This window comes from Anaerococcus vaginimassiliensis (genome assembly GCF_900626155.1).
Classification (GTDB): Bacteria; Bacillota; Clostridia; order Tissierellales; family Peptoniphilaceae; genus Anaerococcus; species Anaerococcus vaginimassiliensis.
In genome coordinates, this window is sequence record NZ_LR130844.1 from 1,682,965 (window position 1) to 1,738,757 (window position 55,793).

Consider the following 55,793-nt stretch of genomic DNA (forward strand, 5'->3'; position numbering starts at 1 on the left):
TGAAATCAGTGTAAAAACTTACTCTGAATATATGAATGATGCTAACTGTTCTTTACAAGATGTGATTGATTTTTTCGATAGTAATTTAGGCGCCTGTAGTTATAGACCCGATACAAATAAGTATATTATTTATTATAATGACGTGGATAAAACTGAAAACTGGATTAGATTTACCATAGCTCATGAACTAGGACATATTTTTATTGGCCATCACCAAATGTATGGTGTTGATGTTCTGTCCAGAAAAGGTGTTAGTAAGAATAAATACGAAGAACTTGAAAAAGAAGCAAATAATTTTGCTAGAAATCTATTATCACCAGCACCTCTTGCTGAACAAGTTGTTGTGTTTGAAAAAAAGAAAAATCCTAGCACACTATCGGATTTATTTAGCATAACAGTCCGAGCTGCTGAAGTTAGATTACAATATATTTCAAGAGACTTAAGAGATTTTTCTAATTCTATGCTTTCTTTTTTTAAAAACACATTTAATCCTCTCAGTATATATTGCCCTGAATGCGGAATGGAACATGAAAAAGAAGCAGACTATTGTGTTAATTGTGGTTCCAAGTCTTTGGCCTTTGGTTTTAAATATCAACCTTTAACTGATGGTATAGATTCTACTAAATATGATACGTGTATTATTTGTGGTTATAGAAACTCTAATCGCAATGCAAAATTCTGTCCAATTTGTGGAGTTCCCATATCTAACACTTGTTCAAATAATAAGGATCACAATGTTAAATTAACCGATTATTACTGCTCAACGTGTGGAAGCACTACTACAATGAAAGACCATATAAAAGAAAATAACCAGGAAAGAGGTGAGATAGATATGATTTATGATGATGGTGTAGAATTTGATGAATCAACAATGAAAGTAAAAATTTGTCCTAAATGCGGAAATGAAGAATTTAGTGATAATGCATTGTTTTGCAAAATATGTGGAACTAACTTATATAATGATTGTGAAGGAATTCATACTCAGAATTTTAATGGTTTTGATGATATTGTTGAAATACATCATAACCCAAGTAATGCCAGATACTGCGAAACTTGTGGGGCTAAAACAATATTTTTTATAGATGGAATCTTATGCGACCACAGTGAATACAATAAAAATTTTACTGATGATTCTAATTCAGGATTTGATTTTCCAAGTGATGACCAGCTTCCTTTCTAACTAAAAGAACTAGCCTATTTATTTTTGGCTAGCTCTTTTTTTATATTTTATATGTCTATTCTGTCCACTCTCCTATAAATATCTATTCTGTCTACACACCCCTAAGATTTTTACTATTAATATATTCCCACAAGGTGTTTTTCTAATAGAGAAATGGCTTTTAGGATTTCTTCTAAAACCCCAAAAGCCATTGATTTCAACAGTCTTATATCCTGTTATCTTATTTTCTTGACATCAATACTACAGTCTCCACGTGCATTGTTTGAGGGAACATATCTACTGCTTTTATTTTTTCTAATTTGTACCCTCTATCCATAAATCGTTTGATGTCTCTTGCTAAGGTTTGTGGGTTACATGAGATGTAGATTATATTTTCTATTTTAGTTTTTGTTAGGGTTTTTATAATTTCTTTATCTAGGCCTGCTCTAGGTGGGTCTACTGTTACTGCTTTTATTTTTTCTTTTTTTATAAATTTTTGATCTATGTATTTGGCGTTTTTTGCTATAAATTTATAATCCTTGAGATTATTGGCTATGGCGTTTTGTTTTGCATCTTCTATAGCTGATTTGTTTATTTCTATGCCAACTATATGATCATCATTTAGGGCAATAGATGATATACCCGATCCGCAAAATAGGTCTAAAAGTTTCTTATCCTTTTCTAAATATTTCCTAGCAGAATCATAGAGATTTTCTATTTGGTAGTCATTTACTTGGTAGAAGTCATACTTTGATACTTTAAATATTTTATCTTTAAGTTTAAAATTCAGGTAATTATTTCCTATAGTCATGATTTTTCTACCATTTATTAAGTTAATGTTATAAGTTTGGTTGGGATATTGTTCTTTTAAATAGTTATATAATTTCTCTTCATCATTGGTGTAAATATTTAGTAGAATTTCCTTGCCATTACTTCTAATGCTTATTTCTCTTATTATTCTCCCTAGATTTTTTGTTATATCTTCAGTTAATTTCCTTATGTTCGGAAGATTTTTTCTAATGTGATTGTTAGCAAGAAGGCAGTCATTTATTGCTACCAAATCATTTGAGGATTTTTTATTATAAGCAAGTCTTCCTTTTTCATCTACTTGGAGTCTTATTTTATTTCTGTATCCTAATTTTTCACTCGGAAGTATTTCGATATATTCAATATTTATTCCACAAGTTTTCTTTAGTGCGTTTTTTATTAAGTTTTCTTTTAATTTTATTTGTGTATTGTAATTTGTATCCATAATAGTACAACCCCCACATTCATAAAAATATGGACATGGAGGTTGTGTAAAATGACAGCTTTGTTGAGTTGTTTTAAGCTTTTTTGCTTCTATGAAGTTTTTCTTTTCATTTATTATTTCAATGTCACAAGTTTCACCAAAACTTGCTCCTTCTATGAAATATACTTTTGAATCAGCTTTCCCAACTCCTCTGCCATCTTGTAGGATATCAATTACCTTAATATCTTTTATGATCATTAGATAACTTTTGTTTCTCCCTTGTATATAACTCCGCCTATTGGATCTACTGTTATTGTTTCACCTTCTTCTACTAGGTTAATTACATTTACAGCACCAACTACAGCTGGAATTCCAAAGTGTACAGCAGCTACTGCTGTGTGACTTGTTAATCCACCTGTTTCTGTTACAACGGCAGATGCTTTTTCTAGATATTCTGTTATATCTGCATCTGTGAATTTAGCAACGATTATGTCGCCTTCTTCAAATTTTCCTTCCAATTCTTTCTTTGTTGAGCCTATTACTACTTTTCCAGATACGGATTTGCTACCAATTCCTGTACCACTTGTCAAAATATCACCTATAACATGTACTTTTATAAGGTTACTTGTTCCTGATACTCCAAGTGGAATACCTGCAGTTACAACTGTTAGGTCACCTTCTTTTACATATTCTTCAGAAAGTGCTCCAACTATTGCTCTTTCGATAAGCTCATCAGTTTCCTTAGCTTCTTGTATTACTATTGGATATACTCCCCATACAATTGATAGTTGTCTAGCTACTCTATCAGATATAGTTGCTGCTATTATATTTGTTTTTGGTTTAAATTTAGAAATTACTCTGGATGTGTTACCACTTGCTGTACAAGAAATAATTGCTTGTGCATTAAGCTCTTCTGCTATATTTTTTGTAGATTTTGCAATGGAGTTTGTTGTTGTATTTGCTGATTTAATTTTAACATCGTAAATATTTTGATAGAAGTCATCAGATAGCTCTGTTGTTACACAGATATTTCTCATTGTTTTTACTGCTTCTATTGGATATTTACCACCAGCTGTTTCTCCTGAAAGCATAACACAGTCAGTACCATCTATAATAGCGTTAGCTACGTCTGTTGTCTCAGCTCTAGTAGGTCTTGGGTTTCTAATCATTGAATCTAGCATTTGAGTAGCTGTGATTACAGGTTTTGCTGCATCATTACATTTTCTGATGATTTCTTTTTGAACTAGTGGAATTAACTCAGTTCTAATTTCTACACCAAGGTCTCCTCTAGCAACCATTATTCCATCACTTGCCTCGATTATTTCGTCAAGATTGTCTACTCCCTCTTGAGATTCGATTTTTGAAATAATCTTTATGTGCTCTCCGCCGTGGTCTTCTAAGACTTTTCTAATATCATATACGTCTTCTTTTTTACGAACGAAAGAGGCAGCAATTATATCAATATCATTTTCAATACCAAATTTTATATCGTCAACATCCTTTGGAGTAATAGCTGGAAGGTTTGTTTTTGATCCTGGTAGGTTAACTCCCTTGTGATCTGATAGAATTCCGTTGTTTAATGCTTTACAAACAACATCTGTACCATCTTTTATTTCTATTACTTCAAGTTGAACCAAACCATCATCTATATATATTTCACTACCAACAGATACATCATATGGGAGTCCATCATAAGAAACAGATACTATAGATTGATCTCCTTCAACATCTCTTGTTGTTAATGTGAAGATATCATCTGGCTTTAGGAATATCTCGTCAACTTTAAAATTACCTGTTCTTATTTCTGGTCCCTTTGTATCTAGCATTATAGCTACTGGTACGTTAAGTTTTCTTCTAATTCTTCTAATTGTTTTGATTTTTGCTAGATGTTCCTCATGAGTACCGTGAGAGAAGTTAAGTCTTGCAACGTTCATTCCGTTGTTAATTAACTGTTCAAGTATCTCAGGATTTTCACTAGCAGGTCCAATTGTGCAAACTATTTTTGTCTTTTTTAAAATATCAGGTTTCATTATTACTCCTATCTTGATAAAGAATTCGCAAGCTCATATAATTTTTCATCAAATTCTGATTTCTTGCTTGTTGCTTCGTCTATACTAACTTCAATTATTTGGCCGTCGACATATCCTATTGCAAGGTTTGTCTGTTCTTCTTGAAGAAGTCTAACGGCTCTAGATCCCATGGAAGAACCAAGAAGTCTATCAACAGCTGATGGTGAACCACCTCTTTGGACATGGCCCAAAATGGTAACTTTTGTTTCTATACCAGTTTTTTCTTCAACCTCTTTTGCTAATGAATATGGATCTCCAACTCCCTCTGCCAAAGTAATTAGATGGTGAAGCTTACCTCTCTTCCTACCATGTTCCATCTTATCAATTATCTCTTGGATTGAGAAATTATGTTCTGGAACTATGATAGATTCAGCCCCTCCTGCAAGGCCAGAATAAAGTGCAAGGTCTCCACAATGACGACCCATTACTTCTATAACTACAGCTCTACCATGTGAACTTGAGGTATCTCTTAGCTTACCAATTGCATCTGTCACAGTTTCAATAGCTGTGAAAAATCCAATCGTAAAATCAGTATAGCCCATATCGTTATCAATTGTTCCTGGAATTCCTATTGTCTTAATTCCTAAATCAGATAGGGCTTTCGCTCCTTTAAAGGAACCATCTCCACCTATTACTATAAGTCCCTCAATACCATAATCGCTGAGTATTTGGGCACCTCTTTTTTGTCCTTCTGGTGTTTCAAACTCTAAGCTTCTTGCAGTACCTAAGATAGTACCGCCCTTGTGGATAATATCAGCTACTGATGAAACATTCATTTCATAAATGTCTCCTTGCATCAGTCCATCATATCCATTCCTAATACCTTTGATACGCATACCACAGTTCAAAGCTGTTCTAACAGCAGCTCTAATTGCGGAGTTCATACCTGGAGCATCTCCTCCACTTGTTAGTATTCCTATAGTTTTCATAACAACTCCTTAATTGATCTTAACATTTTCTTTTCCTAAAAACTCTTCTAATACTTTAATGTTTTTTTCATTAATATCAAACCACAATCTCTTATCAAGCTTAACTGATTTGTTTTTATCTTCAAAATAAATTATAACTGGTGTATTACCCTTATGCTGTAGTAGAAGGTCTTTAATATCATTATACCTTAAGAACTGGGTTTTTAAGTATAAAGTTTTTAGATTTATCTTTTCAAAATCGACAAACTCTGATGTAATTAATTTTACATCCCTTTCATCTGTTTGTAAATTGCCGCGCACAAGCACTGTGCTATCCTCATCTAGTAGCGTCCTGTATTTCTTGTATGTTTCAGGAAATATTACAATCTCAATAGTTCCATACATATCTTCAAGACTTGCAAAGCTCATGAGTTGGCCCTTTTTAGTCATGATTTCCGACTTTTCAGTTATGACTCCTGCCATAGTCACAAACTTTCTATCCAATCTTTGGATTTGTATATCGTTCATGTTATCTTTATAGTCAGTAGAAAAATTAACTTCTTTATCTAAAACATCCTTATACTCAGACAAAGGATGATCTGAAATGTAAAAACCTAATACCTCTTTTTCAAGTTTTAGCTTGTTTTTTTTATTATATTCTTTGATATTATCGTACTTCGTCTTAGTTTTTTTCTCTTTATTCTCAGTAAAGCCGCCAAACATATCAATTTGACCTTTGACATTAACTTTCCTATTTTCATGGACTGCATCCATCGCCTTCTCATAATGAGCCATCAATGACGCTCTATTATGACCAAGGCTATCAAAAGCGCCTGCTTTTATAAGAGACTCAACTGCTTTTTTGTTTAAACTCCTTGAGTCAAACTCATATATTCTTTGCAAGAAATCATCAAAATCTATAAAATAACCGTCTTTTTTTCTAGAAGCTACGATTGATTTTATAGTATTTACTCCAACATTCTTAATCCCTGATAGTCCGAATATAATTTTCCCTTCTTCTACTGTAAATTCTGCAAGGGATTTGTTTACATCTGGAGGCAAAACTTCAATTCCAAGGCTCTTACTTTCATTTACATATAAATAAAGTTTAGAAGAAGAATCCATTACTGAAGATATCAAATTTGCCATATATTCTTCTGGATAATAGTGTTTTAGATATGCAGTTTGAACGGCCACAAGAGAATAAGCTGCTGAGTGAGATTTATTGAAAGCATATTTGGCAAAGGAAATCATCTCATCATATATTTGGTTAGCTGCCTTTTCGTTGACACCATTTCTTATACATCCAGGAATTTCAACATTTCCATTATCATCTACTTTCCCATGGATAAATATATCCCTATTTGCTTCCATTACGCTCATCTTTTTCTTAGACATGGCGCGCCTTAAGTTGTCTGCTTCTCCTAAAGAGTAGCCTGCAAGCTGTTGAACTATCTGCATCACCTGTTCTTGATAAACTATAATTCCATATGTTACATCTAAAATAGGTTTTAGTGCTGGATCTATAAATTTGACGTCTTTAGGGTTGTTTTTGTTGTGGATATAATTAGGAATTTCATCCATAGGTCCTGGTCTAAAAAGCGAGTTTGCCGCTATTAGATCATCAAAAACTGTAGGCTTCAAGTTTTTAAGGAAGTTTCTCATACCGGGCGATTCAAACTGAAATATACCGATAGTCTTTGCCTTATTAAACTGATCTATGACATTTTTATCATTTACGTCAATTTTTGAAAGATCTACTTCTACACCTCGATTTTTCCTAACATCCTTTATAGTGTTTTTTATTACAGTCAAGTTTCTTAGACCTAGAAAGTCCATCTTCAGTAGACCTAGTTCTTCAATTTCTGTCATGTCGTATTGGGTTACAACTAGGTCATTTGAGACAGCTAAGGGAATGATATCTGTGAGTGGATCTTTAGATATTACCACACCCGCTGCATGGATAGAAGTGTGCCTTGGAAGCCCCTCGACTTTTCTTGCTGTATCAATTAGTCTCTTAGATTCTACATCTGAATCATACATTTCCTTAAATTTAGGAGAAGCATCAAAGGCCTTATCTATTGTCATACCTATTGTTGTTGGTATCAATTTAGCTATTTTATCAACCTTTGCATAACTAATATCAAGAACCCTACCAACATCTCTAATGGCATTTCTCGCTTGCATTCTACCAAATGTTACAATTTGAGAAACGTGATCTCTGCCATACAAGTCATTTACATAATCTACAACCTTGTCACGTAGAACATAATCAAAGTCTATATCTATATCTGGCATAGAAACTCTCTCAGGATTTAGGAATCTCTCAAAGAGAAGATCATACTTGATAGGGTCAATCTGAGTAATATCTAAAGCATAAGAGACTATTGATCCCGCAGCTGATCCTCTACCTGGTCCTACTGCTATATCATGGTCTCTAGCATATCTTACGAAGTCCCACACAATTAGGAAATAATCTACATATCCCATATTGTGTATGATATTTATTTCCATCTCAGATCTTTTTCTTATATCTTCCGTGATTACTCCATATTTTTGAACTAATCCTTGGTCGACTAACTTTTTAAGGTATTGAAGATTAGTATGTCCTTCTTCTACTTTGCTAAAATATGGAAGGTGGGGTTCGTGGAAAGTAAAGCTAACATTACACATATCAGAAATTACTTGAGTATTTTCTATAGCATCCTCATAGCTACTAAAGAGCTCATTCATCTCATCATAACTTTTAAGATAAAACTCATTTGAAGGCATTTTCATCCTGTCTTCATCTTTTACAAGTTTGCCTGTTTGGATACACTGAAGGACGTCTTGATAATAGGCGTCTTCTTTATTTACATAATGAAGATCATTTGTAGCAACCAAAGGTATGTCAAGGTCTCTATGTATCTTATCAAGTCCCCTATTAACTGTGTTTTGCTCTTTTATTCCGTGATTTTGAAGCTCTAGGAAATAATTACCCTTGCCAAAGGTGCTTTCATATTTTATTGCAGTTTCTTTGGCAGCCTCATAATCTCCTTCTATAAGTCTTTGGCTAACTTCTCCATTGAGGCAAGCTGACAGAGCAACTAAATTATTTGCGTGTTTTTTAATATAATCAAAAGAAACTCTTGGTTTATAATAAAATCCGTTAACATAAGCTTCTGATACAATTTTAATAAGATTCTTATAGCCATCGTTATTTTTTGCTAGTAGTATCAAGTGATAGTACCTTCTGTTGTTAGGTTCTTTTATAGTATGATCATTTTCACTTACATAAACCTCACAACCTATAATTGGCTTTATTCCTCTAGCTACCGCTTGCTTATAAAATTCTATTGCACCATACATCTCGCCGTGATCTGTAATGGCTATAGAATTCATGCCGAGTTCCTTGCACTTATCTAATAATACATTGATTCTTGAAAATCCATCAAGGAGGGAGTATTCAGTATGAACGTGTAAGTGAGTAAATTTCTCTTTCATATAATCTCCTTATAAATCTTCTGCGATCTTAATAAATTTCTGAAGCCTGTAATTAACCTTGGCCTTGCTCATTACAGGATCCATCATTTCTCCGATTTCTTCTATAGAAATGTATGGATTTTCTAAACGAATACTTGCTATTTCTTTCATATCATTAGATAAAGAATCGTACTTGTCGCTATTAATGACTTCCTTTATAGCATCAACTTGTTTTAATGAAGCTTTTACAGTTCTATCGATATTTGCCTTATCAAAGTTAGTTTGTCTATTTATATTGTTTCTAATAGATTTCATAGCTCTAACATTTTCAAGCTCAAAAAGAGACCTATTGGCCCCGATTATAGCAAGAAAATCTGAAATTTTATCAGAATCCTTTATATATACTATATAATAATCTCCTCTATCATTAACTTTGGCATTGAGGTCAAAAGTATTCATAGAATCCTTGATTAGCTTAAGTTCATGTTTTTCCCTAGCTATTATTTCTAGGTTGTAGCCTCTCTGTGGGTCATTTATCGAGCCTTTGTATATAAAAGCTATTTTTAAAAATGATTTTATATCATCCAGAGAAACTTCTTCTATATCAGAAAAATTATCTATAAATCCATTATTTTTCGTATCTACCAATTCTTCCGAAATCTTGTTATCCTCTACAAGAACAATAAAAACCCTGTCTCTTTCTGATTTATCATATATTTCGAAAGTTGGAGAATAATCATATAAGTCTTTTATTAAGTTGTAAATATATCTGGCATAAGAATTGGATTCTGTTTCAAACTTGATGTTGTAACCACCCATATTTATCCTAATAGAACCAATAAAATGCATCAAAGAAATTATCTCTCCTGTTACAGATATTGGATCTTTCTTTAGAACTTCTTTCTTACACCTCTGGGAAAAAGACATATTTTACCTTTCTAGCCAGCTATTTTCTCTCTGACTTTTTTTATAGTTTCCTCACTGATTCCTGCTTTCAAGAGATAAGATTCAAAAGAACCGTATTTTTCAATTACATACTCATAGGCTTCTTTCATATAGTAGGGACTTGTTATCCTAAATATCGTAAATTCATCGTCCCTATCATAGTCAATATAGCCTAAATGAGCTGAGCTTACCTCATAATCAGCGATTATATCTTCCTTGTTTACTCCAGCAAGCCCCATCAAAATCATAGAAATAATTCCGGTCCTATCTTTTCCCTCCTGGCAATGGAAAAGACTTATGCCATCACTTTCAGCAAATATTTCCATAATCTCTCTAATAGCCTTGTAGTTATCAATTAGATTGCTATAAGTTTGCCCAACTGTAATTTCTTTACTTAATACTTTGTTGATATCTTCTCTACTAAATTCTCTATCTCCAGCCAAGGATACATTATAATATGTAAAATTATCCCTTATCTTTGAAACTTCTGTTTCTCTTGGCTCGATTTCTCCCTTTCTTCTTAGGTCGATAACAGTTGTTACTCCAAGATCCTTTAGATATTCTAAATCAGAATCATCTGCCTTATCTAAACTTGCTGTTCTAATAAATCTTTGCCAATTAGTAGAATTTCCATCCTCGGTCGGAACTCCTCCTATATCTCTTGCATTTTTAATTTCATTTAGAGGTAATCTTTTTAAGTATTTGTTTACCATTTATCCTTCTCTCTATGTTTCTTAACAATTATATAATCGTCATCTTTAAGTCTATCGTAAAGTTTTTCTACCATATATACTGACCTATGTTGACCACCTGTACATCCTATAGCAAGAGTAATTATATCCTTGCCTTGGTTTACAAACTCAGGAATTAATTTTTTAATTAAATTCTCTAAATCGTAAACAAACTGTTTGGATATATCAAATTGGTCTAAATATTTTTGTAGTTTTTCATCAGTTCCATTAAGCTTTTTTAAATCATTAATATAAAATGGGTTTGGTAGAAATCTCATGTCGAAAACAAATTCAAAGTTATCACTAAGTCCATACTTAAAACCAAAGGAAATAAGATTTATAATTATTTTTTCTTTCTTAGTAGTTGTTTCTTCTATGACTCTTTTAAGCTCAGCATTCTTATAGGTAGTTGTATCTATAAATCTATCTGAAATCTTTCTAATAGGTCTAAGAAGTTCCTTTTCTCTTGCTATTCCTTCGCCGACATCTCCATATTCTCCTAGTGGATGAGGTCTTCTAAGCTCGTTATACCTTTTATAAATAACCTCATCGGAAGAATAGATATATATTATTTCTGTATCAATATTTGCTTTTTTCAGCCTCAATAGAGAATTGTACAAATCTTCTGTCACAGATAATGACCTAACATCAATAACCACAGCCATTTTTTCGATTGGGCTTTCTTGGTTAGAATTTAGTTCAATAAATTTTTCTATAAGATATGCAGGGACATTGTCCATTGCGTAGTATCCCATATCCTCGTATGCTCTAAGGGCACTTGTCTTTCCCGAACCACTTAGTCCTGTGATAACCTTAAGTTTCATTAGATATCTCCAATAAGTTTTACTTCTCTCTCCAATACGAAACCTGTTTTCTCATTTACAATTTTAGAAACTTCTTCTATAAAGGCCAACATATCTGTGCAAGTAGCATTATCCACATTTATAATAAATCCACAATGTTTTTCGCTAACTTGACATTGACCCTTCCTATATCCTCTTAGACCACATTCGTCAATCAATTTTGATGCATAGGAACCGACAGGTCTTTTAAAAGTAGATCCTGCTGATTTTCTATCTAGTGGCTGTTTGCTTGTTCGTCTGCTTGTGTAATCCTGGTATTTTTCGACTATTTCATCATGAATACCCTTTTTTAATTTAAAACTTGCAGAAGATACTATCAGATCTTGTTCAAATATTTTGGAATGTCTATAGGAAAAGTTCATTTCTGTATTAGTAAATTCATACTCGTTTCCTTCGAAGTCAAAAGCTTTTACCAATAGGCAAATATCTTTGATTTCTCCACCGTAGGCACCTGCGTTCATAGCAACCGCTCCACCAATAGAACCTGGTATACCAGATATTTCTTCCATGCCAGTAAGATTTTCTTCAATTGCAAAAAGGGCAGTTTCATTTAAACTTGTTCCTGCAAGGGCAGTGATTATATCACCATCAACTTCTATCTTGTCATAGTTATCTGCCAAGACAATAACAGCTCCCCTAATACCCTTATCACTAATCAAAAGATTTGATCCTCTACCTATAACTGTTGTTTTTATTCCATTTTCATGGTTTATTTTTAATATATTTTTAAGTTCTTGTTCACAAGTTGGTTTTAATAATGCGTCAGCGTCTCCGCCTATGCCAAAAGTTGTATAGTCTTTAAGTGGATGGTTATAAAAAACTTCTCCAACATTTTTTCCTTCGTATATAGATTTGTAGTCCATATTACCTCCTAAGATTCATTTAAATCTCTTTTATTCTTATAGAACTATACTCTAATTGACCTCTAATAACTATCATTAATACATATTGGAAAATTACTTAGGATAAATAAATATTTAAGAAAAATTTGTATTTTATCATAAACTTTGGTAGAATAATAAAGATGAATAAAAGCTAGGAGGTGTAATAATGGCAAGAGCATGTGATATCTGCGGTAAGGGAACAAAATCAGGTAAAGCTGTAACTTTCTCTCACAGACAAATTAATAGAACATTTAAAGCAAATGTGCATAAAGTAAAAGCTTTAGTAGATGGAACACCTAAAACAATCAACGTATGTACTAAATGTCTAAAAAGCGGTAAAGTAGAAAAAGCATAATTGCAAAATGTTTTTTTTATTTCCAATAAAATATTAGAAACTTAAAAGGATGAGGTAAAACCCCATCCCTTTTTTATTTGCCTAAATTGAACCGTTTCTGTCCCAGAATCTTTGCTTAGCCACATTTTCAATAAATTTGTCTATATCAGACATATCTTTTGTTACCATTACTCCAGGATCATCTTGTTTGTCTTTATCTAAGAGGTCTTTCGCATCTCCTATTATCCATAGTGGTTTGTAATGTTTATATGTTTCTTCTGCAAATTCTTTGACATTTTTCATAAATTCATCAGAAGGTTTTTCTGGAACTACTATAATCAAGCTATCCTCAAGAACTGGATGAACTGTATCATATCTATGATCTACCCTTACTCCATCCTTAGTTTCTTTAAGTGTTTTTTGAATTATCTCAGCTTTTGCCTTGCTTTTTTCTATTTTTTCTGTCAATGATTTAAAATCAAAATCATCTTCATCGTCAGAATATATACCAACCTTTAATGTATCAGTTTTAAATATTGTATTTTCTTGAGAGAATTCTGGCATCCTTACTTTAAGAGCTTCTTTTGTAGGTTTTACTCCCGCTGGATCAAATCCTCTTTCCTTATCTGGAGAGTCTGCTCCTACATTGTCTGCTATCGCTTTTGCCATGTCTTCATCAACATTTGCAAACATATCTACGACATTTTGTCTAATCTCCTTTCTTTGAACCTTAGTAAGCTCAAAGGAGAAGGCGTTTATTATATGTTCTTTTTCTACATCAGATAAGGAATTGTAGAAAGCTGTGGCTTGGCTAAAGTGATCTCTGAAACTATCATCTCTAGCTTTTATAACTTTGCCATCAATTTTTTCTTGGTAATGTTCAAATCCACCATTTTCTACGCTTTCATAATATGGAGATTCATCTCCTATAGAAGATTTTTGATATGCTACAGGACCTTTGTTAATCATGTGTTGATGCCAGCCGTCTCTTTGATTGTTATGAACACCAACTATAGGTCTATTTATAGGAATCTGTGCAAAGTTTGGGCCACCTAATCTTAGTAGTTGTGTATCTGTATATGAGAATAACCTACCTTGAAGAAGTGGGTCATTTGTAAAGTCAATTCCAGGAACGATATTTCCTGGGTTAAAGGCAACTTGTTCCGTTTCTGCAAAATAATTATCTACATTTCTATTTAGAGTTATTTCACCAATTTTAATTTTCTCAACATCTTCTTCTGGCCAAACTTTTGTTGGATCTAGTATATCATAGGTAAAATCGAACTCTTTTTCTTCTGGAATCATTTGTACGCAAAAGTCCCAAACTGGGTAATTTCCTTCATCAATAGCATCGTAAAGATCACGTCTTTGACTATCAGGATCATTTCCAGATACTTTAAGTGTTTCATCCCATACTCTTGAGTGAACTCCTAGTTGTGGGTTCCATTGGAACCTCACAAAAGTTCCCTTGCCATCTTTATTGACAAATCTAAATGTATGAATAGCAAAACCATCAATCATTCTTAGACTAAGAGGAATAGCTCTATCACTCATTGCCCACATAGCCATATGTGCTGATTCTTGATTACGGGTAATGAAATCCCAGAAAGTATCGTGAGCTGATTGAGCTTGTGGAATTTCGTTATGTGGTTCTGGTTTAACAGCGTGAACAAAATCAGGGAATTTGATTGCATCTTGGATGAAAAATACTGGAATATTGTTACCGGCAATATCGTAGTTTCCTTCATCTGTGTAGAATTTCAAAGCAAATCCACGAGCATCACGAGGAGTATCAGTTGATCCTCTAGATCCTGCTACTGTAGAAATTCTAGTAAAAAGTGGGGTTTCCTTACCTACTTCTGTAAAAAGTGTTGCCTTTGTATATTCGCTCATATCTTTTGTACATTTAAATACACCATGGGCACCTACACCACGAGCATGAACAATTCTTTCAGGAATTCTTTCGTGGTCAAAGTGCATTATTTTTTCTCTTAAATGAAAATCTTCTAATAAAGAAGGTCCTCTCTTACCAGCTTTTAGAGAAAATTCTTCCTCTGCCATCTTTAGACCCTTATTTGTAGTGAAAGCCTTACCACTGTTATCAACTTTATTTCTTTCTAAGTCCTTTTGCTTGGCATTATCTTTAACCTTCTTAGATTTCTTAGATCCTTCTGGCTCTAATGGAGCTTTAATAAAGTCATGCTTATCATCGGATTTTTTCTTAGTCATATAAATCTCCTTTTATTTAAAGAACAAATTAACTACTTATCTGTATATATACCCAAAAAAATAAAATCCACTTATTAAAGTGGATTTTTCTCGAAAATTTCATAATATTTTTCTATTTGACCTTTTATATCTTCTTTGCCGAAGATATCTGAACCAGAGACTATTTCATCACAGCCAGCTTTTATAACTTTTTCTACATTGGTTGTTTTTATGCCGCCGTCAATTTCAATCTTGCAAGCTAGATTATTTTTATCCGTGTAATCTCTTAGATCTCTAACTCTATCAAGAGAAGACTCTATAAAACTTTGACCACCAAATCCAGGCTCAACACTCATTACAAGAACCGCATCTACTTCTTTTAATAATGGAAGTATTTTTGAAAGTTCGGTTTTAGGTCTTAAAGTTATACCAGCCTCTATTCCTAAGGATTTAATCTTTTTTATAACATCTAAAGGATTCTCACATGATTCATAGTGGATAGTTATCCTATCAGATCCAGCTTCTTTGAATCTTTCTACATATCTTATAGGATCTACTATCATCAAATGGGTATCAAAAAAGTAATCATTCTTATCCCTTATGTCTTTTATAACCTTAAATCCAAATGATATATTTGGTACAAATACACCATCCATTACATCTATATGAATCATCTTTAGAGGTGTATTTTTTGTTTGATCTAGGTTTTCTTGTAATTTTGAAAAATCACAAGAAAGAATAGACGGTGAAAGTTCTACCATTTGTTCTCTCTCCTTTTTTTAATTTCTTCATACAACACCAAATAGTTTTTATATCTGGATTCTGATATTTCTCCATTTTTAAGATCTTCTTTAACTCCACATTTAGGCTCGTTTATATGATTGCAATCCTTAAACTTGCAAGTTTTATCTCTAAATTCTAAAAACGTATCTTTTAGTTCTACTTCGTTTTCTATAAAATCAATATCAAAAGAGTCGAAACCAGGTGTATCAAATAAAAAAGTGTTCTCATTTATCTTAAAGATTTCCGTATGTCTTGTTGTATTTCTACCTCTTTTGCTCTTATCAGATATGGAACCTATTTCTACATTTATATCTACAAGATTATTTAAAAAAGTTGATTTTCCAACTCCACTTGCACCCGACACTGCAGATGTTTTTCCACTTAATACATTCATTATTTCATCTTCAGGGAAATCATCGTAATTATCTAGGCAAATTATCTTATATCCTATAGGTTCATAGATTTTTATGAAATCATTAATCTCTTTTTGATCTGCTAGGTCAATTTTTGATAGAATCATGCAAACATCGATTCCAATATATTCACACATGGCTAAATATTTATCTAGATTATAAAGATTTAGTGGGGGATTTTTAATCGTTGCAAATAAGAGTATTTGATCTACATTTGATATGTTTGGTCTTTTTATTTCATTTGATCTTTCACATATTTGAGTGATATAGCCTTCGCCATCTGACAAATCTTCTATTAAGACATTATCACCAACCAAAGGCTTTATCCCTTTTTTCCTAAAATTTCCCCTAGCCTTGCACATTAGAGTTTCACTATCAGAATTTACATAATATAAGTCTTTTTGAGATTTAATTATTTTCCCTTGTTTCAATTTACTGTATACACTCCGTATGATTCTTCGTCGACTAAAACTTCGAACTGGGTATTTTCAATAGATTGAAAATTGAGGTTTAGGACAGCTTGTTCGTCTAAATCTTCCCTGCTATGATTCTGGTTATATAGGATGTCACTTCTTTTACCATTTTCATCAAGCTTAAATATTTTAACATTAAAATTATCATTTCCAGTGTATATATTTAGTTTCAAGTCCACATTCTTAGGTTTTTCTTCGCCTTGATTTTCCTTAGGTGGATTTTCTTTTTTTCCAGTACTTATTACAATGTCAATATTTGAACCCTCTGCTACTTGAGTGCCGCTTGTTATAGATTGACTCATTACAAGCCCTTTTTCTACATCTTCGCTTTCTTTGTAGTCTATATTTCTTAAAGTTAGTCCATACTGGCTAATTAAATTAATAGCTTGATTTTCATCAATTCCTAGTAGGTTTGGAACTTCTACATTGACTATTTTTTCTTCAGCTCCTGCACTTACAACAACATCTACTTTGCTCCCAGCTTGGATATTTGTATCTGGTTTTGGATCTTGTTTAAGGATTAAATCTTTAGCTACTATATCATCATACTCTGTACTGGTTCGACCTATTGATAATCCAACATCCTTTAGGGCTTCTTCTGCTTCAGCAACTGTTAATCCTGACAAGTCAGGAACCGCTACTTCTCTACCTGCGCTTATTACAAGATTTACTATAGTTCCTTTGTCAACCTTAGTATTTGCTTCAGGATCTTGTTTCATAACCTTGCCCTTGTCGTACTCGTCGCTTTCCTCAGTTCTTAGTATATTTGCTTTCAGTCCTCTTTTTTCTAATTCTTTTACTGCTTTTTCTTGGGTTAAGTTTATTACTGTTGGCATTTCAATTTGACTATCAGTTGGTCTTGATAGGAAATAGTAAACCGCACCTACTAATATTAAAGCAAGCAAGGCAATAGGCCAGAGTTTAATAGGCTTATCTTTTTTGGTACTTGGCGTTTCCTCATCAGTAGGAGAAACATAAACAGCTTCTTCTTCCTTCTTTTTAGTTTTTTTCTCAGCTTTCTTTTTCTTTTGTTCTTTGTTTGGAACTACTATTGGGATTTTGGCTGTTTCTTCCATTGATTTATCATAATTATTTACCTGAGGATTTTCCAAGCTATCAATTAATTCGCTCGCATTTAAAAATCTATTGGCTGGCTCTTTTTCGAGTAGCTTCATTATTATATAGTTTAAGTGATCTGACAGATTTGGATTTAATTCCTTAGCAGGCTTCGCTTTATCTTGGATGTGCATTACTGCAATTCCCACTGAGTTATCAGCATCAAAAGGAACTTTTCCTGTTGCCATCTCATACATAACAGCACCTAGAGAGTATAGATCACTTTTCTCATCTACAATTTTTCCCTTAGCTTGTTCTGGAGAAATATAATGAACTGTGCCCAAGATAGATGAAGTATAGGTAATAGTTGCATTAGATGAAACTCTCGCTATACCAAAATCAGTTACCTTGGCAAGTCCGTATTTATCTATCAATATATTTTGTGGTTTTATATCCCTATGAATTATTCCAGAATTATGAGCTGACTTTAAAGCCTGAGCGATTTGAACTGAGTAATCAATTATATCATGATTTGATAATTGTCCCTCGCTATCAATTAAATCTTTTAAAGTCTCTCCTTCAACATATTCCATAACTATGTAATAGATCTTTTTTCCTTCGAAAAGGTCTTGACCTATATCATAGACATTAACAATATTTATGTGGTTGAGTTTCGCAGCTGATTGAGCCTCGTTATTAAATTTCTTTAGAAACTCATCGTCCTCGGCGTATTGCTCTTTCAAGACTTTGATAGCTACAAATCTATCTAACAATCTGTCCTTGGCCTTATAAACCTTGGCCATTCCTCCAACTCCGATTTGCTGTATAATCTCGTACCTATTGTCCAAAATTATCTTATCCATATTACCTCTTATATCAAAACGGTAGTCAAGGTTATATTGTCATGACCACCTTCATTTAGTGCAAGTTCAACTAATTTTGACGAAATCTCGTAGGCATCGTCAAAATCATTTACAACAGTTCTAATTTCTTCATCTGCTACTTCATTAGATAAACCATCAGTAAATAACAGCAATACATCGCCTTTTACCATATCTATAACTTCTGTATCTACTTCAAGCTCATCTTCAGTTCCGACAGCCCTAGTTATGGCAGATTTGTTGATGAAATTTTTCGCTTCATCTTCAGTTAATGATCCGGAATCTACCAAATCATTTACTAGTGAATGGTCTCTAGTTTTAAATATAAAATCTCCATCTCTAAATAGGTATACTCTAGAATCGCCTACGTGAGATATTATATATTTTTTATTTTTATTATCTATCGAAAGGCAAACAACAGTTGTGCCCATACTGCGACCTTCACTATCGTCTGCCAATTCATAAATTTTGTCATTGGCTTTAGATATGGCTTCTTCTTGTAAATCTTCTATAGATTTGTAGGTAGACAAATCTGCATTTTTTATAAAATCTATGTAGGTTAAGCTAGCAAGCTTGCTTGCAACTTCTCCCTTGCTATGACCACCCATTCCATCGGCAACTATAAAAAAGTCAATATCTCCAACGCTTATATTCCCATAGGCATCTTCATTTTCTTCTCGTCGTTTACCGATATTTGATATCGTACTAAATTTCATGCTCACCTCGCATAGTTATTTCTAAGTTGACCACAAGATGCATCTATATCTGATCCCATAGACCTTCTTATTGTGGCATTTAATTTCTTAGAAACTAGTTTATCTCTAAATTCTTTTAGAGCAGTATTTTTAGGTTTACTATAAGAAAACTCCTCTATTGGATTTAATGGAATTAAGTTTATATGAACATTTTTACCCTTCAATAGTCTTACAAGGTTATCTACATCTTCATCGAGATTATTTACACCATCTATAACTACATACTCAAAACTAACTCTTCTTTTAGTATTATCTAAATAGTAGTCAGTAGCCTCCATCAATTCTTTTATAGAATATTTATTAGATACTGGCATAAATTGTCTTCTTTTCTTATCATCAGCATAATGCAAGCTCAAGGCTAAATTTATATCTAGCCCACTATCCGCAAGCTTTACTATCATAGTAGCAAGACCAGATGTAGATAAGGTTATAGACCTATGAGATAAGTTTCTACCTTTTTCATCAGTGATAATTTCAATAAAGTTTTTGATATTATGGTAATTATCTAAAGGTTCTCCTATACCCATTATAACTATGTTATTTATATCGCCATTGATTCTTTCAAGCTCATATACTTCCTCGATAAGTTCTGATGCTGTCATATTTCTAACTAAACCGTTTTTAGTTGAAGCGCAGAATTTACATCCCATTCTACAACCAACTTGAGATGAAATACAAATTGTCTTTCTATTTTCATATTCCATATATACAGATTCTATAATATTTCCATCTTCTAGCTCAAATAGATATTTTTTAGTTGAATCAATTTTTGATACAAACTCTCTTCTTAGTTCCAGGCTTGAAAACTTATATTTTTCATCTAAAGCTTCTCTCATATCTTTAGATAAATCTGTCATTTTGGAAAAATCATTTATCTTATTTACATGAATTTGCCTATAAACCTGTTTTGCTCTAAATTTCTTGTATCCATTCTCTTCAAATATTTCTTCTAATTCTTTTATTGACTTATCGTTAATAGTTTCTTTCATATCATATCTTCTTAAACTTACTTATAAAAAATCCATCAGTATTTTCTTTAAAGCTTACAAATTCGATGTAATCCTTACCATCTATTGGAACAACTTCCATGTTTTCCATTTTTTTAATATAGTCAAAGTTTTCTTTATTTTCTATATTTCCTATAGTACATGTTGAATAAACCAAAACTCCGCCTACTTTCAAATATTTTACAGAATTCGTGACGATTTCTCTTTGAAGTTCGGCAAGTTTTCTTATATCTTCTAAGCTTCGATTGTATCTTATCTCTGGCTTTCTCGCCATAACACCTAGTCCAGAACATGGTGCATCGACTAAAATATAGTCAAACTTCTCCTTGTATTCATCCTTATAAACTCTAGCATCGAAATTGGTTAATTCAATATTTCTTAAATCAAGTCTATTGATATTTTCTGAAATCAAATCCAACTTATTAAAAGAAATATCATTCGCTAATATTTTACCTGTATTTTCTGTATATTCAGCAATATAGGTTGTCTTGGTGCCTGGTGCTGCACAAATATCGAGCATATTAGAATTATGTTGCGGATTTAAAACTTCAACTGTTTTCATACTTGCTTCTTGCTGAATAGTAAATAGACCATTTTCAAATAGATTTGTGCTGACTAAACCATTAGGATTATCTACTATCAGAGCATTCTTGCTTATTTTTGAATCTTTTACAGTATAACCAATAGATTCAAGATCCTTTTTTAAGCTATCTGCATCTATTTTTGTGGTGTTTACCCTTATTGATAGTTTACTTTCCTCATTAGCATATCTTAGAAATTCTTTTGTATAGTCCATCCCATAATTATCAAAAATATATTTAGTTATGTCATAAGGCATGGAATATCTAACAGATAAGGACTTCAAATCATCACTAATTTTTATCTTAGATATTTCTTTTTCATTTCTAATAAAGTTTCTAAGAATAGCATTTACAAAGCCTGCCGATCTTTTGTTTTTCTTCTTTGTAAGATCAACTAGCTTGTCTACCGTCGCATAGTCCTTTGTTTCTAGAAAGTGAATATTATAAATTCCAATCTCTAAAATAAGTAGGACATTCTTGTGAATTTTTTTAAGTTTTATTTTAGAAAGCTTATCAATCATATAATCTAAATATATTTTGTTTTCTAAAACCCCATATATTACCTTTGTTATGTAAGAGAGATTACTTGCCTTATCCGACAAGTAATTTATCTCATCGTTACTTTTCTTACCTATATAAATTATATTTGTTAAGCTATTAAATATTAATTCCAAATCTGTCATTAGTCTAGATTTATCGCTTCTTTAAAATCATTTCCCATTAGGAAAGATTTAACGTCCATGGCTTTTTTTCCTGGAAATTGAATTTTAACAAGTTTTATAGCTCCATCTCCAGTTCCTATAACGATTCCTTCCTTAGGATTTGCCTTGTAGACAAAACCAGGATTTTTCTTATATGAATCAAGAACTTCTGCCTTATATACTTTTACATTTTTTCCTTCATAAGAAAAATAAGCTACTGGATATTCTACGAAAGCACGGATTTTATTTATTATATCAAAAGAAGACTCTGACCAGTTGATCTTTCCCATCTCTTTTGTTATTTTTGTACAAAATGTAGCTTTTTCATCATCTTGTTTTATTCTATTTTCATATAAACTATCAAAGTTTAGTAGAGTATCTCTAATAACAACGGCTCCAATTTCTCCAAGTTTTTCTTCCATGCTGGTATAATCATCAGAATCTTTAATCTCTACATCCTTTTGCATAAGAATATCACCAGAATCCATTCCCTTTTCTATAAGCATAGTTGTTGCAGAAGTTATTTTATCTCCATTTAATATAGAAAATTGCATAGGGCTAGCTCCCCTATATTCTGGTAGTTTGGATGGGTGAAGATTTATAATCCTATCAGGATATGCTTCTAGTAGAACTTTTCCTATCATTTGTCCAAATGCAACTACTACAATATAGTCAATATCTAGTTCTTTAAGTTTATTTACAAACTCCTCGGTATTGACTGTCTTAGGTGTTACAACGTCGATGTTATTATCTTGGGCATATTTTTTAATCTCTGTTGGGCTAACCTTGCCCCTAGATCTTTTCTTATCTTCAGAACTTACTACAAGTTTAACATCTATATCTTTATCCTTATAAAGAATATCCAAAGTTCGCACTGCAAACTTTGGATTTCCCATAAAACATATATTAATCATTAATTATCGTATTTAACCTCTTCAATAGACTTATCTCTAAACAGAATTCCATCTAAATGGTCAATCTCATGAGATAAGATTACAGCTGGGAATCCATGGGCATCCCAGATTTTTTCATTGCCGTCTTCATCAATATATTTTACTTTTACATGCTCAGGTCTTTTTACTGTAGCATTAAAATTAGGTATAGAAAGACAACCTTCTACTCCTACCTGCTCACCATCAGCTTCTATTATTTCAGGATTAACTAGCTTTACCAATCCTGTTGTTTCATCATGTGGGTCAACCACTATTACTCTTTTTAATATTCCAACTTGAGGAGCAGCAAGACCAACGCCGTCGGCTTCGTACATTGTTTCAGCCATATCGTCTAGTAAAACTTTTATTCTATCTGTTACTTCTGGAACCACTTTAGATTTTTTTCTTAATAAAGGGTCCCCTTCTTTTCTTATATTTCTAATTGCCATACTTCCTCCTTATCTAGGTTATTGTACTTTTCTAAAGGTCATTTTCAATTTTGCCCAAAGTCTATCGAGTATATCTTGCTTATTCCTTCATCACTGATAGTTACACCGTGGATTCTCTCGGCAAGTTGCATGGTTGTTTGCCTGTGAGTTATCATAATAAATTGAGTCTTATCAGACAAACTTTTTAGATATTCTATATATCTTTTAATATTAGTTTCATCTAAGGCAGCATCAATCTCATCTAGTATTGCAAAAGGTGCTGGATTTGTTTCAAATATTGCAAATAATAGCGAAACTGCTGTAAGCGCCTTCTCTCCACCAGACAAAAGAGAAATAGTCTTTTGAGATTTTCCTGGAGGTCTAGCTTGTATTTCTATTCCCGCATTCAAACTATCGTCACTATCGAGAACTAGCTTGGCATCTCCTCCAATAAATAGAGTTTTGAATATTCTTGTAAACTTATCATTTATGAGTTTGAAGTTTTTCAAAAACTCTACTTTCATATCTTTTTCAAGCTTAGCAATCATCTTTTCTATATCATCTTTGGAATTAACCAAATCTTGAAGCTGTCTATCAATAAAGTCGAATTCTTTTTTGCTCTCTTCATATTTATTGATAGAATCACTTTCAAAATATCCTACAGAATTTAATTTTCTCTGGATTTCAATCAGTTTAGATTTGCTAACCTTTACAATGTTTCTATCCTTATACTTCTTAGAAAGCTCTTCTATTGGCATGCTAATATATGCTTTAACTTCATCTATCAAAGAATCATATTTTTCCTTAAGAGATTTTAGCTTATAGTCAGCCTCTACTTTTTTCATTTCAAGGTTCTTTAACTCTTCTTTAAGCTTAGTGTTATCCTTAACCATAGTAGTATTATCGTCAAGCATTTTATTTCTGGAAATCTCTTTTTTGCTTAGCTTTTCTTTTTCTTTAGACATGTTTTTCTTAGAAAAATCTATAGTTTTTCTAAGCTTTTCATCGTCATTTTTTAAGTCTTTAAGAGAGTTTTCAGTTTCAATTTTAAGCTTACTTTCAAGCCTAGAAGAAGATTCCAAATCATTTATAGCATTTTCCAGGTCGGATAGTTTATTTATAGTTAGGACATTATCTCTTTTACTTATCTCAAATTGACTTTCTAGTCTCAGATTCTCTGTAGACTTTTCTTTGATAAGTTGATCAATCTCATCTAGCTCTTTACCTATTTCACTTATCTTATCGTTTGCAATATCTCTTTTTCTCTTTAGATCAGAAATATCTACAATTTTTTCATCTTTATCATCTGTATCATTTTTTTCATTTAATTCTTCTTTTCTCTGATATAGATTTTCAAGCTTGATTTTAATTGTCGCAAGCTTACTAAGACTTGCCCTATAATCTTCTACGTGATTTGTGAAGTTTTTTTTATCTAAAGTTAATTTCTCTTCTAAATCGTCTATACTTTGGATTAATTCATTATAGGCGAGGTTTAATTTATCCTTATTATTTCTAAGTTTTAGGATTTTTTCTTTTAAATCATCGAGTCTTTTATTTCTATTTAAGAGATTAGTATTTTTCTTTCTATTCTTGTCATTCCCAGCAACCATTGACCCCCAATTGTTAATTATATCAAGGTTCATGGTAATTATCCTGTAGCCTTTGATTTTATTAGATAAGCTTATAGCATCATCAATATCTTTTACAACTACAGTAGATCCTAGAAAATGATCTATTATATGATTCAAATTTGCCTTATATCCAACCAAATCATAAGCCATAGCTAGAACTTCAGGATAGTTAGGTTTATCCTTCCTAAAAGATTTAATAGAATCAATAGGCAAGAAAGTAATCCTTCCTAGTCTATTTTGATTTACAAAATTGATTAGCTCTCTCGTGTCACTTTTTGATTTAGTGACGATATTTTGAAGGGCATTTCCCATCAAGTTATCTATTACTTCCTCATAACCTTCTTTAACACTTATAAGATTTGCCAAAGAATCAAGATACAAATTATCTAAACCAGAATCTTTCGTTTTGTTCAAAAAATCTTGTATGGAATAAAAATAACCTCTGTTCTTGTCTAAGTTTTCTTTTTGTAATTTAAATTCTGATATACTGGTCTTTAGTTTTAAGTTATTTTCGTTATTTTCTTTTATTAGTTCATCTAATTTTATCTTCTTATCTTTCAGAATTTCTGACTTTTTAATTAATTCTTCCTTAAAATTAGCGTTTTTTTCTTCTAAAGTTTTAATTTCCTTAATTAAAGAATCTCTATCAAACTCTAGTTTTTCAATTTCTTTGGAAAGATTATTTAATTTTTCTATCCTAATCTCATCTTCTTTAGCCTTCCTCTTGTCAAGAATAGCTTTAGATTTTTGGTTGATTTCATATTGATAGATTTCTTCAGATATTTTAACTAAGTCTAATTCTACTCTTTTCTTATTATCTGAGATGGCTATTTTATCTTGTTCTAATTTATTTGAAAGCTCTTTATTATCTGTTATTTGAGCTTTGATCTCATCTAACTTTTCTTCTAAACTTTTTTGTCTCTTTTTGCTATCTTCAAGGTCTTTTAGAAGTTTTTCTTTCTTTAGATTATTATTTTTTATATTTTCTAGGAGTCTATCAAGATCTTTTTGTTTATAGGAAAATTCTCTTTCGTTTAATAAAAGTGAATTTTCAGATTTTTCGATTGACTTTTCGTATCTTCTAATAGATTCTGTCGCTTTATATATCTCATCATTTACAGAATTAAGGTTTATCTCATAAGGTTTTAATTTACTTTTTATTTCATCAAGCTTGTTAGATTTTCCTTCTATTTCAGATTTTAACCTATTAATTTCATCTTCTACAGAACTCTTTTCCGCAATCAAACTCTCTGATTTGTTTTTTATATAAAAATAAGATTTTTCATCTAAAGATTCGGTTAATTCTTTATGTTTTCTGCTATTATCTGCATAAGTTTTTATAAGGTTTAAGTCTTTTTTCTTAAATTCCCAATCTCTATTTATTATCTCAAGATCTTCGCTAACCTTTTCAAGTTTTTTGTTAGCTTCATCTCGTCTGAATTTGTGTTTGGATATACCGCTGGCTTCCTCAAATATACTTCTTCTATCTTTTGGAGAAGAAGATATGATTTGTTCAATTCTTCCTTGAGATATAATAGAGTATCCTTCTTTACCTACGCCTGTATCTAGAAAAAGCTCTCTTACATCTTTAAGCCTTACCTTTTTGCCATTAATTCTATATTCATTTTCTCCATCTCTATAGATTCTTCTAGAGATTTTAACCTTATCATAAGCTAGATCCAAGGCCTTATCTTCATTAGAAAAATTAAGATTTACTTCCGCTAAGTTTAAAGATTTGGAGTTTTCTCCTCCTTGAAATATTACATCATCCATTTTGTTTCCACGGAGTGATTTTGCAGATTGTTCTCCCAAAACCCATCTAATAGCATCAGATATATTGCTCTTGCCTGAGCCATTTGGTCCAACTACTGCAGTAATTCTATCGTCAAAATCTATCTTTGTTCTATTCGCAAATGATTTAAATCCCTTTAGTTCTATATTTTCTAGTCTAATAGCAAATCACCACCGTAGTTTTTCTCAACGTATCTTTTTATAAAACCATCTAGGTCTATATCAATCTTCATATCACTTGCTTGTATATATCCTAAATCATCTTCTGTGAAAGACAAATTTATGCCAAAATTATCATAAAAATATTTTTTGTTAGCTTTCTTGTTGCCAGCAATAATAGATATACTCCTTGGATCTGTATGGATATTTATGTCACCGGAAATATTATTTTCTCTAATTATTTCTTCTAAATAAATCCTATAGACGTATGATTCTACAAGTTGTCTAATAGCAGGATGAAAAGGACCTGCAACAACATCTTCCTTGTCATTAATATTTTCTGTTGGTTGAAGACCTATTCTGATTACATTTATATCTTTAGCCCTATAAATCATATAAAGATCTGCAGATAAAGACACCGCTTGATCTAAGGTTAATGGTTGATACAATCCATTTTTATATAAAATCTCAAGTTTTGTATCTTTTATTACTAAAGTAGGATATATCCTTACTATATCAGGACCAATATTTGCCGATTTTATGGCAGTTTCTATAGATTTTTCTCTTGTATCTTTATATAATCCAGGCATAATTTGATGGCCTAAGGTAAAACCCCTTTGTTTTATGAGTTTACTAGCATAAAAGGATTCATCTATGCTATGACCTCTTTCATTTGCATCTAAAATATTTTGATCAAGTGATTGGATTCCAAGCTCTATAATATCAACTTTATAATCTTGTAAAATATCAAGAATAGAATTATTTATATAATCAGGTCTAGTAGAAAGTCTGATTCTATCAATAATTCCCTTCTCTTTGTAGGCTAAGGCAATCTTTAGATAACCTATCATTGTATCTTGGTCAAGTCCTGTGAAAGATCCGCCAAAAAATGCTATCTCTGTAGCCTTCTTATCAGGGTAATACGAGAGATTTTTATTTATTTCGCTTATTATTTTTTCCTTATCTAATTTGTCCTTATAATTTGTAATTTTAACTTGATTGCAAAACGCACAATCATGTGGACAACCCAAAAAAGGTATAAATATTGGTATTATATATTCTTTCTTCGCCATAATTATTTTTTAATCTTATTGTAAGCAGCCTTTGCTGCATCTTGTTCTGCTTGCTTCTTATTTTTACCTACACCTGTTGCCAATATTCTATTTCCTAGTTTGACAGCCATAGTAAAGGTCTTAGCATGTTCTGGACCTTCTTCTTTTACAAGCTCATACTTTAATATCTTCTTATCTTTAGCATTGTGATATTCTTGTAGTTTTGTCTTATAATCATTGAAAATACTATCATCATTTATAATTACAAGTGCTTCGTCTTTGTAATTTTTAACTAGTATATCAAATAATTTTTCATAAGAACTATCAAGGTATATTGCAGCACACACTGCTTCGAAGGTATCAGCCTTGACGTGTTTTTTTAGATGACCTCCATGCTCCTTCTCGCCCTTACCAAAGTTTAAATAAGATGACATATCGAATTTTTCACAAGCTTTTGCAAAAGATGAAGTGCAGACTAGTCTTGATCTAGTTTTAGTCAACCAACCTTCAGGTTTGTTGTTGTAGTGTTTAAACAAAATCTCACTTACTATCATATCTAAGATGGAATCACCAAGAAACTCCAATCTTTCGTTACTCTTGCTCTCGCCTCTCGCTTCATTTGTATAAGATGAATGAGTAAAGGCTACATCTATCAATTCCTTATCATTGAAGCTGTAGCCTATTTTATTCTCAAATTCTTCTATTTTTTTTAATCTATTTTTAGATATAGACATTAATTTTTGCTCTCAATCAAACTAACTATATCAGCAAAACTTTCAATCTCATCAAGTTCTTCATCAGAAAACTCAATTGAAAACTCATCTTCTATTATCATTATAAAGTCAACTAGGTCAATAGAGTCGATATCTAAATCAGAAATTTTGCTATCTAGATCAATTTGGTCTGGATCAATATCTAAATTTTCTACTGCCAATTCTTTTAATCTTTCTCTAATCAAATCAATTCTCCTTCAATTTTATCTATTACTTTCTTGTCTATATAATCCATTAGTCCTAATAAAGCATTGCATATTGCAACTTCATTGGCATTACCGTGCGCCTTAAAGACATATGATTTTACTCCAAGTAAAGGCGCACCTCCTACTTCATCAGCAGAATATTTGCCAAACATATATTTGATGTCCTTTTTTAAAATTCCAGCAGCAAGTTTGTTTGATAATGACTTGTAAAACACTTCTTTCAGTTGACCTGCAACTAACTTCAAAATTCCTTCTGCTGTTTTGATAGCAATATTTCCATCAAATCCATCTGCAAGAATTACATTAGCCTTTCCTGTTAAAAGGTCTCTTGCTTCTATATTTCCAACAAAGTTTAGGTTGGATTCTTTTAATAACGCGTAGGATTCTTTGCTTAGTTTATTACCTTTATGCTCTTCAACTCCAACATTTAGGAGGGCTATCTTTGGATTATCTATGCCAAGAATATTTTCTAGATATACTTTACCCATTAATCCGAATTCTTCCAGATATTGAGCCTTGCAGTCCATGTTAGCTCCTGTATCCATTAGAAGTGTTGTTCCTTCTATTGTAGGAAGGCTTGTTGCAAGACATGCCCTATCTATACCATTGATTCTTTTTGCTATAAATAAGCCTCCCGCAAGTAAAGCTCCAGTTGAACCAGCTGATAAAATCCCATCGTAGCCTTCTTCCTTAGCTTTTTCATAAGCTAAAACAATAGAGGCGTCTTTTTTTCTTCTTATAGACCTTGCAGGGTCATCGTCATTTGAGATAAAATTTGTTGTATGGATTATTTCATACTTATCTATCCTACCAGATATTAATTCTTCTATTTTTTCCTTATCTCCGATAAAAACAGGTGTAAAATCCTTCTTTTTTTGGCAAGCTATAGCCCCATCTACTAGGACTTTCTCTCCCTGATCTGCTCCATATGTATCTATTAATATTTTCATATATTCCTCTTTATTTTTATAAAAAAAAGATAGTGTTAAACACTATCTTTACTCTACATCAAGAATTGTTTCGCCTTTATATTCACCACAGTTTGGGCAAACTCTGTGTGGAAGTTTTGGCTCATGACAATTTGGACACTCAACATAGTTTGATCTATTCAAAGTATAAGCTGAGGCTCTTCTTTTATTTTTTCTTGTTTTTGATGTTCTTCTCTTTGGTACTGCCATCTTTGACACCTCCTCTTATCAGTTTAGCAATCTTTTATATTATATAATTCTAAAAACTTTTTGTCAAGCTTCTACAATTGATTTTGTATCTCTTGCTATCATCAATTCTTCGTTAGTAGCTACTACCATAACTTTAACTTTAGAATCGTCTGTAGATACTTCGTGAGCTCCTCCACGAACGTTGTTTTTTTCTTCATCAATTTCTATTCCAAATTGTTGGAAACCATCCATGATATCTTTTCTCATATCAATTGAGTTTTCACCAATTCCACCTGTAAATACGATAGCATCAACGCTTCCTATTTCAGCCATGTATCCTGCTATATATCTTTTAGCTCTTGTGATGAACATATCTAGTGCGTATTGAGCTCTTTCGTTTCCGTCTTTAGCAGCTGCTTCTAGATCTCTAAAATCAGAGCTTACTCCAGATACTCCAAGAACTCCAGATTCTTTGTTTAGGATATTTTCCATTTCTTTTGGTGAAATATTGTTTTCTTGCATGATATATGTTACTGCTGTTGGATCAATATCTCCTGACCTTGTTCCCATGATTAAACCTTCAAGTGGAGTTAGACCCATTGATGTGTCATATGATTTACCATCTTTGACAGCTGTAATAGAAGAACCATTACCAAGGTGGCAAGAAATAATATTAAGTTCACTTATATCTTTACCTAAAAGTTCCGCAGTTTTGTTTGTAATGAATTTGTGGCTTGTTCCGTGGAAACCATATTTTCTAATTCCATCTTCTTCGTAATATTTATAGTCTATACCATATAGGAAAGTTCTTTCTGGCATAGTTTGGTGGAAAGCTGTATCAAATACTGCTACATTTGGAACGCCTTCAAGTAATTTTTCACAAGCTTGAAGTCCCATTAGGTTTGCTGGGTTGTGAAGTGGTGCAAATTTAGTGTATTCTTCAATTGCTTCTCTAACGTTAGCATCTATTAGAGTAGATTTTGTAATTTTTTCTCCACCGTGAACAAATCTATGTCCAACTGCATCTATTTCAGAAAGATCTTTGATAACACCGTTTTCACTATCTACTAAAGCATCAAACACGTGACCTACTGCTTCAGTGTGATCTTTCATATCTTCTTCGATTGTATATTTGTCATCACCTTTTTCTTGGATAAGTCTTGATCCGTCAATTCCAATTCTTTCTACAAGACCTTTTACCATAACTTCTTCATTGTCCATGTCAAATAATTGATATTTTAGTGATGAACTACCACAATTTATTACTAGAATTTTCATGTTTCCTCCATTGATTTTCGTTTTCTCTTCAATTATTATACCATAATTTGCCATTTGGCAAGGTTTAGTAAGCTTGTTTACTAATTATTTGTAAACTATATTTACTATCGAGATTTCCTATGTTGTCTTTAAACATTTCACAATCATTTGTATAATATAATTTGTCTTGACTATAACCATTACAAGCCAAAAGTCCATCTACAGTTAGGCTTTTACCATTGTGATCTATCTTTCCTTTTACAATCAGTATTCCTTTTATATTAGTATCTTTCGTAAGTTTCATATCACCTTCTACTATGACACAAGGACCGTATTCTTTTTTCTTGTTAAAAGCTTTATTATCCAAAATTTCATAATCGCTTATTCCAAGCTTATCTATATATTCTTTATTTTCATAATAGGAAATTGGCTTTTTTTGTAATAATATAGGGTTTATACTCGCACTTATATAGGCTCTCGCCTCTCCTAGAGAGCTTTTATAAACAGATTCATTGTATACTCTATATATTTTCGTATTAGCATCTATTAAGTCATCCCTGTAGAAATCTTTTACTCTTGTTAAATAAATTTTCCTATTATTGTTTTTATAATAAACACTATCTTTTTTTAAATTTGCTATTTTTTCTTCGCTTAAAGTCGATATATCTCTACCAAAATCATTATTTATGTATGTTAAAAGACTTTCTTTTTCTTCCTTCAAATAAATATTAATGTTTGACTCAGCATCGTAAGTAGCTTGTTTTTTATCAAGCAAACTTGATTTTATTTCATGATTATTTTTACTTTGATCATTAATAAAGGCTATACTAACTGATAAGATAAGTAAGAGAAGTAAAACATATATACTTATAAATCCCTTTTTCATAGCCTCTCCTCAAGCTTTATAAAGGTCTTTATCCTAGACTTCTGAGAAGAATTATTGATTACTATTTCAATCGTTTGATTTTCTTTGTCATAATACATGAAGATATCTCGTAAAATAGCAATTCTTACCTTTCCCTCTTTAAAGCTTTGATTGTCTTCATTGTCAATATAAGCATATAAAACCTTATAGCCCTCTTCTTCGCCATTCCTATTTTCTAGGGAAAATCTTATTTGAGAATACGCACTATTTTCCTTCCTCCCATCTACAAATAATATAAAATTACAAGAGTCTAGGGATTCTATTTCAGTTATTTTTTGTGCTTTTCTTATCTTTTCTTCTATATACATTGCAGCAAAACTTGCTTGTTTATATTCTTTTTCTTCCTTGTAGGAGGAATTTAAAATATTAAAATTAAAAGAAAATACTAAACTCAAAGCTCCAACAAGTAAGCTAATTATAGCAAGACTTGCAAGTAATTCTATTAGGGTAAATCCTTTTTTCTTCATCTTATTTTACCAAATCCAAATAGTAGCCATCACATGTTACGACAATTTTCTTTAAATCACCCTCGTAATCGCTAACGCTTACTTCTATATCAAAATTATTTACCCTAATAATATCTTCTCCAACTTCCATGTCTTTAGATCTTTCAAGAGCTTCTTCCATAGCATAAATAAGTCTTGTATCTTCTTTATTTTTAACATCTAACCTATAAATGTTTGACAGAGAAGGCATTAGGCTGACTATTATTATTGCAAGTAAGGCTAAAGCTATAAGACATTCTATCAATGTAAAACCTAAAAGTTTTTTATTATTCGATCTTTTCTTTAGACACATGACTATATCCTCCTGCTACACCTACTGTAAGTATATAATTGTAACCATTATCACAAGAAAATCTTATACTATCGGCTCCATTTACAGAACCAGTTGGCAAGAACTCAAACTCTTCTGTTTCGTGACCATATTTTCTAAGATAATTTAGATTTACTCTCCTTGCTTCCATTTCCTCTACCTTAAGCCCGCTTTTTTGAGAAATCGTATAGTAATCTTTATTTATCTTGACTATAACACTATTTCCACTTGCCATTGCCTTTTCTTTTGCAAAATAAACATTATTAACAAGAGTATTAACTTCATTTTTAATCTTGATTTCTCGGATAATGTTGAGTCTTAAAACTGCTACAGTTGAAATAATTGAAATTATAGCAATAGTTACAAGTAGTTCAATCAGAGTGAATCCTCGCTTTTTAATATTCATAAGAAAAACCTTCCGTCTAATGAAAGCATAGAAACGTAAGAAATAAAGATAAATATAGCAAAAGGCATATGTCTACCAAAACTTTTATCCTTAATTAAAATAATTATCCCAACCAATGCGCCAAGCCAAATTGATAGAAAAATGTAAGGTACAAATACTCGGTCCTTTAAAAATAAAGATAAGCCTACATAAAAGTAGTAATCACCATCTCCAATATTTTCCTTTGATATTTTAAATATCAGCCAGTAAATAACGCTAAATACAATAACCTCTAGGATATAGTCCCAAGAAAAGCCTATGTAGATTAACCTATAAATTATTCCTAGCCCTGACATTATTAGTAGATGATTTTGATAAATCTCCATTGTTTTTAAATCTATAATAGATATTAACAATCCTATTATTAAGGATGCGAATATTAAAATTGACTGAAATGTAAAGCTATACCTAAAAGCTAGCAAAGACAAAACTCCACAAGCCATTTCTATAATTAAGCTCTCGTTTCCAATCTTCTCACCACAATTTTTGCATCTACCTTTTAGTAATATATAAGAAAATATAGGAAAAAGCTCATAAAAGCTAAGATTTTTCCCACAAGCTTCGCAGTGACTTCTAGGATATATTATAGATTCACCTCTGAGTTTTCTATGTTGAACTAAGTTTATGAAAGATCCAAATATTGCACCCAGATAAATAGTAAATATAAAATACATCTATTAATCTTGAGCTTTCTGTGTAATTATTGGTTCTATTTTTATGACTCCATTTTCATAATTTACCCTATAGCTATCTTCATCATGGCCAAGTCCTTTTGGAATTTCAGGCCATTTTTCAATGTATTCGTTATCAGTAGTACTTCCATCATCCCAAGGAAAACTATCAACATTTCCATCTGCAATCGCCATTTCTGCTGCAGTTGTTAAAACTTGCCTGTTTGCCTCATCAGCAGTGTATGCTGCCTTTAATTTAGACTTATTATATCTAGGAATAGCTATAGCGGCGAGAATTGAAATTATAGCTATTACTATTATTAACTCTATTAGGGTAAATCCCTTTTTCTTCTTATTCATATATGCTCCTTAATAAAGACTGTTCACAGAATCAAACATAGGAATAGTCACAGAAAATACTACAAATCCAACTATAAGTGCCATTATTAGTATCAAAATTGGTTCAGCAAGTTTCGAAAATTTCTTTAATTTATAAATATATTCGTTCGAATAATATTCTGATGCTTTCTTAAGAGATTCTTCTAGTTTACCGCTAGTTTCTCCTATTTCTAACATTGATACTAACATGTTTGAAAAGATTTCCGACCTATCAAAGCACTCAGAGAGATTCCTTCCTTCTAGTAGGTCTTTTTTTATGTAATAAAACTTTTCTTGTATATAGGTATTTCTGTAAGATGCACTTATAATGTCTATACTTTTTATAATATCAATTCCCCCGCTTTTCAAAATATAAAGTAGAGATGTCAACTTATACTCTACATTTAACATTCTAAAACGTTTTAGAGGTAAATATTTAAATATAGCATAATCTATAGCAAGTCTATAATCATCTTTCCTATAAAATAATGCAAGCATTAGAAAAGTGGTTACTATCATTGCTAAAATTAAAATCCAGTATTCACTAAAAAAGTCACTTATAGAAATAAGTATTCTCGTTGATAAGGGTAAAACCATGTTCGCATCTTTGAAGCTTGCAATAAATGTAGGCATTACCAAATTTATAATTAAACCTATCACTATAATTGTAACTAATAACAGTACTATGGGATAGATAAAGGCTTCTCTTATTTTAGATTTATTGTTACTTGTTACAAATAAAAAGTCTGAAAATTCATCTAATACATCTCCTAGCCTACCACTCTCCTCTCCTGATTTTATAAAAGATATTAGCATAGGATCAAAGCTTTCCTTTTCTTTGTAAAAGGATTCATAAGCATTTAGACCATTATTTAAATTATCTAAAACTTTTTTTAGGCTCTTCGTTAGTTTTTTGTCTATATTCTGACCTATTATTATTCTTAGGGCATTGTCTAAACTTATGCCCGAATTTAAAAGTAAGGATAATTGCTTTAAGAACAAGGATAAAATCCTACTAGAAATTCTAGTAGGAAAAATATCCCTATTCAATAAATCACTTATCCTTTTAAAACTAGCCTTATTCAATTTATACTGACATCAATTCTTTGTTTTTCTTGTTAGCAAGAGCTTCCACTTCTTCTATCTTTTTGTCAGTTATTTTTTGGATTTCATCTTCCAGTGTGTATCTGTCGTCTTCTGTTACATCTCCAGATTTTTCACTCTTTTTAACTTCATCCATTGCTTCTCTTCTCTTATTTCTGATGACAATCTTAGCATCTTCTGCATAAGTATCAACTTGTTTAGTATATTCTTTTCTTCTTTCCTCTGTTAGTTGTGGGAAAGGAAGTCTAATAACTTCGCCGTCGTTTTGAGGGGTGATACCAATGTTAGATTTCAAAATAGCTTTTTCAATTGGTCCTATATTTGACTTATCCCATGGTTTAATCATTAGTAGCCTAGCTTCTGGTACAGAAACTGTTGCTGCTTGGTTAATTGGTGTCTCTGTTCCATAGTATGAAAATGTAATTCCATCAAGAACTGCTTCTGTTGCACGACCTGCTTTGATTGTAGCTATTCTATTTTCGAAAGAATCTACCGCCTTAGCCATCTCATCTTGCGCTTGCTTTTTTATTTGTTCATAAATCATTAAAAACTCTCCTTTACTATTGTCCCTACTGGACTTTCTTCTTTAAATATTCTTACTAAATTGCTAGCATCATCAATACCAAATACGAATAGTGGCATATCATTATCCATACATAATGATGTAGCAGTTGTATCCATAATCTTTAGTTCTTTGTGAAGAATTTCTTTATAAGTTAGCTTATCAAACTTAACTGCATCATGATAAACATTTGGATCTTTATCATAGATTCCGTCAGTTCCAGTTTTTCCTAGAAGTATGACATCAGCATCTATCTCAAGTGCTCTAAGGCTTGCTGTTGTATCAGTTGAGAAATATGGTAGACCAGTTCCTGCAGAAAATATTACAATCCTACCCTTCTCTAAATGTCTTATAGCTCTTCTTCTGATGTATGGCTCTGCAACTTCCTTCATATCAATTGCAGTCATAAGTCTAGTTTCTAGTCCCATTTGCTCCAAAGTTCCTTGAACCCTTAGACCATTCATAACTGTTCCTAACATCCCTATTGTATCTGAGCTCGCTCTATCAATTTCCTTGCCAGATCTACCTCTCCAGAAGTTACCGCCACCAACTACAATAGCGATTTCAACTCCAAGGTCTGAAACAGCCTTAATATTTTCACATATATTTATAATAATATCATCGTCAAAGCCGAAGCCTCTATCTCCAGCTAAAGCTTCACCACTTAGCTTGAGAACAACTCTTTTATAATCTTGCAAAATAATCCTCCTACTCATATTAATTATAACCTATTGCTATCAAAGTTGGCAAGAGGGTTTTCCTATCCAATATTTTAAAAAGAACCCTTCTTCCAATTTCCATTTTTATAAATGAAATGAGCTATAAAAGTAACAATAACATTAGAAATTGACATAGAAATCCATATTCCTGTCACACCAAGATTAGTAAAATGTTTAAATAAAAATAATAGCGGAATCCTGATTCCCCAAAGTCTTACGACATCAACAAACATCGAATACTTGCTATTACCAGAACCTTGGAATAAGCCTTGGTATATAAAAAACATATTTAGCATAACTAATGTCAAAAGCGTATATGACATATAAGAATCAGCTTGAACCATAAGTGTTGAATCAACAGGAGAATCTATGAAAAATCCTAATATTTCAATCCTATAAATATAACCTAATATAGCAATAATAAAAGACATAACACCTACGATTATCGATGCCTTAATAAAAGTCTCCTTAACTCTTTCTATATTTCTATTTCCAATATTTTGACCTATTATACTTGTAATAGCAGATCCTATTCCTCCTGGAGGAATATTTAAAAGTCCAGTAATTCTATTTACCATGCCGTAGGCTGCAACTGTATCAGTTCCATATGATTGGATAAAAGTATTTAGAATTATAAACCCAAGGGCAGTTCCCATTTGTCCAACAACAGCTGGAGTTGCAATAGAATAAATTCTCTTGATTACACTTTTTTCCCACTTAATGTATATAAATGATTTTAAATTAAGTTTTATAGCATCTTTATTTATTTTTAGATGGATAAATCCTAATAAGCACATCAAAGCTTGGGTAATTACTGTAGCAACAGCTGCACCCTTCACTCCCATATTTAATCCTCTTAAACCAAAGATTGGTATATTATCAAATATAAAAAAAGGATTTAGAACCATATTTAATAATACACAAGTAGTGCTGATTATAGTTGGTATAGTATTTTTCCCTTGAGCATTAAAAACAGCCGAATAAATAAAATACAAAAATATAAAAGGAGTGCCTAGATACGAATATTTCAAATATATTACGGAAAAATCATAAAGTTTACCACTAGCTCCCATCATTTTCACTATAAAATCAGCAGTGAAAAATCCGATAATCGTGAAAATTATTGAAAATATAAATGAAATATTGATTAATGTATCCGTATATTTTTGGGCATTTTCACGATCTCCCCTACCTAAAAGTTGGGAAATAAGAGAAACCGCCGCAATAGATAAACCCATCCCTATTGAGTTAAATAAAAAAATTACCGGCCAAGTAAATGACGTCGAAGCAAACTCCGCTGTGCCGAGCTTACCCAACCAAAAAGCATCGGCTAGTGAGTAAAGCTGTTGAATAAAGTTATTTAAAATAATAGGAATCGAAATTATAGCAATAGCCTTATAGATATTACCATATAAAATCAATTCCCTGCGATCTTTCTTCATATAGTCTCCTAAGCAAATATTTCTCCTATTATTTTATCACATAAATATATTAAATAAAGAAAACTATTAAAAAGAATAGCATTAAAAGATATTTTGAATAATCTCTGATTATTTAAAAATGTAAATGGCATGACCAATGACTTATCAACTAATCAAATTACTACTAATTATCCTTTGATCTTAACAAGTTTATAAAAAAGCAGAATCCTACAATCATTGTTGGTATACCAATAAAATTATTTTTATCCTTAAAATATAAGTGTAAAAATAATCCTAGTGCAAATAATAACAAACTATATATTTTCTTGTTCATATATCCCCCATGAAACATAAAAAACTAATATTAATACAAAATAAATCCGTAAAATAATATAATAAGAATATAAAATATCTTAAATTGCCAAATCATTTTACTTATATACTATTATACCTAAAATCAATTCTCGTAAAATATCTAGCTTGCTCGAGTACAATTCTTACAAAAGCCATTCCACTAATATATTCTTCTTGGATCATGTAAATAAAATCACTAAGGTATTCTTCAGATATATCCTTGTATTTAATAGCTGCTTTAAAGGAAACATCAGTATAAGCTGTCTCTCTTTTTAATACTCCATAATAATAAAGTATAATCTTAAACACTAAAACATCATAATCATCCTTAGACATATTTGATCCTTTTTGTACTAAAAAAGCACCTCTAAAATCCTACACCTGTAAATTTAGCTGTGCTTTATTCAAAAACTATATTCAATTTGTCATCTCTAATGTCTGGGATGACCAGACACAATATTCATCCCATTTAGAAAGATTAATTTTTTTCATAAATTTTAAGTTAAACTCTTCTACTTTTTGATTAGGTATCAACCAGCCAAATAAAGAATCAACTTCCATTCCACTAAATAGCTTATCATCACACTGTCCAAAATCTAAAAAGAAAACTTTGTTTAATTTCTTTGCTTCATCTTGGACTAATTTAAAAAACTTGATAAACTCATTATTTTTCTGCGTTCTTAATCCTAGCATTGTCAATAAATTCCTTCAGAACTGTTACAAATTAGGTACTAAAAAAGCACCTCTAAAATCTTACACCTGTAAGTTTAGTTGTGCTTTATTTTTCTTTATTCATTTTCTTTCTATATTCTTCAATTTTTTTTAATCTTTCTTCAACAACTTTTTTATCTTCTTCCGATAATTTTCTAGGACTTTCTGATGCATATCTTGCTTCAATTATTTCGGCAACTTCCTTATCAGTAAGTTCCTCTTTTTTTAGATTCATTTTTTATCCTCCACTATATACACCATAGCATTGTTATCGTTCTTTATTTCTTTATCTGATAATGATTTATTCATCTTCTTTTACCACTTTACTAATTAAATCAAGCTTTAATAATTTTTATGTCCTCTATATCTTCAATTTTTAAAGCTATTGATTTTACACTATTATTGACATAAAAAGTATCATACTGGTACTCAGAATCATCAAAATCTTCAGCAATTAAAATTCCTGCACCTGAACCTTGGATTTTCTCTCCATTTTTTAATATTACAATTATATTGTCAGCCCATTGTGCTTTCTCAAAATTAATCAAAATATTCTCCTTTTATTGGTATAATATGACTACCTTTTTTGGAATAAATTATTCTACCCTTTGTTGTAGGATACTTTTTTCCATCATATACGTAATATCCAATTACTTTGTGAAAATCAAATTCTTCTTCACTTCTAGCTTTTCCTGCCTTTGTAACAGTAACTATGCCTTTTCCATAATTATCATAAATTAACCTTTGAGCTTCATCATAATCAATCATTAAGATACTTTGAAGTCCATATCCCTTTTTAATCCTAGATCTATAATAATCTTCAAATCTTCTATTTCCTTCATGGTGTTTCTCGAAGTGATCTTTATTTAATTTTAAATTAAATTCACCATTTCTGACTCTTTTTGTAATTTCTATAGAAGATGACCTAGCAGCAATAGCTTTTCTTTCTTCTATTTTATCACGTTTTTCAGGATCATTCCACTGTTTTGACCAAACATCCTGTCTTCTATTTTTATCCGGCACATAATCAACAGTGCATCTACAATATCTATGCCTCCTATATACATTGTTACCTGTATTTTTAACTTCTTGATAGTCATATACTCCAGCAATAGATTTTCACCAATCACAACAGTTTCCTTTTTCTCTCCTAATAATTTTAGGTCTTAATCCTGCCTTATAGTGAAGGTCTGCATTTTTCTTTATAGTATCGTCGACTATAGACTGAGTGAAATTTCTAATGGGTTCATCTAGTAACCACTTGCCTTTTTCAAAGGAATCATATTCACTAATCTTATTTACTAACATATCAATCCTATCTTGGTTTAAGTCTGCCTTTTGTGCTTGTATTAATATATTGGCTTGTTTATTCAATATGCTTTGAACTTCCTTTGAATATTCAGATACTAAATCATAATTTCTTACCATATCAGGCTCTATGGATTAGCCCCGCTTGCGCGGGTACAACGCTTTACTGCATTTGAGGTAGATTTAGAAGAAAGGATCACCCCCGCTTGCGCAGGTACAACATCCACAGTATAAGTTTAGTGCTGGAGATACTAGGATCACCCCCGCTTACGCGGGTACAACAATAACAACAACAGGGACTTTTCTTTTTGGGAAGGATCACCCCCGCTTACGCGGGTACAACAAATCCTGATGAAAATATAGAAAGTGCTGTAGGGGATCACCCCCGCTTACGCGGGTACAACTGAAAAGTTTACATTATTCTCTATTCCAGCTTCGGGATCACCCCCGCTTACGCGGGTACAACACTACTTTCGTACCCTCTCATGTCAAGCTTATGATAAATTTGCTTTATTACAAATTATAAAAACGGAGCCTTCACTAGCTCCGTTAAAAATATAATTAATATATCAATCTATTAATTATTTTTATTAAGTTTCAACTCTAAAATATTATTCTTAACATTATCATCAACACTTAAATACCCCTTCGGTAAATTTAATAATTCTTCTATTTCATCACTAAATAGATTTACTGATGATTCCTCAAAAATATGAATAATATCTTGTTTAGAGTAATCATTTTCTAACAATAATTTTATTCCCATTTTAAATATATTTTCATTTAATACATGTGGGAAATCCCCTGGTTCATTCTGTCTCCAACCTTTACTATTTATTTGTCGCATTAGATATTGAAATTGATTATTAGTTATGATTCCTAAATCACAAGCTCGATAAAGCATTGCTTGTATTGAAACTCCCCACTTTTTTTTCATTCTTATATAATATTCCAACTCAGTTGGATATCTTTCACAATCATTTAAATACGTTTCTTTTGGCAAAAGAAACGAGCTTGCAAATTTATTTGCTTGCCTTTCTCTCTCTTTAAATTCATCATTAGATAAAGTTTCAATGTCTTCAGTCCAAGGATGGAGCAAAATATGTCCTAGTTCGTGAGCCAAATCAAAGTTTATTCTTGCTTTTCCTTTTTTCCCAATAGATAAAACAATTATATAAGTTTCATTACCATTTATATCTATAATTTGACTGTACGCATCAATTTTTCTATCAGATAAGCTAACTCCTGTTACAATTAATCCATTTTCTTCTAAGATATATTGTAAATCATTTATAGGTCCATTACCTAATGACCACCATTCTCTAATAGTCAAAGCAATATTTTCAATATCTTCATCAGATAAATTTTTATTATCAATATCTATTTTAGGTAAATTTAAAAGTGGAAAATCAATATACTTATATAGAGCTTCATATAATGCACCAATAAATTCTACTTTAGTAATTTCTGCAGATCTACTTTTTTTACTAGTCGTGCTTAAAGATCTAAAATAAGTAGAACCAGACTTAATATTGATACTGTCATCTTGAAAAAAATAATTAATAGGAAAATGTAAAGTTCTTGATAATTTAATAATTGTTGAAAAGTCCGGATTTCCCTTATTATTTTCGTACAACGAAAGTGTTTGTTTACTCAAATCTAAGGAATCTCCTAATTCAGCTAGAGTCATCCCTCTGAAAGTTCTAGCCGTTTTCAATCTATCTCCATTAAATTTGGAACTCATATTCTACACTCCTCTTAACCATGTTTTTTTAGATTTTTCTCTTTTAATCCTAGTCTTATACCTTTATTAGGTTTATTATCTTCTTTATTTATTAATTTATCATCAGATTCATTTTCTGAACTTGTTAAATCTAAGAAATCAGGGCTTATCAAGCTCATTATTGATTCTTTCTCCGCTATGTTAAATTGGTTTCCTAATAAATACCAATTCATTTCGCTTACTTTATTAAATTTATAATCATACGCTACTACATAATAGGTATACTCTTCAAAATCTATATTAATACCATAAAATATATTTTTAAAATCTTTCTCATAAACATCATTATCAAAAGTTTTACCTAATTCAAAAGACATTTGTTTATTGGCTTCAATTTCATTATTTAAACAATTTAAGATTGTCTGCATATAATGTGGAACTTTACGATTTTTCTCTATTGGTATTCTATTTAAATTTGAAATGCTTGTAATGCTTATTAAAGATTTAGTATCTAAATCTAAAATAAATCTTCCTTCCCAAGCATATCTTTTAAATTTATGAACAATATAATTATCAGAAGTTAATACTTCCTTTAGCTTTGTATTGATAACATCTGACTTCATACTTCCTAAGCAATTATGAGAATCTAGGTTTAATTTGTATTTACAATCTAAAAAATCTTGTTCTAATGCCTCCGCAATCACGTTAGCTATAGTTTCTTTTAACTTTTCCAATCACACACCTCCGTCGATATTTGTCTATATTATAGACTATATTTTTAGAAAAGTCAACTATTTTTCATTTTTGTAGAAATTTGTCTAACGCATTATTTGCTTTCTTTATCTTATTTAAAAGAGAGTGATTGCTCACCCCCTTCGCTACTTCCATATTATGTTCAACACTTCGTTTCCTTCACAGAATACTGAATCTATATATTTCTCCATCAATTCTCTGGTAAGTTTAGTGTTGTCTATTACTTCTTTTTCTTCTTTTGCTTTTTGTATTTTTTCTTTTATTGCTCGTATTTCTTCATCTATCAATTTTTTAGAGTCGATGAATTTTTGTCTATTCATCTTGCCTAATTTATACTTCTCAAAATTTTGCATTTTCTTAGCTTCAAGATCTTCGATAGATTTTTCCATAGGTTTAACTTTTATTTTTTCATCTTTGTTTGAATCTTCTAGACCATATTTTTCTTTTATTGCTTCAAATACTTGCTCTTCAAGGCTTCCTGCTCTTGAGTTCTTGTGTTTTACATTATTACACTTACATATCCTACAAGTAAAATATGTGTGGACTCTTATAGTTCCATCTTGTCGTTTTCTTTTAGATTGAGTACATCCTAGAATGTGGTTACAAGTTGGACATTTTGCAAAACCTTGTAGTGGAGATTTTTTCCTCCATTCATAATCGGTATTCTTACCTTTCATAAACAGATTCTTCTCTTTAATCTTTTGAACTTTTTCAAAGTCTTCTTTAGATATAATAGCTTCATGGTTATTCTCAACTCTTCCCCATTCTTCTTTTGGTTTAAACTTAAAAGAAGACGGATTTAACACTGACTTATCTTGCATATTGAAGGTGTAAGTTCCAGTATAATTTTCATTTGCTAATACATCTATTACATTGCCATTAGTCCAAGTTGGTCTAGGTTTTTTCGCAGTCCTAATAATTGAATATTCAAAATCAAGATTGGTTAGTTCGCTCTTTCTTTTTGATGGTGTTGGAATTTTTTCTTCATTTAATATCTTAGCTATATTTCTTGAAGATATTCCATCTAATGCAAGTTTAAAAATCTTCTTTACTATCCAAGCAGTTTCTTCGTCAACTATGATTTTATGTTTATCATTAGGATCTTTCATATATCCCAATGGTGGACTCCAAGCTAAAAACTTTCCTTGCTTTTTAAGTGTGGTCATAGATGACTTTACCTTCTCAGAAATATCTTTTGTGTAGAAATCATATAATAGTCCCTTAAATTGAATATCTAAATCTGTTCCATTTCCTTTTTCTTTGTCACTATCATAGCCATCGTTTATGGCGATAAACCTTACTCCTAGGAATGGAAATATATTTTCAAGATAATCTCCAAGTGTTATATAATCTCTCATAAATCTGGACAAGTCTTTTACAATTATTGTCTGGATGTTATTTTTCTTTACATCTTCAAGCATTCTTTGAAAGGCTGGTCTATTTTCATTTGTTCCAGAATATCCATCATCGACATATTCTTCTCTTGTGAAGTTCTTAAATTCTTCGTTTTTATCGAGATAATCGTTTAGATATGCTCTTTGGTTTATGATACTTTCACTCTCATCAGTCTTTATCATATCTTCAACGGATAATCTAATATAAAGAGCAATCTTACTCATCGTCTGTTCCTCCTACTAAATTATCTATATTGAATTTAAAGACTATTTCAAATTCGTGTTTATCATAAACTATTATTTTTTCAATCAAGCTATGGATTAAATCGCCAGGAAGCTTTTCCAAATTTTTTGAAGCATATAAATCATTTATCCATTTTGTTGATTTTGAACTTTCTTTTTTAAGTTTTGATATATTAACTTCAATTGCTGAAATCTCGTTATCAAATGTAGACATATGACTTTGAGCAATCTCTCTTCTTAATAGATACTCATCTCTGTCAATCTTCCCTAGACTATATTCTTCATAAGCTCTTTGAATGATATTTTCTTCATTTAGATTTTTTCTTTTAAGATTTTCAATGTCTTTCTTAAAAGTATCTATTGCTTTATTAAATCTAGCTTTAATTCGATTAACAAACTTTGTCTTGCTAGTTGTCTTCATAATAAACTCAGAAATCTTGTCACTAATAGACTGATCTAAATCTCTTTCCATAATGAATACTGATTTTTCAGGTTTTATACTTCCACTAAATCTCTCATTCTGAAATGAATAGTAAAGTCTATCTTTATTTTTACCATAGATACGAGTTCTTCTATTAAGTTCTTTGCCAGTATTATTGTTGATTACAAGACCCTTAAATCTGTTCTCATAGTCCCTATTTTCAAAATTGTGCATTGGCGAACTGAAAACATGATTTTTCTTTCTCTCTCGTCTTTCTCGTAAGATTCTTTCGTGAACTTCCTTAGAAATGATTGCTTCATGTGCATTCTCACAAATTATATACTGACTTTCGTCTACAAAATGTTGTTTAATTCCTTTTGCAAGATTTTGTTGCTTAACTCCTTGTACTAAAGTTCCCGTATAAGCTGGGTTTGTAAGCATTTTAGAAATTGTTCCTTTATTCCATTCAGGATCATTACCTTCTCTATAAACTCTCCCTGTTTTATAATAAATCATTCCAGGAGCATAGCCTTTTTCATTAAAATGCTTTGCGACTTCATATTGGCTTTTGCCTTGAAGAGTTAAATCAAACATCTCTTCAACTATAAATCTAACATTTTCATCAATTACAAGTTTTTGACCTTCTTTAGATTTTTTAATCTTGTATCCATAAGGTGGAACAGAACCTATAAAGTATCCGTTTCTTGCTCTATTGTGTTTTGAGGTTTTTATCTTAACTGAAATATCCTTAGCATACATATCATTGATAATATTTTTAAGAGTAACCTCAAAAGATTTCTTTGAGTCTGTTTCTTTAACTGTGTCTAATTTATCATTAACTGAAATAAATCTAACACCTAAAAATGGAAAAACTTTATCAATTAATCTTCCCATCTCAAGATATTCTCTTCCAAGTCTTGATAAATCTCTGATAATAATACAATTGATTCTTCTATCTCTAATATCTTGCATCATATTCTGAAATGATGGTCTTTCAAAGTTTGTCCCACTATATTCATAGTCAGTGTAAACTTCTAAAACATCTATATTTTCTTTTAATGCATATTCTTTACAAGACAGGATTTGAGTTTCTATTGAGTATGATTTTTCTCTCCACTCTTCTGTTCTTTCGTTAGATAGTCTTGTATAAATTCCGGCCTTAAAGACTTTTCTTTCTGTCTTTTCACTTTTCTTTTCAATATATCTTTTGGAAGTTCTTGCCATTATAAAACACCTCCAGCTAATTGCATTGGAGTCTTATTTTCAAGAGCATTTCCAAAGACCTTATTTATTGAAATCAAATTCTTCTTTACTTCGGACTTGCTTTCACTTTCTTCTTTTATAAGAGTCTTCAGTAAGTTAACTGTTTCCAAATTATTAAAGACAAAATTAATCTCATTGTTTTCTCCGATTTCAATTCTATCTATAAAAGATACAATTGTTAGTCTATTTAGACTGCTTAAATCAGTGGGAACAATTTCGGAAACCAAACTATCCTTGTTTTTCATCTTTTCTTGCAAATTGGCAAGTATATTTTTCTTTGTAGCAATTTGTTTCTCTATTTCCCTGATTTTAATAAGATAATTTTTTCTGAACCTTTCAAACTCTTCAGAAGTTATAAGTTCATCTTCTAAGTCCATATATAAAGATTGTCTAAGTCTTTCATACTTTCTTTTTTCTGAGTTTAAGCTTTCAAAATCAATGTTAAATGTTACTTTTGATACATCTAACTTATTAACTTGACTTAGTAGTTCATTATATTTTTTTAAATAATCTTTAAGTGCAAAAAGAGTCATATCCAGTAGATAGTCTTCTTTTATACTATGTCTTGTGCAATCTCCTTTGTTATTATAGTGAGAACAAATATAAAAAATATTATATCCATTCTTGGACTTAACCTTTCTTCTAACCATTGAAGATCCACAATCTTTGCAATAAAGCATTCCTGATAAAATGTGTGGTATATCTGCCGATTGTTTTACATCTCGAAGCATCATCTTATTAGCCAAAGCATAAATGCTTTTTGAAATAATAGGCTTATGAGAGTCGTTTATTACAATCCAATCTTCTTCATTTACTTCTACTTCTCTCTTAGACTTGTAATTTAGTTTTCTAGTTTTTCCTTGTTCAAGCACTCCAATATAGACCTTGTTTGTAATAATCCTATTGACCATTTTTGCATCCCATTTAGAGTCTTTAACAATAAAACCAGTAGTATGATTATCACCAGAATTTTCTTTATGCTTAGATGGTGTTACACAACCTATGCTATTTAAAAAATCTGCAATAGCCTTAGACGAATAACCGTCTATCTTCATATTGAAGATTCTTTCAATTATATGTGAAACTTCTGTATCAACGACTAACTTATGTTTGTTTTTGCTATCCTTCTTATAACCAAAAGGAGCAAATGCACCAATAAATTCACCATTCTTTCTTTTGATCTCTTTTGAAGATTTAACTTTCATAGAAATATCTCTACAATAAGAATCATTAATAAAGTTTCTTATTGGAAGAATTAAGTGTGTATCGCTTACATCTGCATTTTCACTGTCATAGTTATCGTTTACGGATATAAACCTTATACCTTTTTCTGGAAATATCTTTTGTAGATATTTACCTGATTCGATATAATCTCTCCCAAAACGGGATAAGTCCTTCACAATAATTGTTTTGAACTTCTTTTCTTCAAGATCTTGAATCATCTTCTTAAATTTTGGTCTGTCAAAATTAGATCCTGAAAAGCCATCGTCTACATATTCAGCAACAACTTTAAAATCATTGTCCCTTGCATATGATTTGATAATCTGTCTTTGATTTGAAATAGAATTACTTTCTGAGCTATCTCCATCCTCTCTCGATAAACGAAGATACATACAAGCAAATTTTTCCATCACAAAACCTCCTTAATTTGTATTTGGGCAAATAGTCATTAAGGAGTTCTTCTACCACTTATATTTTACCGCACCCAAGTTTTTAAGTCAGCACCCCAGCTTATAGTCTTATACAAGCTCTACATAAATAAAGCTCAACAATATCTAGTAAGTCGAGGGACTCTTTATCACTTTGAGTGTAAGTAATTTTTTTAGAATAATCTTCTTTTGATATTTGCTCTTTAGGTTTATATTTCTTCTTTTCTTTTGCATTCATAGGTTTTACCTCACAATATAAAATTAAAGTTTTTTGACATTGACAAGTGCCTTGGATTAGCAACATAGGAATCTCACCTCCGCCTCTGTTCAGGATGAGCCGGCTTCAACCTTAGAAGTATCATTATCCTCATTTTCTTCATAGCGAATAGGGTATCCCTCCCTATATTCAAACTCTTACTTATCGCTCCCTTTCTTCTTCCCTTGCTTTTAGCTTAGCAGTACTTGTTTTGCCGAATTATTCAGCAGAAAGATCTTGGCGGATAAGTTATCACGCTCCAAAAATGATTAATGTCTTGTCTTGGTCTATTCAATTGTTAAGGTTCAAAATTTATCGAGAGCTATTAATCTTTTTAATATTTGACCATCAGAAAATACTTATCTTGATGAAACAAAATTGTTAAAATCACCCTCTTATACTTAACAGTGAAAAGAAGTCTTTCTTGGTAACCAATTTTCAAAAATAAATTTGGTTATATAAAAAGGTCCAATTCCCACTGTATAAGTAACAGTGAAAATTAGACCCTCTTGGTAACTGTCATCTAAAAGTCTTCTAACATTTCCTTTAATTTTTCTAAGACTTTATTACGCCTTTTAATAACAGACGGATGAGAAATATTCAGTTTAGCAGCTACTTCTCTAATTGTTTCTTCTTTATAAAAAAGACTTTCTATTAGGTCTCTTTCAGCAGGATTGAGTTTAGAAATAGCTCTTCTTACTTCTTCAATCATTTCCTTTGTTTCGATAATTTTTTCAACATCAAATTCCAGATCTTCTAAATTTTCTTCAAAATTACCATCATGATCATAGGAACAAAAAAAGAAACAGTTATTTATCCTGTCTCTTCTCGTTTGATATTTCTCTTTATTCAATTCACTATGATAGGCAAGATACACTTCCTTGCTAACTATTACTTTCTTTCCTTCTACAAATAAATAATATTCTTTGTCCATTAATTTTTCCTCCTTGTTGACACGAATTTCTTTTGTTTGAAAATGAAATTCACACAAGGAGGACTTCTAATTCTTTGCATATATTCTCCTGGGCATAAAAAAAGACCGAAAGAAAATAAATTCTTTCAGTCAATGAATGCCAATATTAAATTTAGGTGCTAATCACCCATCATGGATATTATATATGCACTTAAGTACACATAAAATTCGTATATGGTACTTTTTTCATTCGGAAATAGTACGCAATAAGTTCGTCTTAATTTTAATTTTTTAGATGTTCATTATATCATCAATGCTACGACCGTCTTCAAGTTGACTAATAGCAGTTGGTAAAGTATAACCCCAAATTATTACACCAACCAATGCAATGGCTTCCTTCTTTCTTTGATAATAAGCAGTTCTCTCTAAAGATACACTTCTCATACAAGCTTCATCAGTAATCTTTTTTTCAGAAATGTAGTAGTTATAAATAATCTTATGATAGATTTCTCCATACTCTGGATAAACTTTTAGCCTAACACAGGCATCATAAATTATTAAAAGCATAAGCTTACTATCCATTACATTGGATACTCTATTATTAAACTTTTCTTCAACTCTTTCTGGAGCAAATGTGGAAAGATACAAGTAAGCAGATTCTGAAGTTGATCCATAGTTTTCTTTACTCTCAAACATCATAAAATTTGCCCTGCTATCTACTGCCCAGGTAACTTGTCTATATAAACTTAAAATAAGTTTTGCAGCTGAACTAATCTCTTCAAATTTCAAGTTACTATCTGCATACATGTCCATTATATTCTTTAAAGTTTTACTTATTCTCAATCTAATCACCCCAATACAACTTATTTACAAACTTGAATGTTTGTGCTATAATATGAATATAAGTTCAGTTTGTATTATATCTCAAATTGAAAAATAATTCAAGCACTATTGTTCGTATTAAAAGTTATAAATGCACATTAGTACAGGAGGTTAAAATTATGGCTTTTGCGGATAGATTAAAGGATTTTCGTGAAAAAGAAAAGTTAAGTCAAGCAGACTTTGCAAAAATGATAGGAATAAGTACAAGAACTCTTGTACATTATGAAGACGGAGAAAGATACCCAAGAGATGTCGAGGTTTACAAAAAAATAGCTGAAGTTATGGACTGTGATTACAACTATCTTTTAGAAGAAAGTGACGAGTTTTTAAATCGAGTTTATAACATGGGTGGTAAAAGAGAATTAGAAAAAGCTAGAGCATTAACAGAAGGTCTAAGCTCTTTATTTGCTGGTGGAGAAATTTCTGACGAAGATAAAGATGCTGCTTTTGAAGCTATTACTCGTGCTTATTGGGAGGCTAAAAGAGAAAACAAGAAATACGGTCGTAAGAAAAAAGATTAGGTGATTTTATGAGCATGAATCGCTATATATATGATAAGGTTAATCGACTTATAAAAAAATATAAGACACGAGATCCTATAGAATTAATAGAAGCTTTGAATATTAACCTGGTATATCTACCTAAAACAGAAATATTTTTAGGAATGTACCATTATATTCAAAGGAACAGATTTATTTTTATCAGTAGCAACACAAATTTTAATAGAAAAACGATATTAGCACATGAATTAGGTCACGATCAACTTCACAGAGATTATTGTATGAGTGGAGGAGCTTTTCATGACCAAACAGTGCTAAACCCTACAAATAAATTTGAAACTGAAGCTAATATTTTTGCAGCTCATTTATTAATAAGTGATGAAGATGTCTTCGATAATATCAATGATCAAGTTTGTGATTATGAAATCGCTGGAAAGTTAGGAGTAGATATAAATTTACTAAATTTAAAAATTTCTGAGTTAGCAAAAATGGGCAAGTTTAATAAACCAGTTAATGTTAATATACCTCAGGGAGATTTTCTTAAAAACTATCGCCCTGAACATGATGATTATTATTAGGAGACTCTATGGGAATTTTTATTGCAGGATATATTTTATTAATCCTTTCTGGAGTAGTTTTCTACTATCTCATCTCTACCTACTCTGTAAAAATCTCAGCATTTTTGATTGATTTTATAGTTGTAGGTTTAGGATTTTATATATCCATAAAAGATAAACTAGATAACAAATTAGCTATTCCCCTTTCAATTACAGTAGTAATAATTTATGGAATATTGCTAGTTTTAATAAATCAAAAGCTACCAAAAATCAGTAAACTTTTAAACTATATAATTGCTTTTATAGGATCATCAGTTGCCCTATGGTTGGCACTTGATTTTATAACAAGCACGCTAACCGCTTTTAAAATAATAGGTCAAACTTATCATCAATTACCAATAACAAAAAATATGATGATAAATTCCTTTATACATTATGTAATTGTATTCTTAATTAGTATTCCAGTGTTTAAAGGTAGAATGAAATTTATACTTGGAGGAAATTATGAGTAAAGAAATGGATAAAAATAAAGATGAAAATCATAATAAAAAAGAACTTCAAATCAGATCTTCCGCTGCTGAATACTTGACTTTTATTGCAGCTAATGGTGATGATGGGGAAGCTATCGAAATTAGATATGAAGATGAAAATATTTGGCTTACTCAAAAGATGATGGCAGCTCTTTATGATGTTAATGTAGCCACAATAAATGAACATCTTAAAAAAATCTATGCCGATAGTGAATTACAAGAAGAAGCAACTATTAGGAATTTCCTAATAGTTCAAAAAGAAGGTTCTAGAAATGTTTCAAGGGAAACAAAGCACTATAATCTGCAAGCAATTATTGCAGTAGGGTTTAAAGTAAATAACGAACGTGCAGTCCAATTTAGAAAGTGGGCAAACCAAATTGTAAAAGATTTCACAATTAAAGGTTGGGCAATGGATGATGAAAGACTCAAAAATTCTGGCACAAAACTTACCAAAGATTATTTCGAAAAATTACTTGTAAAAATTCGTGAGATTAGATTATCTGAGAGAAGATTCTATCAAAAAATCACAGATATTTATGCTACATCTTTAGATTATGATCCATCTGCAAAAGCAACAAAAAGATTTTTTGCAGCTATTCAAAACAAATTGCACTATGCAATTCATGGAAAAACTGCAGCCGAATTAATTGTAGATAGAGCCAATCACAAAACTAAAAATATGGGACTTACTACTTGGGAAGGCTCTCCAAATTCAAAAATTCATAAATATGATGTAGTAGTTGCAAAGAATTATCTAAACGAAGAAGAATTAAATCAAATGCAAAGAATTGTTTCATCATATTTGGATATGGCAGAACTGCAAGCAGAAAGACATATCCCTATGACTATGGAAGATTGGGAAAAAAGATTAAATGGATTTTTGCAATTATGGGATAAAGAAATTCTAAACGATTCAGGAAAAGTATCTGCAGCTCTTGCAAAAAAGCACGCAGAAAGTGAGTTTGAAAAATATAGAATTATACAAGATAGACTCTACAAAAGTGATTTTGATAAATTCTTGGAATTAGAAGATGATACTAAAAAATTAGAAGAATAACTTAATATACGATTAACGGGGTCTGTAAATAATTTTGTGTATCAACCTAAATCCTGATAAAAGGGTAAGGGTTGATACATTTTTTATGCTTCAATCATCATTTGTGTTGCGACAACTTTTTCTACATCAACATTTTCATCTTCTAGATTATCTTTAAAATTCCCATCTTGATTTAGTGACGAAAAAAAAGAGCAAGTGATTTTTCTTGTCCACCTGCTCTAAATGTTTTTCCTGTTCAAAGACTTTAAATATTTCTTTCTATTAATTATTTAACTTCCATGATTCTGCCTTAGCTTTTGCATTTATAAGGTCAGAATAAAGTCCATTATTTTTAATCAGTTCTTCATGATTTCCACGTTCTACTATTTCTCCATCTTTTAAGACTAAAATCTGGTCAGCATTTCTAATTGTCTTTAGTCTGTGGGCAATCATAATTACCGTCTTATTTTTTGTTAATGATTCTATTGCTTCTTTAAGTTTATCTTCATTTTCTGGATCTATATTTGCAGTTGCCTCATCAAAGATAATTATGTCTGCATCTTTTAGCATAGCTCTTGCAATGGAAATTCTTTGTTTTTCTCCACCAGATAGACTTGCTCCACCTTCTCCGATGATAGTGTCATAGCCTTCTGGTAAAGCTTCTATAAATTCATGACATCTTGCTTTTTTTGCAGCTTCTACAACTTCTTCATGGCTTGCATTTTGTTTTCCAAATTTTATATTGTTCTCAATCGTATCTTCAAAGAGATATACATCTTGAAATACCATGGAAATAGAATTCATTAAGTTTTCTATCTTATAGTCCTTTATATTTTTTCCACCAATTAAAATCTCGCCAGAATTTACATCCCAAAATCTTGCTATGAGATTACAAAATGTAGTCTTACCAGATCCAGATGGACCAACTATGGCAGTCATGGTATTTTCTTTTATCTCTGCTGATACATTTTTTAAAATTGGTCTATCATCATAGGAAAATGATACATTTTTAAAGTCTATGTTGTGATTTTTTATAGACTCTGTAATACTTCCTTCTCTCATATCAGGCATTGAGTCTATAAAACCTACAGAATCTATGGCATTTTCGCAAGCTCTTAGGATTGCCATGTTTGATCCTGCCCCGATTAAGCCTTCAAAGATAATAAATGATGCTATAATCATAAGAATTGTTTCAGCAAGTGGAAGTTCACCAGATAAATTTAATTTTAATGATACATAGACCATAGCTACTGTTGTTATTCCCATTACAATTCTTTGAATAACTGTGTATGGTGCTACAGATTTTTCTAGGTCTAAGAGTATTCTTGATGTATCTTTTATAGACTTTCTTAAAGCTCTGTTATTTTCTCCACCAAGATTATAGGATTTTATAACCTGCATTCCTTGTAAAGTTGCTAATACTTCTTTTGTAAGTCTTGTTTGTGTTTCTGTCATTTTGTCTGCATTAGCTGATGATTTTTTCTCCATCATTGATGTAACGATGAAAAATACTATCACACCTGCTACAGCAACCAGTCCTACTTTTACGTTAAAAATTAAAGTTCCAAGGACAAAGACTAAAGTATTTAAAACTCCACCAAGTACAAGAACCAAAAGCATAGGCACCCACATTTCTGCTTGGGAAAGTGAAGATGTAGCAATAGTAGTTAATCTTCCTAGTGAAAAGCTTGAAAAGAAACCCATAGGAACTCTTTTTATTTTTTCTCCTATTTCTATTCTCTTATGGGCTGCCATAAAATATCCAGCGTGTGTTTGTGCCATTTGTGATGATTTTTGTGTCATTATCTTTCCAACAAGGGATATAACTAATATTCCAAGACAAATAAAGATAGCCTTATAGTCTAAAGTTTTAGAGAGTATATTTACCAACATATAGTAAATTGCACCAAATTGTAGAGCATTAAATACTGCATGAAAGAATCCAGCCAGAATAGATTTTTTAATATTTGCTTGTTCTTCCTTAGAAAAATTCCATATCTTTTTAAACACCTTAAGCATTTTCATCACCCCTTACATTGGCATCAACCATTTCCTTATAAAGCTCTGATGACTTTAATAGTTCTTTATGATTTCCATAAGAATCCAATTTACCATCTTTAATAACAAATATCCTATCTGCATCAACAATTGTCTTTAACCTATGAGCAATTATGATTAAAGTTTTACCCTTAACTAGATTTGCCAAGGCGTTTTGTATGAGAGCTTCATTTTCAGGATCTATATAAGAAGTTGCTTCATCTAAAATTACGATTGGTGCATTTTTTAGCATGGCACGAGCAATAGATATTCTTTGTCTTTCTCCTCCAGATAGATGACCTCCACCTTCGCCAACTCTTGTATCATAACCATTAGATAGATTCATAATAAAATCATGGCAGGCAGATTTTTTACATACATCTATAATTTCTTCGTCAGAGGCATTCTTATTTCCAAGCCTAATATTTTCCTTTATAGTCATATCAAAGAGGAAATTGTCTTGGGATACAAAAGAAATAAGTGAAGACAAGTTTTCGAGCGACACATCTTTTGTTTCTACTCCGCCAATTTTAATAGATCCCTTATCTACATTCCAAAATCCAGCAATAAGTTTTGCTATTGTGGACTTGCCTGACCCAGAAGGACCAACGAGGGCTGAAACATTAGATTCTTTTATTTCCATAGAAAGATTATCAATAACTTTCTTTTTCCCATCGTAAGAAAAGTCTACGTCTTGAAGTTCTATATTATAGGATTCTATTTTTTCTCCCTTGTCAACATTTTCTAACTCTCTTGAATTTAAAATTTTTCCTATTTCAGAAGTTATAGTTGATATTCTTGACATGTCGTCCATATAGTTCATGATTTTTAAAATGCTAGAAACCGTAGCAAAGGATAAGACGATTAAGGTAATTAAATTTCCTAAATCAATACTTCCATTTATATAAAATAAAATCCCAAAGGGTATGATGGTAATAATTCCCATAGGAGAAAGTAATCTACCTATGGCAACCCTATTCATAGATTCACCCATCCAGTTATAATAAAAGCTTGCATTGTCATAAACTGCATCAGTGTATTTTTTATAAGATGATTCGCTTTGATTAAAGGTCTTGATTACTTCAATACCGTTTATATACTCGACAATAGAATTATTCATGTGTTGACCAATAGCAACTGACTTTCCAAACATTTCCTTATAATGAGCATTCATAACAGACATCATGGTAGCCATTCCTACCACAAATGGAATTAGTGATAATAAAGTTAAACGCCAATCTAGTGTAAACATGTAAATAAACAATAGAATAGGTCCTACTAAATTTGCCGTAAATTCTGGCACTAAGTGGGCAAGGGATGTTTCCATAGAATCAACTTGCTCAACTATAATATTTTTTAATTCTCCAGATGATCTTGATAGTACATCTCCCA

The 55,793-nt window shown here is 31.3% G+C and carries 57 protein-coding genes, 1 pseudogene and 1 CRISPR repeat array (1 of these 59 running past the window's edge); of the genes and pseudogenes, 6 read left to right on the forward strand and 52 right to left on the reverse strand.

Annotated elements, in window-relative coordinates:
* Positions 1-1,180: the 3' portion of a double zinc ribbon domain-containing protein gene (locus E0D87_RS08295; RefSeq protein WP_068370039.1), read on the forward strand. The gene continues 116 nt to the left of window position 1, outside the view; only the last 1,180 of its 1,296 coding nucleotides appear in the window; the start codon falls outside the window, past its left edge; its stop codon occupies positions 1,178-1,180.
* A 220-nt stretch (positions 1,181-1,400) separates the two neighbouring features.
* Here E0D87_RS08295 and rlmD read toward each other — a convergent pair whose 3' ends face one another.
* Genes rlmD through murB form a run of 8 tightly spaced genes read right to left on the reverse strand, consistent with a single transcriptional unit; the run spans position 1,401 to position 12,231 of the window.
* Positions 1,401-2,648 (reverse strand): 23S rRNA (uracil(1939)-C(5))-methyltransferase RlmD, encoded by a 1,248-nt coding sequence (gene rlmD / locus E0D87_RS08300; protein WP_130820063.1) that lies wholly within the window; start codon positions 2,646-2,648, stop codon positions 1,401-1,403.
* The gene (gene pyk / locus E0D87_RS08305; RefSeq protein ID WP_130820064.1) at positions 2,648-4,420 is read right to left on the reverse strand and encodes a pyruvate kinase; all 1,773 of its coding nucleotides are present in this window, start codon (positions 4,418-4,420) and stop codon (positions 2,648-2,650) included. The genes rlmD and pyk overlap by 1 nt, the downstream gene beginning before the upstream one ends.
* A gap of 8 nt (positions 4,421-4,428) precedes the next feature.
* A complete protein-coding gene (gene pfkA, locus E0D87_RS08310) occupies positions 4,429-5,388 on the reverse strand; it encodes a 6-phosphofructokinase (protein ID WP_130820065.1) in 960 nt (319 codons plus the stop codon).
* A 9-nt stretch (positions 5,389-5,397) separates the two neighbouring features.
* Entirely contained in the window at positions 5,398-8,850 is a 3,453-nt protein-coding gene (locus E0D87_RS08315) for a DNA polymerase III subunit alpha (RefSeq protein WP_130820066.1), read from the reverse strand.
* A gap of 9 nt (positions 8,851-8,859) precedes the next feature.
* Entirely contained in the window at positions 8,860-9,756 is an 897-nt protein-coding gene (whiA, locus tag E0D87_RS08320; protein ID WP_130820067.1) for a DNA-binding protein WhiA, read from the reverse strand.
* A gap of 11 nt (positions 9,757-9,767) precedes the next feature.
* A complete protein-coding gene (locus E0D87_RS08325; protein WP_004835153.1) occupies positions 9,768-10,487 on the reverse strand; it encodes a tyrosine-protein phosphatase in 720 nt (239 codons plus the stop codon).
* Positions 10,481-11,329 (reverse strand): RNase adapter RapZ, encoded by an 849-nt coding sequence (gene rapZ / locus E0D87_RS08330; RefSeq protein WP_004835065.1) that lies wholly within the window; start codon positions 11,327-11,329, stop codon positions 10,481-10,483. The genes E0D87_RS08325 and rapZ overlap by 7 nt, the downstream gene beginning before the upstream one ends.
* Positions 11,329-12,231 (reverse strand): UDP-N-acetylmuramate dehydrogenase, encoded by a 903-nt coding sequence (gene murB / locus E0D87_RS08335; RefSeq protein ID WP_130820068.1) that lies wholly within the window; start codon positions 12,229-12,231, stop codon positions 11,329-11,331. Before murB ends, rapZ begins: the two co-directional genes overlap by 1 nt.
* Positions 12,232-12,418: 187 nt before the next feature.
* Between murB and rpmB the strand changes: the two genes are divergently transcribed.
* Positions 12,419-12,607, forward strand: coding sequence for a 50S ribosomal protein L28 (gene rpmB / locus E0D87_RS08340; RefSeq protein ID WP_004835074.1), 189 nt, complete (start codon positions 12,419-12,421; stop codon positions 12,605-12,607).
* An 81-nt stretch (positions 12,608-12,688) separates the two neighbouring features.
* Here rpmB and E0D87_RS08345 read toward each other — a convergent pair whose 3' ends face one another.
* The 41 genes from E0D87_RS08345 to E0D87_RS08530 form a co-directional block, all read right to left on the reverse strand.
* Complete coding sequence (locus E0D87_RS08345) at positions 12,689-14,815, reverse strand: catalase (protein WP_207278287.1); 2,127 nt, start codon at positions 14,813-14,815, stop codon at positions 12,689-12,691.
* Positions 14,816-14,889: 74 nt separating this feature from the next.
* Positions 14,890-15,555, reverse strand: coding sequence for a ribulose-phosphate 3-epimerase (gene rpe / locus E0D87_RS08350; protein WP_130820069.1), 666 nt, complete (start codon positions 15,553-15,555; stop codon positions 14,890-14,892).
* The gene (rsgA, locus tag E0D87_RS08355) at positions 15,549-16,421 is read right to left on the reverse strand and encodes a ribosome small subunit-dependent GTPase A (protein ID WP_130820070.1); all 873 of its coding nucleotides are present in this window, start codon (positions 16,419-16,421) and stop codon (positions 15,549-15,551) included. Before rsgA ends, rpe begins: the two co-directional genes overlap by 7 nt.
* A complete protein-coding gene (pknB, locus tag E0D87_RS08360) occupies positions 16,418-18,382 on the reverse strand; it encodes a Stk1 family PASTA domain-containing Ser/Thr kinase (RefSeq protein WP_130820071.1) in 1,965 nt (654 codons plus the stop codon). Before pknB ends, rsgA begins: the two co-directional genes overlap by 4 nt.
* Positions 18,383-18,390: 8 nt before the next feature.
* Entirely contained in the window at positions 18,391-19,116 is a 726-nt protein-coding gene (locus E0D87_RS08365) for a Stp1/IreP family PP2C-type Ser/Thr phosphatase (RefSeq protein ID WP_130820072.1), read from the reverse strand.
* 2 nt (positions 19,117-19,118) lie between these two features.
* Complete coding sequence (gene rlmN / locus E0D87_RS08370; protein ID WP_130820073.1) at positions 19,119-20,144, reverse strand: dual-specificity RNA methyltransferase RlmN; 1,026 nt, start codon at positions 20,142-20,144, stop codon at positions 19,119-19,121.
* Position 20,145: 1 nt separating this feature from the next.
* The gene (gene rsmB / locus E0D87_RS08375) at positions 20,146-21,426 is read right to left on the reverse strand and encodes a 16S rRNA (cytosine(967)-C(5))-methyltransferase RsmB (RefSeq protein ID WP_130820074.1); all 1,281 of its coding nucleotides are present in this window, start codon (positions 21,424-21,426) and stop codon (positions 20,146-20,148) included.
* On the reverse strand, positions 21,426-22,358 hold the full coding sequence (gene fmt, locus E0D87_RS08380; protein ID WP_130820075.1) for a methionyl-tRNA formyltransferase: 933 nt from the start codon (positions 22,356-22,358) through the stop codon (positions 21,426-21,428). The genes rsmB and fmt overlap by 1 nt, the downstream gene beginning before the upstream one ends.
* The gene (gene def, locus E0D87_RS08385; RefSeq protein WP_130820076.1) at positions 22,358-22,825 is read right to left on the reverse strand and encodes a peptide deformylase; all 468 of its coding nucleotides are present in this window, start codon (positions 22,823-22,825) and stop codon (positions 22,358-22,360) included. Before def ends, fmt begins: the two co-directional genes overlap by 1 nt.
* 44 nt (positions 22,826-22,869) lie before the next feature.
* On the reverse strand, positions 22,870-26,331 hold the full coding sequence (smc, locus tag E0D87_RS08390) for a chromosome segregation protein SMC (RefSeq protein ID WP_479722807.1): 3,462 nt from the start codon (positions 26,329-26,331) through the stop codon (positions 22,870-22,872).
* A gap of 47 nt (positions 26,332-26,378) precedes the next feature.
* Positions 26,379-27,458, reverse strand: coding sequence for an elongator complex protein 3 (locus E0D87_RS08395; RefSeq protein ID WP_130820078.1), 1,080 nt, complete (start codon positions 27,456-27,458; stop codon positions 26,379-26,381).
* A 2-nt stretch (positions 27,459-27,460) separates the two neighbouring features.
* The gene (rnc, locus tag E0D87_RS08400) at positions 27,461-28,171 is read right to left on the reverse strand and encodes a ribonuclease III (protein WP_130820079.1); all 711 of its coding nucleotides are present in this window, start codon (positions 28,169-28,171) and stop codon (positions 27,461-27,463) included.
* Entirely contained in the window at positions 28,171-28,395 is a 225-nt protein-coding gene (locus tag E0D87_RS08405; protein WP_004835101.1) for an acyl carrier protein, read from the reverse strand. Before E0D87_RS08405 ends, rnc begins: the two co-directional genes overlap by 1 nt.
* Complete coding sequence (plsX, locus tag E0D87_RS08410) at positions 28,392-29,366, reverse strand: phosphate acyltransferase PlsX (RefSeq protein WP_130820080.1); 975 nt, start codon at positions 29,364-29,366, stop codon at positions 28,392-28,394. Before plsX ends, E0D87_RS08405 begins: the two co-directional genes overlap by 4 nt.
* A 48-nt stretch (positions 29,367-29,414) precedes the next feature.
* Complete coding sequence (gene rpmF, locus E0D87_RS08415; protein WP_004835160.1) at positions 29,415-29,594, reverse strand: 50S ribosomal protein L32; 180 nt, start codon at positions 29,592-29,594, stop codon at positions 29,415-29,417.
* A 63-nt stretch (positions 29,595-29,657) separates the two neighbouring features.
* Positions 29,658-30,851 (reverse strand): acetate/propionate family kinase, encoded by a 1,194-nt coding sequence (locus tag E0D87_RS08420; RefSeq protein WP_130820081.1) that lies wholly within the window; start codon positions 30,849-30,851, stop codon positions 29,658-29,660.
* A 64-nt stretch (positions 30,852-30,915) separates the two neighbouring features.
* On the reverse strand, positions 30,916-31,716 hold the full coding sequence (locus tag E0D87_RS08425; protein WP_130820082.1) for a hypothetical protein: 801 nt from the start codon (positions 31,714-31,716) through the stop codon (positions 30,916-30,918).
* Positions 31,713-32,222 (reverse strand): PilW family protein, encoded by a 510-nt coding sequence (locus tag E0D87_RS08430; protein WP_130820083.1) that lies wholly within the window; start codon positions 32,220-32,222, stop codon positions 31,713-31,715. The genes E0D87_RS08425 and E0D87_RS08430 overlap by 4 nt, the downstream gene beginning before the upstream one ends.
* Position 32,223: 1 nt before the next feature.
* A complete protein-coding gene (comGE, locus tag E0D87_RS08435) occupies positions 32,224-32,553 on the reverse strand; it encodes a competence type IV pilus minor pilin ComGE (protein ID WP_130820084.1) in 330 nt (109 codons plus the stop codon).
* On the reverse strand, positions 32,528-32,977 hold the full coding sequence (locus E0D87_RS08440; RefSeq protein WP_130820085.1) for a pilus assembly FimT family protein: 450 nt from the start codon (positions 32,975-32,977) through the stop codon (positions 32,528-32,530). The genes comGE and E0D87_RS08440 overlap by 26 nt, the downstream gene beginning before the upstream one ends.
* Positions 32,974-33,690, reverse strand: a complete 717-nt coding sequence (locus E0D87_RS08445) for a prepilin peptidase (protein WP_130820086.1) — start codon at positions 33,688-33,690, stop codon at positions 32,974-32,976. The genes E0D87_RS08440 and E0D87_RS08445 overlap by 4 nt, the downstream gene beginning before the upstream one ends.
* A gap of 3 nt (positions 33,691-33,693) precedes the next feature.
* Positions 33,694-34,047 (reverse strand): prepilin-type N-terminal cleavage/methylation domain-containing protein, encoded by a 354-nt coding sequence (locus tag E0D87_RS09335; protein WP_130820087.1) that lies wholly within the window; start codon positions 34,045-34,047, stop codon positions 33,694-33,696.
* Between the two features lie 9 nt (positions 34,048-34,056).
* Positions 34,057-35,115 (reverse strand): type II secretion system F family protein, encoded by a 1,059-nt coding sequence (locus E0D87_RS08455; protein ID WP_130820088.1) that lies wholly within the window; start codon positions 35,113-35,115, stop codon positions 34,057-34,059.
* A 37-nt stretch (positions 35,116-35,152) separates the two neighbouring features.
* Complete coding sequence (gene frr / locus E0D87_RS08460) at positions 35,153-35,713, reverse strand: ribosome recycling factor (protein ID WP_130820089.1); 561 nt, start codon at positions 35,711-35,713, stop codon at positions 35,153-35,155.
* Entirely contained in the window at positions 35,713-36,429 is a 717-nt protein-coding gene (pyrH, locus tag E0D87_RS08465) for a UMP kinase (protein WP_004835106.1), read from the reverse strand. The genes frr and pyrH overlap by 1 nt, the downstream gene beginning before the upstream one ends.
* 74 nt (positions 36,430-36,503) lie before the next feature.
* Positions 36,504-37,892 (reverse strand): MATE family efflux transporter, encoded by a 1,389-nt coding sequence (locus tag E0D87_RS08470; RefSeq protein ID WP_130820090.1) that lies wholly within the window; start codon positions 37,890-37,892, stop codon positions 36,504-36,506.
* A 163-nt stretch (positions 37,893-38,055) separates the two neighbouring features.
* The gene (locus tag E0D87_RS09140) at positions 38,056-38,205 is read right to left on the reverse strand and encodes a hypothetical protein (protein WP_165442738.1); all 150 of its coding nucleotides are present in this window, start codon (positions 38,203-38,205) and stop codon (positions 38,056-38,058) included.
* A 101-nt stretch (positions 38,206-38,306) separates the two neighbouring features.
* The gene (locus E0D87_RS08475) at positions 38,307-38,561 is read right to left on the reverse strand and encodes a hypothetical protein (protein WP_130820091.1); all 255 of its coding nucleotides are present in this window, start codon (positions 38,559-38,561) and stop codon (positions 38,307-38,309) included.
* An 81-nt stretch (positions 38,562-38,642) separates the two neighbouring features.
* The gene (locus E0D87_RS08480) at positions 38,643-38,918 is read right to left on the reverse strand and encodes a hypothetical protein (protein ID WP_130820092.1); all 276 of its coding nucleotides are present in this window, start codon (positions 38,916-38,918) and stop codon (positions 38,643-38,645) included.
* Positions 38,919-39,003: 85 nt separating this feature from the next.
* Positions 39,004-39,171 (reverse strand): carboxypeptidase M32, encoded by a 168-nt coding sequence (locus tag E0D87_RS09145; RefSeq protein ID WP_165442739.1) that lies wholly within the window; start codon positions 39,169-39,171, stop codon positions 39,004-39,006.
* A 100-nt stretch (positions 39,172-39,271) separates the two neighbouring features.
* A complete protein-coding gene (locus E0D87_RS08485; RefSeq protein ID WP_130820093.1) occupies positions 39,272-39,484 on the reverse strand; it encodes a hypothetical protein in 213 nt (70 codons plus the stop codon).
* Positions 39,477-39,959, reverse strand: coding sequence for a polymorphic toxin type 50 domain-containing protein (locus tag E0D87_RS08490; RefSeq protein ID WP_130820094.1), 483 nt, complete (start codon positions 39,957-39,959; stop codon positions 39,477-39,479). The genes E0D87_RS08485 and E0D87_RS08490 overlap by 8 nt, the downstream gene beginning before the upstream one ends.
* Positions 39,960-40,055: 96 nt before the next feature.
* Positions 40,056-40,364: a hypothetical protein gene (locus E0D87_RS08495; RefSeq protein WP_130820095.1), complete on the reverse strand. Its 309-nt coding sequence runs from the start codon at positions 40,362-40,364 to the stop codon at positions 40,056-40,058.
* 12 nt (positions 40,365-40,376) lie between these two features.
* Positions 40,377-40,710: direct repeats of the CRISPR family, unit length 28 nt; unit sequence GGATCACCCCCGCTTACGCGGGTACAAC.
* A gap of 111 nt (positions 40,711-40,821) precedes the next feature.
* On the reverse strand, positions 40,822-41,988 hold the full coding sequence (locus tag E0D87_RS08500) for a helix-turn-helix domain-containing protein (RefSeq protein ID WP_130820096.1): 1,167 nt from the start codon (positions 41,986-41,988) through the stop codon (positions 40,822-40,824).
* 14 nt (positions 41,989-42,002) lie between these two features.
* The gene (locus tag E0D87_RS08505) at positions 42,003-42,701 is read right to left on the reverse strand and encodes a DUF5986 family protein (RefSeq protein ID WP_130820097.1); all 699 of its coding nucleotides are present in this window, start codon (positions 42,699-42,701) and stop codon (positions 42,003-42,005) included.
* 144 nt (positions 42,702-42,845) lie between these two features.
* Positions 42,846-44,339: a recombinase family protein gene (locus tag E0D87_RS08510; protein ID WP_130820098.1), complete on the reverse strand. Its 1,494-nt coding sequence runs from the start codon at positions 44,337-44,339 to the stop codon at positions 42,846-42,848.
* Complete coding sequence (locus tag E0D87_RS08515; protein WP_130820099.1) at positions 44,332-46,002, reverse strand: recombinase family protein; 1,671 nt, start codon at positions 46,000-46,002, stop codon at positions 44,332-44,334. Before E0D87_RS08515 ends, E0D87_RS08510 begins: the two co-directional genes overlap by 8 nt.
* Positions 46,002-47,672, reverse strand: a complete 1,671-nt coding sequence (locus tag E0D87_RS08520; protein WP_130820198.1) for a recombinase family protein — start codon at positions 47,670-47,672, stop codon at positions 46,002-46,004. Before E0D87_RS08520 ends, E0D87_RS08515 begins: the two co-directional genes overlap by 1 nt.
* A 100-nt stretch (positions 47,673-47,772) precedes the next feature.
* Positions 47,773-47,994, reverse strand: coding sequence for a hypothetical protein (locus E0D87_RS09150; RefSeq protein WP_207278289.1), 222 nt, complete (start codon positions 47,992-47,994; stop codon positions 47,773-47,775).
* Between the two features lie 475 nt (positions 47,995-48,469).
* Entirely contained in the window at positions 48,470-48,880 is a 411-nt protein-coding gene (locus E0D87_RS08525) for a sigma-70 family RNA polymerase sigma factor (RefSeq protein ID WP_130820100.1), read from the reverse strand.
* Positions 48,881-49,150: 270 nt separating this feature from the next.
* Complete coding sequence (locus E0D87_RS08530) at positions 49,151-49,672, reverse strand: hypothetical protein (RefSeq protein WP_341272807.1); 522 nt, start codon at positions 49,670-49,672, stop codon at positions 49,151-49,153.
* 188 nt (positions 49,673-49,860) lie between these two features.
* Between E0D87_RS08530 and E0D87_RS08535 the strand changes: the two genes are divergently transcribed.
* From E0D87_RS08535 to E0D87_RS08550, 4 genes are read left to right on the forward strand one after another with little or no spacing between them, the layout of a single operon-like run.
* Positions 49,861-50,262, forward strand: coding sequence for a helix-turn-helix domain-containing protein (locus tag E0D87_RS08535; protein WP_000852880.1), 402 nt, complete (start codon positions 49,861-49,863; stop codon positions 50,260-50,262).
* Between the two features lie 8 nt (positions 50,263-50,270).
* Positions 50,271-50,819, forward strand: coding sequence for an ImmA/IrrE family metallo-endopeptidase (locus E0D87_RS08540; protein WP_130820101.1), 549 nt, complete (start codon positions 50,271-50,273; stop codon positions 50,817-50,819).
* Between the two features lie 8 nt (positions 50,820-50,827).
* A complete protein-coding gene (locus E0D87_RS08545) occupies positions 50,828-51,310 on the forward strand; it encodes a ligand-gated ion channel (RefSeq protein WP_130820102.1) in 483 nt (160 codons plus the stop codon).
* On the forward strand, positions 51,303-52,385 hold the full coding sequence (locus tag E0D87_RS08550) for a virulence RhuM family protein (protein WP_130820103.1): 1,083 nt from the start codon (positions 51,303-51,305) through the stop codon (positions 52,383-52,385). The genes E0D87_RS08545 and E0D87_RS08550 overlap by 8 nt, the downstream gene beginning before the upstream one ends.
* 86 nt (positions 52,386-52,471) lie before the next feature.
* On the opposite strand, the pseudogene E0D87_RS09290 reads toward E0D87_RS08550, so the two are convergent.
* The 3 genes and pseudogenes from E0D87_RS09290 to E0D87_RS08560 form a co-directional block, all read right to left on the reverse strand.
* Positions 52,472-52,637, reverse strand: a pseudogene (locus E0D87_RS09290) (sigma-70 family RNA polymerase sigma factor); the annotation flags it as partial.
* Between the two features lie 9 nt (positions 52,638-52,646).
* Positions 52,647-54,383 carry an ABC transporter ATP-binding protein gene (locus E0D87_RS08555; RefSeq protein WP_130820200.1) on the reverse strand — a complete coding sequence of 579 codons (1,737 nt, stop codon included), beginning with the start codon at positions 54,381-54,383 and terminating at the stop codon, positions 52,647-52,649.
* Positions 54,376-55,793: ABC transporter ATP-binding protein (locus tag E0D87_RS08560; RefSeq protein WP_130820201.1), on the reverse strand; the 1,418-nt coding region annotated here is incomplete at its 5' end. The genes E0D87_RS08555 and E0D87_RS08560, both read right to left, overlap by 8 nt.

What these genes read in the sequence shown, in the direction of transcription:
- plsX (WP_130820080.1), bottom strand. Translation starts at nt 29,366, where the DNA reads ATGAAAATATTAATAGATACATATGGAGCAGATCAGGGAGAGAAAGTC.
- E0D87_RS08470 (WP_130820090.1), bottom strand. Translation starts at nt 37,892, where the DNA reads ATGAAGAAAGATCGCAGGGAATTGATTTTATATGGTAATATCTATAAG.
- E0D87_RS09335 (WP_130820087.1), bottom strand. Translation starts at nt 34,047, where the DNA reads ATGAATAAGAAGAAAAAGGGATTTACCCTAATAGAGTTAATAATAGTA.
- E0D87_RS08440 (WP_130820085.1), bottom strand. Translation starts at nt 32,977, where the DNA reads ATGAATATTAAAAAGCGAGGATTCACTCTGATTGAACTACTTGTAACT.
- E0D87_RS08545 (WP_130820102.1), top strand. Translation starts at nt 50,828, where the DNA reads ATGGGAATTTTTATTGCAGGATATATTTTATTAATCCTTTCTGGAGTA.
- E0D87_RS08555 (WP_130820200.1), bottom strand. Translation starts at nt 54,383, where the DNA reads ATGCTTAAGGTGTTTAAAAAGATATGGAATTTTTCTAAGGAAGAACAA.
- E0D87_RS08420 (WP_130820081.1), bottom strand. Translation starts at nt 30,851, where the DNA reads ATGAAAATTCTAGTAATAAATTGTGGTAGTTCATCACTAAAATATCAA.
- E0D87_RS08345 (WP_207278287.1), bottom strand. Translation starts at nt 14,815, where the DNA reads ATGACTAAGAAAAAATCCGATGATAAGCATGACTTTATTAAAGCTCCA.
- rnc (WP_130820079.1), bottom strand. Translation starts at nt 28,171, where the DNA reads ATGTCTATATCTAAAAATAGATTAAAAAAAATAGAAGAATTTGAGAAT.
- E0D87_RS09145 (WP_165442739.1), bottom strand. Translation starts at nt 39,171, where the DNA reads ATGAATCTAAAAAAAGAGGAACTTACTGATAAGGAAGTTGCCGAAATA.
- E0D87_RS08325 (WP_004835153.1), bottom strand. Translation starts at nt 10,487, where the DNA reads ATGGTAAACAAATACTTAAAAAGATTACCTCTAAATGAAATTAAAAAT.
- E0D87_RS08515 (WP_130820099.1), bottom strand. Translation starts at nt 46,002, where the DNA reads ATGGCAAGAACTTCCAAAAGATATATTGAAAAGAAAAGTGAAAAGACA.
- rlmN (WP_130820073.1), bottom strand. Translation starts at nt 20,144, where the DNA reads ATGAAAGAAACTATTAACGATAAGTCAATAAAAGAATTAGAAGAAATA.
- E0D87_RS08535 (WP_000852880.1), top strand. Translation starts at nt 49,861, where the DNA reads ATGGCTTTTGCGGATAGATTAAAGGATTTTCGTGAAAAAGAAAAGTTA.
- E0D87_RS08445 (WP_130820086.1), bottom strand. Translation starts at nt 33,690, where the DNA reads ATGTATTTTATATTTACTATTTATCTGGGTGCAATATTTGGATCTTTC.
- pyk (WP_130820064.1), bottom strand. Translation starts at nt 4,420, where the DNA reads ATGAAACCTGATATTTTAAAAAAGACAAAAATAGTTTGCACAATTGGA.
- rapZ (WP_004835065.1), bottom strand. Translation starts at nt 11,329, where the DNA reads ATGAAACTTAAGGTTATCACAGGACTAAGTGGTTCGGGAAAGACAAGT.
- whiA (WP_130820067.1), bottom strand. Translation starts at nt 9,756, where the DNA reads ATGTCTTTTTCCCAGAGGTGTAAGAAAGAAGTTCTAAAGAAAGATCCA.
- rlmD (WP_130820063.1), bottom strand. Translation starts at nt 2,648, where the DNA reads ATGATCATAAAAGATATTAAGGTAATTGATATCCTACAAGATGGCAGA.
- rpe (WP_130820069.1), bottom strand. Translation starts at nt 15,555, where the DNA reads ATGGTAGAACTTTCACCGTCTATTCTTTCTTGTGATTTTTCAAAATTA.
- E0D87_RS09140 (WP_165442738.1), bottom strand. Translation starts at nt 38,205, where the DNA reads ATGAACAAGAAAATATATAGTTTGTTATTATTTGCACTAGGATTATTT.
- E0D87_RS08365 (WP_130820072.1), bottom strand. Translation starts at nt 19,116, where the DNA reads ATGAAATTTAGTACGATATCAAATATCGGTAAACGACGAGAAGAAAAT.
- comGE (WP_130820084.1), bottom strand. Translation starts at nt 32,553, where the DNA reads ATGTGTCTAAAGAAAAGATCGAATAATAAAAAACTTTTAGGTTTTACA.
- E0D87_RS08530 (WP_341272807.1), bottom strand. Translation starts at nt 49,672, where the DNA reads ATGGACATGTATGCAGATAGTAACTTGAAATTTGAAGAGATTAGTTCA.
- E0D87_RS08315 (WP_130820066.1), bottom strand. Translation starts at nt 8,850, where the DNA reads ATGAAAGAGAAATTTACTCACTTACACGTTCATACTGAATACTCCCTC.
- E0D87_RS08520 (WP_130820198.1), bottom strand. Translation starts at nt 47,672, where the DNA reads ATGGAAAAATTTGCTTGTATGTATCTTCGTTTATCGAGAGAGGATGGA.
- E0D87_RS08495 (WP_130820095.1), bottom strand. Translation starts at nt 40,364, where the DNA reads ATGGTAAGAAATTATGATTTAGTATCTGAATATTCAAAGGAAGTTCAA.
- pknB (WP_130820071.1), bottom strand. Translation starts at nt 18,382, where the DNA reads ATGGATAAGATAATTTTGGACAATAGGTACGAGATTATACAGCAAATC.
- E0D87_RS08540 (WP_130820101.1), top strand. Translation starts at nt 50,271, where the DNA reads ATGAGCATGAATCGCTATATATATGATAAGGTTAATCGACTTATAAAA.
- frr (WP_130820089.1), bottom strand. Translation starts at nt 35,713, where the DNA reads ATGATTTATGAACAAATAAAAAAGCAAGCGCAAGATGAGATGGCTAAG.
- rpmB (WP_004835074.1), top strand. Translation starts at nt 12,419, where the DNA reads ATGGCAAGAGCATGTGATATCTGCGGTAAGGGAACAAAATCAGGTAAA.
- pfkA (WP_130820065.1), bottom strand. Translation starts at nt 5,388, where the DNA reads ATGAAAACTATAGGAATACTAACAAGTGGAGGAGATGCTCCAGGTATG.
- E0D87_RS08510 (WP_130820098.1), bottom strand. Translation starts at nt 44,339, where the DNA reads ATGAGTAAGATTGCTCTTTATATTAGATTATCCGTTGAAGATATGATA.
- murB (WP_130820068.1), bottom strand. Translation starts at nt 12,231, where the DNA reads ATGGACTACAAATCTATATACGAAGGAAAAAATGTTGGAGAAGTTTTT.
- def (WP_130820076.1), bottom strand. Translation starts at nt 22,825, where the DNA reads ATGGCAATTAGAAATATAAGAAAAGAAGGGGACCCTTTATTAAGAAAA.
- E0D87_RS08395 (WP_130820078.1), bottom strand. Translation starts at nt 27,458, where the DNA reads ATGGCGAAGAAAGAATATATAATACCAATATTTATACCTTTTTTGGGT.
- E0D87_RS08550 (WP_130820103.1), top strand. Translation starts at nt 51,303, where the DNA reads ATGAGTAAAGAAATGGATAAAAATAAAGATGAAAATCATAATAAAAAA.
- E0D87_RS08475 (WP_130820091.1), bottom strand. Translation starts at nt 38,561, where the DNA reads ATGTCTAAGGATGATTATGATGTTTTAGTGTTTAAGATTATACTTTAT.
- rpmF (WP_004835160.1), bottom strand. Translation starts at nt 29,594, where the DNA reads ATGGCAGTACCAAAGAGAAGAACATCAAAAACAAGAAAAAATAAAAGA.
- E0D87_RS08500 (WP_130820096.1), bottom strand. Translation starts at nt 41,988, where the DNA reads ATGAGTTCCAAATTTAATGGAGATAGATTGAAAACGGCTAGAACTTTC.
- E0D87_RS08425 (WP_130820082.1), bottom strand. Translation starts at nt 31,716, where the DNA reads ATGAAAAAGGGATTTATAAGTATATATGTTTTACTTCTCTTACTTATC.
- E0D87_RS08430 (WP_130820083.1), bottom strand. Translation starts at nt 32,222, where the DNA reads ATGAAGAAAAAAGGATTTACCCTAATAGAATTACTTGCAAGTCTTGCT.
- E0D87_RS08480 (WP_130820092.1), bottom strand. Translation starts at nt 38,918, where the DNA reads ATGCTAGGATTAAGAACGCAGAAAAATAATGAGTTTATCAAGTTTTTT.
- E0D87_RS08525 (WP_130820100.1), bottom strand. Translation starts at nt 48,880, where the DNA reads ATGGACAAAGAATATTATTTATTTGTAGAAGGAAAGAAAGTAATAGTT.
- fmt (WP_130820075.1), bottom strand. Translation starts at nt 22,358, where the DNA reads ATGATTAATATATGTTTTATGGGAAATCCAAAGTTTGCAGTGCGAACT.
- rsmB (WP_130820074.1), bottom strand. Translation starts at nt 21,426, where the DNA reads ATGACAGATTTGGAATTAATATTTAATAGCTTAACAAATATAATTTAT.
- E0D87_RS09150 (WP_207278289.1), bottom strand. Translation starts at nt 47,994, where the DNA reads ATGTTGCTAATCCAAGGCACTTGTCAATGTCAAAAAACTTTAATTTTA.